Here is a 57,671-nt window from a genome sequence, read left to right on the forward strand (position 1 = left end):
GCTGCGCGGGCCGGCCCGGGGCGGCGGTGTGGACTTACCGGGTTTTCGGCCTGCTGTCGCGGGCGCGTCCCGCCCCCACGACCACGCAGGCGAGTGCGCCGTCGGTCTCCAGACAGTTGTCGAAGAGGCAGAGCGGCTCGCTGATCCAGCGGGAGGTCATGTACATCTCGCGGGTCAGGGGGCGTTCGTACATCATCGCGGCGGGGTTCTGGTTGGCACGGTTGCGGCAGGCGAGGGCGACGTTGAAGAAGTGGTCGCGGGTCGCGCCGTACTCGTGCATGTAGCGGCGGGCGAGCATGCCGATCTCGTCGGCGGGCCGCAGTAGTCCGAAGGGACGGGTCCACTGGGCGGGCGTGGGCAGTTGCGCGGCCGTACTGGTCCAGGGGCGCGGCCCCGAGCCGCGTTTGCGTGACCGCCAGGCGATGCCGACATGCGCCTGGCCCGTGGCGACGGCGGCGGCCAGGTGCGCGACGGTGGCGCAGGAGCCGCCGCCTCCGTAGCCGGCCTTGGAGAAGAAGGTGACGTCGCCGGCGCCGACGGCCTTGGCGATCTCGACCTCGTCGGTCTCCTCCATCGTGTACGAGGCGAAGCCGTCCACCTCCGAGGGGGCGATGCCCGCGTCGTCGAGCGCGGCGAGGATCGCGCGGCAGGCCAGGGTCTTCTCCGATTCCGGGAGCCGTTTGGCGAAGGCCGTCCGGCCGATTCCGACTATCGCTGCCTTGTCCTTGAGGGTCGCCATGGCCGGAGCGTACAGCTAATCTGACGTACCGTCAGCTACTGCGGGCGAGCCTGAGGGAGGCATCCGATGCGACGCGGCGACCTGGAGTGGGGCACCATCCCGGAACTGGTGCGAAGTGCCGCGCGGCGCCACGGCCGGCGCGAGGCCGTCGCCGACGGCCGGACCCGGATCTCGTACGCGGAACTCGGCGAGCGCGTCGAGCGCGCCGCCGCCGCGTGCATCGCCGCCGGTGTCCGCAAGGGCGACCGGGTCGTGATCTGGGCCCCCAACACTCTAGACTGGATCACCGCCGCGCTCGGCGCCGTCAGCGCGGGCGGCGTGCTCGTCCCCCTCAACACCCGCTTCAAAGGCGCCGAGGCCGCCGACGTCCTGCGCCGCTCGCGCGCCAGGCTCCTCTTCGTCACCGGCACCTTCCTCGGCACCTCCTACGTCGCCTCGCTGCGCCGCGCGGACGTCGAGCTGCCCGACCTGGAACAGGTCGTGGTCCTCGCCGACACCGCCCCCGAGGACCACCGCACCTGGAAGGAGTTCCTGGCCGGCGGCGACGGCGTCCCCGCCGCCCGGGTCCGCGAGCGGGCCGACACCGTCACCGCCGAGGACCCGTCCGACATCGTCTACACCTCCGGCACCACCGGCCGCCCCAAGGGCGCCGTCATCACCCACGCCCAGACACTGCTCTGCTACGACCTGTGGAGCGAGCTCGCCGGGCTGCGCGCGGACGACCGCTATCTCGTCGTGAACCCGTTCTTCCACACCTTCGGCTACAAGGCCGGCGTCATCGCCTGCCTCACCCGAGGCGCCACGATCGTCCCGCAGTCCGTCTTCAACGTGGACACCGTCCTCGCCAACATCGCCGCCGAGCGCATCTCCGTGCTCCCCGGCCCGCCCACCCTCCACCAGTCGCTGCTCGACCACCCGGCCCGCGACCGGCACGACCTGAGCGCACTGCGCCTCGTCGTCACCGGCGCCGCCGTCGTCCCCCTCCGGCTGGTCGAGCGGCTGCGCGGCGAGCTGCGCATCGCCACCGTCCTGACCGCGTACGGCCTCTCGGAGGCGAGCGGCATCGTCACCATGTGCCGCAGGGACGACGACCCGGGCACCGTCGCCGCCACCTCCGGGCGGGCGATACCAGGCACCGAGGTCCGCGTCCTCGCCGGGCCGGGGGAGCCCGGCGAGATCCTGGTGCGCGGGCACCACGTCATGCGGGGGTACTTCGAGGACCCGGAGGGCACCGCCGCCGCCTTCACCTCCGACGGCTGGCTGCGCACCGGCGACGTCGGTGTCCTCGACGCGGCGGGGAACCTGCGGATCACCGACCGGATCAAGGACATGTTCATCGTGGGCGGGTTCAACGCCTACCCCGCCGAGATCGAGCAGCTGCTCGGACTGCACCCGGACATCGCGGACGTCGCCGTCGTCGGCGTGCCCGACGCCCGGCTCGGCGAGGTGGGCAAGGCGTACGCGGTCCGCCGGCCCGGCTCGACGCTCACCTCCGACGACCTCATCGCCTGGTCGCGGCGGGAGATGGCGAACTACAAGGTGCCCAGGCAGGTCGAGTTCGTCACCGGCCTGCCGCGCAACGCGAGCGGAAAGGTCCTGAAGACCGAGCTCCGCTCGCGCCGCGGCGGATGACGGCGAACAGGTCGGCCGTGGAGGCGAACAGGCCGGCCTGGAGGCGGGCCGGTCGGCCGTGGAGGCGGACAGGCCGGCCCCGGGGGGCGGTCAGGTCAGCCGTGGAGGCGGACCGGGATCTCCTGCCAGCCGTACGCGATGAACGACGGCACCTGCTTCAGCTCACCGTCCTTGAACGCGGGCGCCAGGCCGGGGAAACGCCCGAAGAGCGCGGGCAGCGCGGTCATCGCCTCCATCCGCGCCAGCGGGGCGCCGATGCAGCGGTGCACGCCGACACCGAAGGACAGATGGTCGTCCGCCGCCCGCAGGGCGTCGAAGTCGGCCGCCGTGGCGCCGTAACGGGCCGGGTCGTTGCCCGCGGCGGCGTACGTCGTCAGGATCGCGTCGCCGGCCTGGATCACCACGCCGTCGACGGTGATGTCACTGACCGCGAAACGCAGCGGCAGGCTCGCGATCGACGGCCGGACCCGCAGCACCTCCTCGATCACCCGGTCCCAGCCGATCTCACCGGCCCGAACGGCGGCCAGCTGCTCCGGGTGCTCGAGAAGCGCGACGACGGCGTTGCCGATCAGGTTGACCGTCGTCTCGAAACCGGCGCCGATGACGAGCAGCAGGGTGTGGAGCAGCTCCTCTTCGCCGAGCCGGTCACCGCCCTCGTCACGGACCCTGATCAGCTCCGTGGTCATGTCGTCGCCCGGGTTCTCGACCTTGTGGGCGATGAGCGAACCGAGGACGGTGCCGATCTGCTGCTGGACCCCGGCGGCGTGCTCGGGAGTCGGGTCCGAGGTGTCCATGATGGCCGCGATCAGCCGGCCGGTCGCCTCGACCAGGTGGTCCGGCACGCCGAACAGCTCGCAGATCATGCGCATCGGCAGCGGGTGGGCGAAGGCGGCCTTCACGTCCACGACCGAGCCGTCCGCCCCGGCGGCCTCCATCCCGGCCAGCAGCTCCTCGGTGATGGCCTCGACCCGGTCACGCATCGCCTCGGTGCGGCGGGCCGTGAAGCTCGGGGCGACGAGCCTGCGCAGCCGGGTGTGGTCGCTGCCGTAGGTGGACAGCATGTTGGTCACGCCGACCCAGCCCAGGATCCAGGCCCAGTCCGGGTTCGCACCCGCTTCGGGAAAGAGCGACCAGTGTTTGCGCGGGTCCTTGCTGACCCTCGGGTCGAGGATCAGGGCCTTGAGGGTGTCGTGACCGGTGGGCGCCCAGGCCGGGATCCCGCCCGGCAGCTCTACGGGCACCACCGGCCCGAAGGAACGCAGTCTGGCGCTCTCGGCGACGATGTCGGCACCGAACGGATCGATGGCCACACGGGTGGACGCGGTCATGCGCGGTCTCCTGCCTGGTCGGGGCTGCGAGGGGTGAAAGCGACGGGCAGCGCCGTCAGCGATCGGTGGAACGGGCCGGGCCGCCAGCCGAGCTGCTCGCGGGGCACCAGAGGCCGCAGGTCCGGCAGCCACTGGGTGAGGCGCTCGATGGCCTCCGTGGCGATCAGGAGGGCGGGCTGCTTCACGGGGCAGGAGTGGGGGCCGGCACCCCACGACATGTGCGAGGCGTCGTGCGGATGGTGCGCCCCGGCGAAGTCCCGCTCCGCGAAGTGCCCCATCGCGCCGAAGGAGACGACGATGGGCACGGCGGCCTGGATCCACATCCCGTGGAAGCTCGTCGACTCGCGCGCGAAGTGCACGCCGTAGTTGGCCAGCGGGGTCTCGTAGCGCAGCACCTCCATGACGGCGTCCATCACGGGACGCGAGCCGGAGGTGAGCGTGGAGTAGTAGGCGGAGTTCCCGAGGATGCGGGAGAGGGCGTTGGAGATCAGGTTCGCCGAGGGCTCGTGGCCCGCGCCGAGCATGAGGAACACCTGCCAGGTGACCTCCTCCGGAGTGAGTCCGAGGGGGTGGTCGAGCAGCCGGCTGGTGAGGTCGTCGCCGCGTTCGGCCGTCTTGGCGCCGACCAGCTCCATCACGTACTTGCCGTACTCCGCCTCGCCCTGGGCCGCGCGGTCGCCGCCCTCCATCATCCGGCCGAGCGCCGCGTCCAGACGGCCCGACTCGCTGTCCGGCAGTCCGAAGAGGTTGTTGAAGATCAGCGCCATCATCGGACGGGCGAACTGCGTGACCAGGTCCGCCTCGCCGTCCGGACCGAAGCGCGACACCAGCAGGTCCACCGACCGGTGCACCCGCTCCCGCAGGTCGTGCGGCTCGACGAGGTCGAACGCGTCGAGCAGCGTGCGGCGGTAACGGATGTGCTCGCCGCCGTCCGCGAACAGGGCGTTGGGCCGCCAGCGCATCATGCCGAGGACCGGCGAGTCCTCGGCGACCGTCTTCTCCCAGGGCCGGGGGTCGACGGAGAACGACTCGGTGTCGTGCAGCAGATCGAGTGCGGCACGCCGGTCGGTGACGATGTACGCCGAGACACCGGGGGCCAGTTCGGCCCAGCCGACCGGACCCTGCGCGCGCAGGGTCGCGTAGTAGGCGAACGGGTCGGTGGCGAAGCCGTCCTCCCACAGGCGTACCGGGGCGGACAGCGTGAAGGTGTCGGCGCGGGCGGGGTAGGCGGTCACCGTTCCTCCGGGGTCATCCGGTCGACGAGGTGCTGGACGAGGGCGAGCAGCGCGTCGACGGACGCGTTGGTGTCGCGGGCGTCGCAGGTGACGAGCGGGGTGTCGGGCTCGAGGTCGAGCGAGCGGCGCAGCTGTTCCTCGGTGTACTGCCGGGAGTCGGGGAAGGTGTTGAGCGCGACGGCGTACGGCACGCCGGACTCCTCGACGAGACCGAGGACGTCGAAGGACTCGTCGATCCGCCGGGTGTCGACGAGGACGAGCGCGCCGAGTGCCCCGTAGGCGATGTCGTCCCACAGCGCGCGGAAGCGCTCCTGGCCGGGGGTGCCGAACAGGTAGAGGACGACGGAGTCGCCGAGCGAGACGCGGCCGAAGTCGATGGCGACGGTCGTCGTGGTCTTGTCACGGACACCGGCGAGGTCGTCGACCCCGGTGGACGCCTCGGTCAGATGCTCCTCGGTGTGCAGCGGGCGGATCTCCGACACCGAGTCGATCAGAGTGGTCTTGCCGACCCCGAACGGGCCGGTCACCAGAATCTTCACCAACTCCTTCGCGGTGTCCGGCAGATGCAGCCCGTGCCGGGCGGAGGGCGGGGCGGACGCGCTGGACATCCGGTCAGAGCTTGAGGGCGCGGAGGCCATCGGCCACTCTCTTCAAGAGGTCACGGTCGGGCAGGGCGGCGGGGGGTACGGGCGGGCGCGCGCTCACCAGTCCCTGGTCGATCAGGGCGGCGGCGAGCACCCGCAGCGCGGAGACCGGCAGCCGGAGCAACGCGGCGCTCTCCACCACGGTCAGCGACCCGCCGTCCAGCGCGCCGAGCAGGGCGTGCTGGGCCGCGGGCAGACCCGCGGGCGCGGGCCCGCCCGTGCCGGTCAGCACGGACAGGCGCTCCAGGCTGTTGCGGCTGGGCCTGGCCACGCCTCCGGTGGAGAGGTAGGCGGGGACCAGCGGCCGGCCGCTCCGGCGGCCGGTCATACGGGTGAGGCGCCGTCGGCGCCGCGGGGCGCGGCGGCCATCGCCTTCTCGCCGAGCCGCGCGACCTGCGAGTGGACCCGGTGGCCGAGGAGGTCGAGCCGTACCTCGGGCCCGCCGTACGCGGCGACGCAGGTGCCGTGGTCCGTGGGCGCCACCAGGATGTAGCCGTGGTCGGACTCGATGACGACCTGGCGCAGTTGGGCGACGGAGGCGTCGGCGAACGCGGCAGCGGCGGTGCGGCAGGCGCCCTGCACGGTGGACGTGATCGCGGCGACCCGCTCGGCGGAGTCCTGGGCGAGCGCCGCGGAGAACCCGGAGACCAGACCGTCCCTGGTGAGCAGCACGGCGGCCCGTACGTGGGGGATCTCGAGGATCGGGTCGAGCACCCAGGCCGTGTCGCCCGTCTCGCGGCTGTTCATCTGCGGTCGTTCCCTTCGGTGGCGGCGGCCTCGCGGGCCGCGTTGGTGGCGGACTGCAGCGCCCCGAGGGCCGCGGCGGACTCCTCGGGCGTGCGGGCGGGCCTCTTGGGCGCCGGGGCGTCGCTCTGCGACCGGGCGCGGACGCGGCGGCGCCGCTGGGGGAGCGCGTCGCCGTCGGGGTCCGGTTCGGGCGCCTGTTCGTGTTCGTGCTCGCGAGTCGGCGGCGGCTGCGTACGGACGGGCGCCGGCGGCATGCGGGCGGGCTCGTACGTGGCCGGGGTGTGGGGAGCCTGCCGTACGGACTCGTCCTCCACCTGCGCGCGGCCCTGGTGGACCTGGTCGGGCTGTGGCTCCTGGTCCTGGTCCTCGGGCCGCCGGGTGGAGGGGGCGGCGCTCGCGGCGGGCGGGTGGAGCACCGGATCGATGTGGGACAGGAGATGGTCCCTGACGAGCAGGACCGCCCGGACACCGCCGTAGGGCGAGGGTGTCGACAGGTCGACGGACAGGTCGAACTGCCGGGTGAGCTGGCCGATCGCCGCGAGTCCCATCCGCGGCGGATCGCCGAGCTCGGACAGCAGGATCGGGTCGGTGCCCGCCACCATCCGCTGGGCGTCGGCGCGTTCGTCCGGGGCCATACCGACGCCCGCGTCGTCGACGGTCACGGTGACACCGTGGTGGACGCGTTCGAGGTTCACGACGACGGCCGTGTCCGGCGACGAGTGGCGCAGCGCGTTGTCCAGCAGCTCGGCAACGATGATGGCGACCGGTTCCACGGCGTGCGACACGAGCGCGGTGCCCGGCTCGAGATGGTGATGCACCTGCACGCGGTGGTACCCGACGAGGCGGGCCTGGCCGCCGGTGACGGCGTCGACCAGATGCGACTCCTCGCGGGCGAGCCCGACCCAGGCGCCGCAGACCACGGCGGCGACCTGCGCGCGGCGCAGAGACTGCTCGTTCTCGTGGTCGAGGGCGTAGAGGGTCTGGGCGAGTTCGGGGTCGTCGTAACGCTGCTGCAGTCCGTGCAGTACGTCCTGGAGCCGGTAGAGACCGGCCTGGATCTCCCGTGTGGCGCCGCGCATACCGGCGCGGGCGGCGGCGTCGACCCGCTTGCGTTCCTGGGCGATCGCCGTGCGCAGCGTGTCGAGCACCGCGTGAGACCCGGCGCCGGCGGGGCCGAGCGGGCCGGGGACCTGAACGTGCGGATGGGCGCTGCGGGTGGCCTCCGCGGGCATGCGCTTGGCCGCGAGATGCTCCATCTCGGCCGCGAACGCGGCTGCGGCGCGGGCCAGTTCGTCCCGGGAGTCGTCGAGACGGCCGCGCAGCGTCTCGATCTCGGTGCGCTGCCGGTCCCGTTCCCGCCGGGCGCGCAGCAGCCCGCCGCCGAGGGCGAATGCGGTCAGCGTCCCGGCGGCCAGGCCGCCGGCGGCCAGCTCGGGTATCTCGATCATCGATGTGGACCTCAGGAAGGCGGGGGTGTGGTCCGCCGGGGGCGGACCCGCCAAGTACACACTGCAACTGAGCAGTTGTGCTGGGTTTCCGTACGAGATCCCTTAGGTTTTGTCCGAACAGTGACTTTGTTGACGCCGTGTCGTCATGTGTGTCAAGTCACACACGGGACGCTGGAGCTGTCACCGGGCATGCCGCGGCGGCTCCCCCTCCGCGCCGCCGCGGCCGTTCCCCGTCGTGAGTGGCTTCGTCAGCCCTGTGGCGGAGCGGGCGAGTGGTGGTCGCCCATCGTCGTGATGGCGGTGCCGTCGGCGGGCGGCACCGGAGAGTGGTGGTCGCCGAGCGTCGTGATCCCGTCGGCGGGCGGAGCGGGCGAGTGGTGGTCGCCCATGGTGGTGATCTGCTCGTCGTTCTTCTCGGTGCTGCTCATGTTCCGTCCCCCGATGGGATCGACCGACTGGCTGAAGATGGCCTTCCGCCCAGAGACTCCCCCGATGGCCTCCGGGCAGAAGGCCAGGTACCGGTCCAGTTGGCCCCCGACGCGTCGGACCGAACACCCCTGAGAATGTCCGACGAGCATAAACAATCGATGAACGCCCTGGCCCGCGCTTTTTCCGGCGGCTCGGACTCGGACTCAGCAGGCCAGGACTCGGACTCGGACTCAGCAGACTCAGGCTCAGACTCAGCAGGTCCAGGCTCAGCAGCTCCAGACTCAGCAGGTCCAAGGCTCAGGCGGCTCAGCCGCTCAGGCCGCCCTGAGCCGCGTGGTGAGCAACTGCCGTGCCTCCTCGGCCTCGGCCGCGCCGGACTGCTCGTGCAGCACCAGCGCCTCGCGCCAGCACGCCCGCGCCCGGTCCGCCTGCCCGAGGTTCTCCAGTGCCCTGCCGAGCGTGATCAGAGTGTTCCCTCGGGTCCGGTCGCCACCGATGCAGCCGATCGCCAGGGCCTGCTCGGCATGCTGGGCGGCCTGGGCGGGGCGGCGGGCGGCGAGATGGGCCTGCGCGATCCGGAAGTGCGTGGTGCCCTCCCACAGGCGCTGCCGGTTGGACTCGAACAGCTCCAGCGCGGTGTGCAGCTCCATCAGGGCGTCCGCCGGCCGGCCGGCTCCCGTCAGCGCGATGCCCAGGGCGTACCGGGCGTTGGCCAGCCGCAGCGCGTGGCCGATCCGGTCGTACAGCGCCACACCCTCCCGGGCCAGGGCGATGGCCTCGTCCGGGCGGTCGGTGACGACGTGGATACGGGACAGATTGCACAGTGCGCTGGCCTCGCCCGGCAGGTTGCCGTCCGCCCGCGACCCCTCCATCGCCCGCCGCAGATGCTCCTCCGCCTCGGCGTGCCGTCCCTGGTTGAACGCGATGATGCCCCGGTCGTTGTCCGACCAGTAGACCGGCGCCGGGTCGTTCGCCGCGCGGGCCAGCGCCGCTGCCCGCGCGGCCTGTTCGTCGGCCTCGTCGTAGCGGCCCGCCACCAGGTGGACGTTGGTCATCGACGTCCGCGCCCGCGCCTCGGTCCGCGGGTCGCCCGCGGAGCGCGCCGCCTCGACCGCCGCGCAGGCCACCGACTCGTAGACCTTGGAGTTCGCACCGGACTCGGCCAGGTTCTGCGCCGCCCAGAGCAGGTCGACCGCCCTGCGCAACTGCGGGCCCGGCGGCGCCTGCCTGGCGCAGGCGAGGAGGCAGTGCGCCTCCGCGTACAGCCAGTCCTGCGCGTCCTCCAGGCGCGCGAACGTCAGTCCCGCGTCGCCCGTCGGCTCGAGATGGTCCACGAGCCGGTCGCCGGGCCGCTCCATGGCGAAGACCCGCGCCGCCGTCGCCAGATAGAAGTCCAGCAGCCGCGACAGCGCCGCCTCCCTCTCCGCGGGAGGCTGCTCGTCCCGCTCGGCGCATGCACGCGCGTAGAGGCGCACCAGGTCGTGGTAGCGGTACCTGCCCGGGGCCGCCGACTCCAGCAGGGACGTGTCGACCAGGGCCTCCAGCAGGTCCTCCGTCGTGTGCGGGGGCAGGTCCAGCACGGCGGCGGCCGCGGCGAGCGAGATGTCCGGGCCGTCCGCGAGGCCCAGCAGCCGGAACGCGCGGGCCTGGGCCGGCTCGAGTTGCCCGTAGCCGAGTTCGAACGTGGCCTTCACCGCGAGGTCGCCCGCCTGGAGCTCGTCCAGCCTGCGCCGTTCGTCGGCGAGCTTGGCCGCGAGGACCGACACGGTCCAGGTGCGGCGGGCCGCCAGCCGCGAGGCGGCGATACGGATCGCCAGCGGCAGGAAGCCGCACGCCGCGACCACGTCCAGAGCCGCCTTCCGTTCCGCGCCGACCCGTTCCGCGCCGACGATCCGGGTGAAGAGCTGGAGCGCCTCCTCGGGCGACATCACGTCCAGGTCCACCAGGTGCGCGCCCGCCAGGTCGACCATCCGCACCCGGCTGGTGACCAGCGCGGCGCACCCCGCGGTGCCGGGCAGCAGGGGCCGGACCTGGGCGGCGTCGCGGGCGTTGTCGAGGAGGACGAGGATCCGCCGCCCGTCCAGCGCCGAGCGGTACAGCGCCGCCCGCTCGTCCAGTGTGTCCGGGATGGCGGAGTCGGCGGTGCCCAGCGCGCGCAGGAACGCGCCGAGGACGGTCTCCGGTTCCGCGCCCCGGCTGCTGGTGCCCTGGAGGTCCACGTACAGCTGCCCGTCGGGGAAGTGCTTGCGCGCCTGGTGGGCCACGTGGACGGCGAGCGTCGTCTTGCCGACGCCGCCGATGCCGGCGAGCGCGGACACCGCCATCACCGAGCCCTCCGCGGTGGCGAGCCGGCCGCCGAGTTCGTCCACGAAGGACAGCCGGCCGGTGAAGTCCGGGACGGTGGCGGGCAGCTGGGCGGGCCGGGTGGTCTGCGGTGCCGGTGCCGGCTCCTCGCTGGGGCGGGCCAGCTCGGCGTCGGCCCGCAGGATGCGCTGCTGGAGGCTGGACAGCTCGGGCCGCGGGTCGACGCCCAGTTCGTCGGCGAGCAGCCGGCGGGTGTCGGCGTACACGGCGAGTGCCTCCGCCTGCCGGCCGCTGCGGTACAGCGCGAGCATCAGCAGTTCGCGCAGCCTCTCCCGCAGCGGGTGGGTGGCGGTGAGGGCCGTCAGCTCGGAGACGGCCTCCGCGTGGCGGCCGACCTCGAGGTCGATGTCGAGCCGGGTCTCCAGCAGTTGCAGCCCCCACTCCACGAGCCGGGTGCGCTGGTTCTCCGCGTACGGCCCCGGGACGTTGGCGAGCGGTTCGCCGTCCCACAGGCCGAGCACCTTGTTGAGCAGGGCGCGCGCCTGGGTCCGGTCGCCCGCCGCCTGCGCCTTGTGCGCCTCCGTCGCCAGCTCCTCCGCGACCGCGAGATCGAGGGCGTCCCGCCCGATGCGCAGCGCGTAGCCGCCGGACTCGCTGACCAGCGTCTCCGAGGTGAGCGCCTTGCGGAGCCGGGAGGCGTACGTACGGACGGCGGCGAGGGCCTGCGACGGCGGCTGGTCGCCCCAGATCGCGTCGATGAGCTCGTGGGCGGTGGCGGTGCGCCCGTCGCGGAGCAGGAGCGCGACCAGCAGGGCACGCTGCTGCGGCGAGCCGGGCGGCAGGATCTCTCCGTTCCGCCGCACCCGTACCGGTCCGAGCACGCTGAAGTGGAGCTCGTCCTCTTCGCTCGCGAGCGGAGCGCGTTGGTTCGGTACGCGTGGCCCGCTGTCACGGTCCATTGCTGCCCCCTGCCGGTACTGCCGGAATCGCCCTCGACAGTCTGCCTTGTTGGGGGCGGCCGCGTCAGCAGCGGGGCGGCTCGCTCTGCCGCCCGCCCGTCCGATCGGCGGGCCCGCTTTGATCAGGGGCGATACACGGTTCCGGGTTCCGGGGCGGCCGGTGAGAGCAGCTCGGGGACCGTGACGAAGGTGTAACCGCGGTTCTTCAGTTCCGCGATGATCCCGGGCACGGCGGGGACGGTTCCGTCGTAGATGTCGTGGAGCAGGATGATGCCGTCCCGCCCGGCCTGGTCGAGGATGCGCTTCTTGATGAGGGCGCTGTCGGTGGTCGAGTAGTCCTTGGCGGTGGCGCTCCACAGGACCTGGGAGAGGCCGAGCTCCTCGCTGACCTCCTTGACCTCGTCGTCGGTACGGCCCTGGGGCGGGCGCATCAGCCGCGGCTTCTCGCCGGTTATCTCGGCTATGGCGTCCTGGGTGCGGCCGAGTTCCTCGCGTATGCCGTCCTTGTCGAGCTTGTCGAGCCGTTCGTGGGTCCAGGTGTGGTTGGCCACCTCGTGACCCTCCGCGGCGAGGCGGCGCACCACGTCGGGGTACTTGAGCACGTGGTTCCTGCCGAGCAGGAAGAACGTGGCGTGCACCTTCTCCTTCTTGAGGATGTCCAGCAGCTCCGGGGTGTCCTTGCCGGGCCCGGCGTCGAAGGTGAGCGCGATGCACTTGGCCTTCTCGCAGTCGACGGAGGGTGCGGAGCCCGCGCCGTCCTTCCCGCTCGCGAGCGGCTTGCCGTCGGCCCCGGAGGCGCCGGACTCCGCGGCGTCGGAGCGGGCCTCCGCGGGGGACGTGCTGTCGCCGGAGCAGCCGGCGAGCGCGAGTGTGAGCACCGCCGCAGTGGCGAGGGCCGGGACAACCCGGACCCGGGTTCGGTACGTCCTTGCAGGCATGGCGAGTCTCCCCGTTCGTCGTGATCTTCACGCGCTTCACGCGCTTCACGCGCTTCACGCGCCTCGTGGCGCGGTGGCGCGTGCGGTCGTGCGGTCGTGCGGTCGTGCGTGCGGTCGTGCGGTGGTGCGGTGGTGCGGTGGTGTGGCGCACGGAGTGCGGCGTGGTGCCGGTGGTCGTCCCGTACGCGAGCGCTGACTATACATGCCATGTATACACGCGGTGTATAGCGGGGTCCCGTGTCCGTCCCGGCGGACTTGGGGCGCGCAGCTGACGAACCGTCAGATCGGCGCTACCTTGAAACCATGGAGACCTTCCCCAAGATCATCTCGGTGGACGACCACACGGTGGAGCCGCCCGGCGTCTGGCGGGACCGGCTCCCGTCGAAGTACCGCGACACCGGCCCGCGCGTCGTCCGCGCACCGCTGAGGGAAATGACCTTCCTGGGCGGCAGGTTCGCCCCCGTCATGGGAGAGCCCGGCGACGAAGGGCCGATCGGCGACTGGTGGGTGTACGAGGACCTGCATCGGCCGCTCACCCGGCTCGACACCGCCGTCGGCTACGACCGCGACGAGATCAAGCTGGAGGTCATCACCTACGAGCAGATGCGCCCCGGCTCGTACAGCGTCCCCGACCGCCTCGCCGACATGGACGTCAACCACGTCACGTCCGCGCTCTGCTTCCCGACGTTCCCGCGCTTCTGCGGCCAGACCTTCACCGAGGCCGCCGACCGCGAACTCGGGCTGCTCGGAGTGCGCGCGTACAACGACTGGATGGTCGAGGAGTGGTGCGGCCCCGACGCGCGGGGCCGGCTCATCCCGCTGACCCTCGTCCCCCTGTGGGACGCGGAGCTGGCCGCCGCGGAGGTCCGCCGCAACGCGGGGCGCGGAGTGCGCGCCGTCGCCTTCTCCGAGATACCCCCGCACCTCGGGCTGCCCTCGATCCACACCGACGACTGGGACCCGTTCCTCGCCGCGTGCGCCGAGACCGGCACGGTCGTCGCCATGCACATCGGCTCGTCCAGCCGGATGCCGTCCACCTCGGCCGACGCCCCGCCCGCCGTCGGCTCGACCATCACCTTCGCCAACTGCTGCTTCTCGATGGTGGACTGGCTGATGAGCGGCAAGTTCGAGCGCTTCCCCGGCCTTCGGGTCATGTACGCGGAGGGCCAGATCGGCTGGATCCCGTACATCCTCGAGCGAGCCGACGTCGTCTGGGAGGAGAACCGCGCGTGGGGCGGCGTCGCCGGCAAAGTCACCCGGCCGCCGTCCGAACTCTTCGCGGAGCACGTCCACGGCTGCTTCTTCGACGACGCGTTCGGCCTGCGGAACCTCGACGCGATCGGCGTCGGCAACGTGCTCTACGAGACGGACTATCCGCACTCGGACTCCACCTGGCCGAAGTCCAAGGAGGTCGGCGAAGCCCAGATGGGTCATCTGCCGGCGGACGTCGTCGAACGGATCGTCCGCGGCAACGCGATCGACCTGCTGGGCCTGACGCCCGACGGGCTCTGGCCGGGGCCGTAGCCGATGGCGTTGAGCGTCCCCGCGCCCTGTGCTACCCCTGTCGTGATCGCGGACGAACCGCAGAGACGGCAGGGGGCGGACGGCATGGTGCTCGGAGAGCTGGTGAAACTGCGGGCGATGGGCCCGACGGACGCCGAGGCGCTGTGGCGGTGGAACCACGACCCGGACGTGATGCGGTGGATGGACGACAACCACCCCTCGTCTCCGGAACACGTGCGCAAGTGGCTGGAGGACCGGCCGCGCAACACCTATGGCGACCTGCTTCTGGGCGTGGAGGCCCTGAGCGACGGCCGGCTGATCGGCCTCGTCGCACTCCGCGACGCGGAGCCGGAGACCGGGAACGCGGAGCTGGACATCTATCTCGGCGAGAAGGACTACTGGGGCAAGGGTTACGCGACGGACGCGATGCGCACGGTGTGCCGCTACGGCTTCGACAAGATGCGCCTGCACAAGATCACGCTGACGGTCGTCACGGAGAACCACGCCGCCCAGCAGGTCTACCGGAAGGTCGGCTTCGTCGAGGAGGGCCGCCTGCGCCAGACATTCCGCCGCGACGGCGTCTGGTACGACCGGTTCACGATGGGCCTGCTGGAGGGCGAACTCCGCTGAGGCGGCGAGGCCGGCGCCGGGTCCGGGCGGGGTCGGGGGCGGGGTCCTTGGTTGGCGTCTTGCCGGCTCGGGGTGGGCCGGGCCGGGGTGCGTAACGAGGGGCCGCCCTCCTGGTCTTGATGATCGCGGCTTCGCGTCGGTCGGGCGACGGGGCCGGGCTCCCGGGCAACCCCCGCGCCGCGGTCTCGTACCCGGCCGGGCAACCGGCGGCCCGGGCGTCGACGGTGTACGCGCTGCCGGGCTGAGCTCCTGCCGCTCACCCCTTGCCTGATGCGGCGCGGGCGGTGACGATGACTCCATCATTTTTGACGGGGCGTCAGATCTGAGGAGTCGCGATGGTGGCGTACGGGATGCAGCTTCCGGTCCAGTCGCAGAGCACCCTCTACGCGGAACCCTGGGAGGCCGAGGCCGGCCCGGACGACCTCGTCGAGATCGCCCGCGCCGCCGACCGGACCGGCTTCTCGTACGTCGCCGTCTGCGATCACGTCGCCATCCCGCGGCGCCTCGCGGACGCGATGTCCACCGTCTGGTACGACCCGGTGGCCACGCTCGCGTTCCTCGCCGGCCTGACCGGGCGGGTGCGGCTGCTGAGCCACGTCGCGGTCGTCGGGCTGCGCCACCCTCTGCTGACCGCCAAGCAGTACGCGACCCTCGACCACCTCTCCGGCGGGCGGCTGCTCCTCGGTGTCGGGGCCGGGCACGTACGCGAGGAGTTCGACGCCCTGGGGGCCGACTTCGACGCGCGCGGCGCCGTGCTCGACGAGAGCATCGACGCGCTGCGGGCGGCGCTGGGTCCGGAGGAGTACCCGGAGTTCAGCGGGGAGCGGTACTCCTTCAAGGAGCTGGGCCAGCGGCCGCGACCGGCCCAGCCCCGTGTCCCGCTCTGGGTCGGCGGCTCGTCGCCCGCCGCCGTGCGCCGGGCCGCCCTCAAGGGCGACGGCTGGCTGCCGCAGGGCGACCCCCGTGACAGGCTCCCGGCACAGCTCGCGAAGGTGCGGGCGCTGCGGGAGGCGGCCGGGATCGACGGCCCCTTCACGGTCGGGGCCATCACCGAACCGTTGTACGTCGGCGAACCGGCCTGGCCCACCGGCCGCCGCACTCTCACCGGCGAGCCGCAGGCGCTCGCCGAGTCGCTGCGCGCCTATGCGGCGATGGGTGTGCACCAGATCCAGGTCCGCTTCCGCAGCCGGAGCGTCACCGAACTCATCGACCAGATGGCGGCGTTCACCACCGACGTGGCGCCACACCTCGATTGACGGCTGACGGCTGACGGCTGAGGGCCGAGGGCTGGTGGCTGACGGCTGACGGCTGAGGGTCGAGGGCTGGTGGCGGACGACTCACCACTCACCACTGACAGGGAGAGCGGCATGGGCAAGCTGGACGGACGCGTCGTCCTGGTCACGGGCGCGGCGCGCGGGCAGGGGGAGCAGGAGGCCAGGCTCTTCGCTGTGGAAGGCGCGAAGGTGGTCCTCGCGGACGTACTCGACGAGCTGGGCGAACCGCTCGCCAAGGAGGTCGGCGGGCTCTACGTCCACCTCGACGTGGGCTGTGAGGCCGACTGGACGGCCGCCGTCGCCGCCGCGAAGGACGCCTTCGGGAAGGTCGACGGTCTCGTCAACAACGCGGGCATCCTGCGCTTCAACGAGCTGGTGTCCACCCCGCTGGCGGAGTTCCAGCTGATCACGCAGGTCAACCAGGTGGGCACCTTCCTCGGCATTCGCAGCGTCGCGCCCGAGATCGAGGCCGCGGGCGGGGGCACGATAGTCAACACGGCCTCGTACACGGCACTCACCGGCATGGCGGGCGTGGGCGCCTACGCCGCCTCGAAACACGCGATCCTCGGGCTGACGAGGGTGGCGGCGCTGGAGCTCGCGGCGAAGCGGATCCGGGTGAACGCCGTGTGCCCGGGGGCCGTGGACACGCCGATGAGCAACCCGGAGGGCACCGACCCGGACGCGATCGAGGGCCTGTACCGCACGCTGGTGCCGCTCGGCAGGGTCGGGCAGGCGGCGGAGGTCGCGAGGCTCGCGCTCTTCCTGACCGGCGAGGACTCCTCGTACATCACCGGCCAGCCGTTCGTGATCGACGGCGGCTGGCTGGCCGGCGTCAGCCTTTTCTGACGGCTCGTCAGCTATTGACTGGGCGGGCACCCGGTGGAACAGTCGACCACATCCCAATCTGATGGTCCGTCAGGTCGAATCGGGTCGGGCCCGGTCCGACCCCGTCCGGCCCGGAGGCGGAGCAGACGGAACCGATAAGGCGGTGGAACCCCTTGGAATTCGGACTCTTTGTTCAGGGATACCTCGGCAAGCGCGCCGAGACCGACCCGCTCGCCGAGCACAAGGCGCTGATGGAGGAGACCGAGTACGTCATCCAGGCGGACAAGTCCGGGTTCAAGTACGCCTGGGCCTCCGAGCACCACTTCCTGGAGGAGTACTCCCATCTGTCGGCCAACGACGTTTTCCTCGGCTACCTCGCGCACGCCACGGACCGGATCCACCTGGGGTCGGGCATCTTCAACCCGCTGGCCCCGGTCAACCACCCGGTCAAGGTCGCGGAGAAGGTCGCGATGCTCGACCATCTCTCGGAGGGGCGCTTCGAGTTCGGCTCGGGGCGTGGCGCCGGGTCGCACGAGATCCTCGGGTTCATGCCGGGCATCACCGACATGAACCACACCAGGGAGATCTGGGAAGAGACGATCGCGGAGTTCCCGAAGATGTGGTTGCAGGACGAGTACGCGGGGTTCCGGGGCAAGCACTGGTCCCTGCCGCCGCGGAAGGTCCTCCCGAAGCCGTACGGGCCCGCCCACCCGCCGATGTGGTATGCCGCCGGGTCCCCGTCCTCGTACGCCATGGCAGGCAGGAAGGGCCTCGGGGTGCTGGGTTTCAGCGTCCAGAAGGTCTCCGACATGGAATGGGTCCTCGAGTCGTACAAGACGGCCGTCAAGGACGCGAAGGCGGTCGGCGCGTTCGTCAACGACAACGTGATGGTGACGTCGACGGCGATCTGCGCGGAGACGCACGACAAGGCGGTCGAGACCGCGGTCTCCGGCGGCCTCAACTACCTCCAGTCGCTGCTGTTCCGCTACCACGACACCTTCCCGCGCCCGGAGGGCGTCCCGGAGTGGCCCGAGCTGCTGCCGGAGTACACCGCGGAGGTCATCGAGCTGCTGATAGCGGAGGAACTGATGATCTGCGGCGACCCGGGGGAGGTGCTGCGGCAGTGCAAGCGGTGGGAGCAGGCGGGCGCGGACCAGCTGTCCTTCGGGCTGCCGATCGGAGTGTCGTACGAGGACACGATGACGACGATCCGGCTGATCGGGGAGCACGTGATCCCGCAGATCGACACGGATCCGGTCCACCGGACGACGAGGTTCCGGGGGGCTGCGCCGGGGTGAGGCGGGTGCGGGTGCCGCGTGCTGTGCCCCTGCCCGCCCTTCCCGAACCGGGGCAAGCTCCCGGACCCCGCCGGCACCTGGGGCTGCGCCCCCTGGCCCGTGCCCGCCGGCGGTCGTGCCGGGCTCCGTCCGGGGCCGGTACCTCGCTGCGGTGGCCGAGCTCTCTCCCACGGCTTGGCGGCCGTGGGCGGGAGGACCCCGAGCCGCACTGGATGTGCCGCCGCGCGGCAACCCGGCCCGCCGGGCGACTCCAGCCTCGCGGGAGGACCTGCGACGCCCGCCGGGCGTAGGGGGTTCGCGGCCCGGGGCTCGGGCGGAGGCCCGACGGGACGGCAAGTCCCGGCCTTGCCGGGACCACCTCCCACGGCCGCCGGGCCGTAAGGGAGATCGAAGCGCGGGTCCGGGCGGAGCCCGGTTGTGGGAAGGGGCGGGTAGGGGAACGGCCCGCCGCAGGAGCCACCCGCCCCGCCCGCCCCCGAACGCGGACGGCGTCTTCCCGGACCGCCGTCCGTACCGGCCCGGTCGGAGAGCGCACCGCGGTCGCGGCCGGCTGCCGCGTCCTCCGACCGGGCCGTACCACCGCCTGCCCGTCCGGCCGCCTGCCCGCCTCGTCCGCCCGTACAGCGCGGTCGCGGCCGGCCGCCGCGCCCTCCGGCCGGGCCGTACCACCGCCTGCCCGTCCGGCCGCCTCGTCCGCCTCGCCTGCCCGTACAGCGCGGTCGCGGCCCGCCGCCGCGCCCACCCGCACGCAGCCCCACTCCACCCACCCGCGGCAAGCCGCAGAAGGGGACGCCATGCTCGCCCACCTCATCCGCAACGCGACCGTCGTCGACGGCACCGGCGCCCCCGGCTACGCCGCCGACGTCGGCATCGGCGACGACGGCCGTGTCGCCGTCATCGACGAGCCCGGGCACGCCCCCCGGGCGGCGACCGCCGAGGACGCCACCGGACTCGTCCTCGCCCCCGGTTTCGTCGATCCGCACACCCACTACGACGCCCAGTTGTTCTGGGACCCGTACGCCACCCCGTCCCTGAACCACGGTGTCACCACTGTGGCGGGGGGCAACTGCGGCTTCACCCTCGCACCCCTCAACCCCGACCGGCCCGGCGACGCCGACTACACGCGCCGGATGATGTCGAAGGTGGAGGGCATGTCCCTCCTGGCGCTGGAGGAGGGCGCCCCGTGGAACTGGCGCACCTTCGGCGAGTACCTGGACGCCCTCGACGGCCGCACGGCCGTCAACGCCGGCTTCATGGTGGGCCACTGCGCGCTGCGCCGGTATGTGATGGGCGCGGACGCGATCGGCGGGCGGCCGACCCCGGGGCAGCTACGGCAGATGGTGGCGCTCCTCCACGACGCCATGGACGCCGGTGCCTGGGGGCTGTCGACGACCCGTTCCTCGACGCACTCCGACGGCGACGGCAGGCCCGTCGCCTCCCGGCACGCCCTCCCGGACGAACTGCTGGCCCTCTCGAGGGCGGTCGGCGAGCGCGAGGGGACGCAGCTGGAGGCGATCGTCGCCGGCTGCCTCGACCGGTTCGAGGACGACGAGATCGATCTGCTGGTCGAGATGAGCGCCGCCGCGGGCCGGCCGCTGAACTGGAACGTGCTCACCATCGACGCCGCCGTCCCCGAGCGCGTGCCCCGCCAGCTGGTGCCGTCCGAGCGGGCTCGTAAGGCCGGTGGCCGGGTGGTGGCGCTCACCATGCCGATCCTGACGCCGATGAACATGTCGCTGGGCACGTTCTGCGCCCTCAACCTGATCCCCGGCTGGGGCGAGATCCTGTCGCTCCCCGTCCCGCAGCGGATCGCGAAGCTGCGCGACCCGGCCGTGCGCGCCGAGATGCTGCGGCGGGCCGGCTCCAAGGAGGCCGGGGTCTTCCGCCGTCTGGCGCACTTCGGCCGCTACGTCATCGGTGACACGTACACCCCTCGGAACGAGGGTCTGACCGGCCGGGTCGTCCGTGACATCGCCGCCGAGCGGGGCCAGGACCCGTTCCAGTGCCTGGTCGAGATCTGCGCCGACGACGACCTGCGCACCGTCCTGTGGCCGATGCCCGCCGACAACGACCCGGACTCGTGGGCGCTGCGCGCCGAGACATGGCAGCACGAGGACGTACTGCTCGGCGGCTCGGACGCGGGCGCGCACCTGGACCGGATGTGCGGCGCCCCGTACACGACACGCTTCATCGGCGACTGTCTGCGCGGCCGGAAACTGGTCGGGCTGGAGGCGGCGGTGAAGATGCTGACCGACGACCCGGCGCGTCTCTTCGGTCTGCGCGACCGCGGCCGGATCGTCGAGGGCCACCACGCGGACCTCGTCCTCTTCGATCCCGGGCGGATCGACGCGGGCCCGGCGACGCTGGTGCACGACCTGCCGGGCGGCGGCCCGCGCCTCGACGCGAAGGCGATCGGCGTCGTGTCGGTGCGGGTCAACGGCGTGGAGGCGATACGGAACGACGAGGTGACCGGCGCCCTACCGGGCAGGGTGCTCCGCTCGGGCCGGGACACGAGGACGGTGTCGACCCGGTGAAGGAGCGGCTGTTCATCGGCGGTGAGTGGGTCGAGCCGGACGAGGGTCACTACGAGGTGATCGACCCGGCCACGGAGCAGGTCGTCGGTCTCGCCCCGGAGGCGAGCCGCGCCCAGGTCCTCGACGCGGCGGCCGCCGCCCGTGAGGCGTTCGCCGCCTGGTCGGGTACGAGGCCGGAGGAGCGTGCCGCGATCCTGGACCGGGCGGCGACCCTGGTGCAGCGCGACCTGGAGGCGCACACGGACCTGGCGCGGGCCGAGAGCGGAGCGACGACGGCGACCGCGCGCGGGATGCAGGTCGGGGTCGGCGCGGCGCGCTTCCGCCGCTACGCCAGGGGCGCGCTGGAGCCGGTGGAGCAGCCGATCGTCCCGCAGGTCAGCGGCGCGGGCCCGATGGGGAAGGGGGGCGTCCTCGGGGCCGTCGCCGTACGCCGCCCGGTGGGCGTGGTCACCTGCATCACCTCGTACAACAATCCGTGGGCGAACCCGGCGGGCAAGGTGGCACCCGCGCTGGCGATGGGCAACACGGTGGTCGTGAAGCCCGCCCCGCAGGACCCGCTGTCCGTGTACCGGATGGCCGAGGCCCTTCAGGAGGCCGGTGCCCCGCCCGGCACGGTCAACGTGGTGACGGGCTCCGCGGCGGCCGTCGGGGAGGCGGCCGTGGAGTCGGGGGACGTCGACATGGTCAGCTTCACCGGCTCGACGGCGGTGGGGCAGCGGATCGCCGAGGTCTGCGGCCGTGGGATGAAACGCCAGCTGATGGAGCTCGGCGGCAAGGGCGCGGCACTGGTCTTCGACGACGCGGACCTCGGCGCCGCGGTGCGCGGGATCGGTACGACGTTCTCCTTCTACAGCGGCCAGATCTGTACGGCCCCGACGCGGGTGATCGCCCAGCGCGGGGTGTACGACCGGCTGGTGGAGGGCCTCACCGCCTACGCGCGCGCCCTGCGGATCGGCGACCCGGCCGACCCCACGACGGTCGTCGGCCCACTCATCTCGGCGGCGCACCGCGACCGGGTGGAGTCGTACGTGGAGCTGGGGCGCAAGGAGGGGGCCCGCCTGATGACGGGTGGCGGGCGCCCCGCCTACGGCAAGGGCTTCTATGTGGCTCCGGCCCTCTTCGCCGACTGCACGAAGGACATGCGGATCGTGCGGGAGGAGATCTTCGGGCCGGTGGTGGTCGTCGTCCCGTTCGACGAGGAGGAGGAGGGTGTCGCGCTCGCCGGTGACAGCGACTACGGACTGATCGACTACGTCTTCTCCGGCGACACGGCCCGTGCGTTCCGCGTCGCCGGGCGGTTGCGGGCGGGCGGGGTCGGGGTGAACACGGTCGGCAGGAACATGGAGGCACCGTTCGGCGGCTTCCGGCGCAGTGGCGTGGGCCGGGACGTCGGCTCGTACGCACTGCACGCGTACAGCGAGCTCCAGTCGCTGGTCTGGGCGGGCTGAGGGGGCCGCGGCCCTTGTGGTTCCCGGGGCCGTAAAAAAGTACGGGAAAATTTGAAACCGGACAAAACGGGTGTTGCTGCGGTTCTCGCATATCGGAAGGGAGGGTGATTGGCCTCACGATGTACTGTCGGTAACGGCCGTCCATCTTTCAAATAGCCCCCAGGTGGCCGATTCGACCTTGGAATCGAACCCAGGTGCCTTTCCGGTATCCGGATCTCGATCTTCCGGATGTGGAAACCGCAGCGCTTAACGTCCCTTTCATGACTCAGCTCGATGCGCGGCCACAGGCCGGAGACACGGTACGGAGCGCCCCCGACGGGGGTGTCCGCACCAAGGGCCTCGGCGGGAACTCCGTCGGCCTGATGGGCGGAGCCGTCATCGGCGTCTCGACAGTCGCCCCCGTCTACTGCCTGACCTCCACACTCGGTCCGACCGTGTCGGAAGTCGGGCTCCAGATGCCCGCGATCTTCCTGGCGGGCTTCCTGCCCATGCTGCTCGTGGCCTTCGCGTACCGCGAGCTCAACAAGGCGGTGCCGGACTGCGGCACCTCCTTCACCTGGTCGGTGAAGGCATTCGGGCCCCGCATCGGCTGGATGTGCGGCTGGGGCCTGCTGGTGGCCACCGTCGTGGTCCTCTCCAACCTCGCCGGCGTCGCCACGTCGTTCTTCTGGCTCACCGCCGGGGAGATCACGGGCAGTGCGGGCGTCGCCGCCCTCGACGGCAACAAGGCCGTCCACATCCTCACCACGCTCGTGTTCATCGCGGTGGCCACGGCCATCAGCTACCGCGGCATCACCGCGACCAAGTGGGTCCAGTACGCCCTGGTCGGCCTCCAGATCGCCGTCATCGTCATCTTCGCCGCCATGGCGGTCATGAAGTCCGACGAGGTGGCCGGCTCCCTGGACTTCTCCCTGTCCTGGATGAACCCCTTCAGCGTCGAGTCCTTCTCCGCCTTCACCGCCGGACTCTCCCTGTCGATCTTCATCTACTGGGGCTGGGACGCCTGTCTGTCCATCAACGAGGAGAGTGTCGGCAGCGCCCGCACCCCCGGCCGCTCCGCCATGCTCGCCATGGTCGTCATCGTCGCCTCGTACCTGATGGTCGCCATCGCCGTGCAGATGTACGCCGGGATCGGCGAGGAGGGCACCGGCCTCGGCAACCCGGAAACCTCCGACAACGTGTTCGCCGTCCTGGCCGACCCGATCATGGGCTCCGGGCTCGGCGTCCTGCTCTTCGTCGCCGTCCTCGCGTCCGCCGCGGCGAGCCTGCAGACCACCTTCATCCCGGTCGCCCGCACCGCTCTCGCCATGAGCGCGTACGACGCCATGCCGAAGGCGTTCGCCAAGGTCCACCCGCGCTTCAAGACCCCCGGTCTCGCGACCGTGGCCGCGGGCGTCGCCACCGGCGTCTTCTACACCGTGATGAGCCTCGTCAGCGAGAACGTCCTCGTCGACACCATCTACGCCCTCGGCCTGATGATCTGCTTCTACTACTCGATCACGGCCTTCGCCTGTGTCTGGTTCTTCCGCAAGGAGCTGAACCGGTCGACCGCCAACCTGCTCTTCAAGGGCGTGCTGCCCGGCATCGGCGGCCTGATGCTGACCGCCGTCTTCGGCAAGACGCTCTACGACATGTGGGACCCGGCCTACGGCTCCGGCTCCTCCGTCCTCGGCATGGGCTCGGTCTTCGTCATCGGCGTCGGCCTGCTCCTGCTCGGTGTCGTCCTGATGATCGTGATGCAGCGCCGCAGCCCGGCGTTCTTCCGGGGCGAGGTCCTGACGAAGGAGACCCCGGCACTGGAGCTGGCGGACTGACGCCGGCCGACCGGCGGGCGGGCACGGGCCGGAGTGTCGGTGCCCGCCGCACCGGCCGGGGTGTCGGTGCCCGCCGCACGGGCCGGGGTGTCGGTGCCCGCGCGGGGCCGCTCTCCGTCCTACGGTGCGGTCATGCCAGCACCCGGGGGCGGCAGTGCGGCCCCGGCCGCGTTCGCCGCCTGCTGCGTCCTCGCCGGCGGCAACGCGGTCGCCATCCGCTTCAGCAACCGGGAACTCGACCCGCTGTGGGGAGCCGCCCTGCGCTTCGGCGCGGCCGCCGCGGTCCTGCTCGTCATCATGGCCGTCCGACGGCTTCAGTGGCCGCGGGGCCGGGCACTGGCAGGGGCGCTGTTGTTCGGGGCGCTCAACTTCGGGGTCACGTTCTCCCTGGCCTACTACGCCCTGGTGCGTATCCACGCCGGCCTCGCCCAGACGATCCTCGCCCTGGTGCCGCTCGCCGCCCTGCTGCTGTCGGTGGCCCAGCACCAGGAGAGGTTCCGCCTGCGGGCGGCTCTGGGAACGCTGCTCGCCGTCGCGGGCGTCGCCGCCGTGTCCCAGGCCCCGCTCCAGGGGGCGGTCCCGCTGCTGTCGTTCCTCGCCATGCTCGGCGCGGTGCTCTCCTTCGCGGAGGCGACGGTTCTGGTCCACCGGCTGCCGAAGGTCCACCCGGTCACGATGAACGCGATCGGCATGACGGGCGCCGCGGTCCTCCTCTTCGCCGGCTCCCGCGCCGCCGGTGACACATGGACCCTCCCCGAGCGGGCGGCCACCTGGTGGGCCCTGGCGTATGTGGTCCTGGCGGGCTCGGTGGCCGTGTTCGTGCTCTACCTGCTGCTGGTGCGGGCCTGGGGTCCGTCCCGGGCGCCGTACGTCTTCGTCGTCGCTCCGCTCGTCACGATCCTGCTCTCGGCGTGGCTCGACGACGAACCCCTGACGGCGAGCCTGCTCCTGGGCGCACCGCTGATCCTGCTCGGGGTGTACCTGGGGGCGCTGCGCAAGCGCTGACCGGCTCCCGCCGGCGGCCGCGGGCCCCGGGACCTTGCGACCACGGTCGCTCCCAGCGCCGGCAGGCGCTCCACCTCCTCGTCCCCGGGTGCGGTCCGCTCGTCCCGGCCGCGGTCCGTCGGCGCGATGTCCAGCGGGCCCGGTTCTTCGGCGTCCTCGGCTCGGGGACGGTCACGAACACCAGCGCCCGATCAGCGACATTGGCCGCACCGGCTCTCCCGGTGCTCCGCCGCGACGCGGTCATGACCGGCGACGAGGGCCGTATGTACGGCATACGTTGGCCGCATGCGGATCTCGACGACCATCTTCCTCACCGACGAGACGATCGATCCGGTACGGCTCGCCCGCGAACTGGAGCAGCGCGGCTTCGCCGGCCTCTTCGTCCCCGAGCACACGCACATCCCGGTGGAGCGCACCACCCCGTACGCGGCCGGCGGAGACCTCCCACCCGAGTACGGCCGTACCCTTGACCCCTTCGTGGCTCTCGCCCAGGCCGCGACCGTCACCGAACGGCTCGCCCTCGGCACGGGCATCACCCTGGTCGCGCAGCACGACCCGATCGCCCTCGCGAAGCAGATCGCGACCCTGGACCACGTCTCCGGCGGCCGCTTCACGCTGGGCGTCGGCTTCGGCTGGAACGTGGAGGAGGCGGCGGACCACGGGGTCGACTGGGCCTCGCGCCGGGAGCTCGTCCGCGACCGGATGCGCGTGATGCGCGCCCTGTGGGCGCCGGAACCCACCTCGTACACGGGCGACTTCGCCTCCGTCCGAGCCTCGTACGCCCACCCGAAGCCGGCCGGCGGCACCCCGCGCGTCCTGGTCGGCGGCGCGGCCGGCCCGAAGCTGTTCGCCCACATCACGGAGTACGCGTCCGGCTGGATGCCGATCGGCGGCCGCGGCCTCCAGGACTCCGTCCCCCTCCTCCGCGACGCCTGGGAACAGGCCGGCCGCGACCCCGAGTCCCTCCAGATCGTCCCGTACGCCGTCCGGCCCTCCGCGGGGAAGCTGGCGCACTACGCGGACCAGGGCATCGACGAGGTGGTGCTCCAACTCCCCCCGGGGACGGAGCTGGAGGTCCTACGGGCCCTGGACGACTACGCGCAGTATCTGTAGCGGGGCGGCGTCGCCGCGCTGCCGGCCGCGTATGACGCGGCGTGAGACGGCCGCTGTGCGCCTGGACGCGCACGACCCGGGGCGGCGAGCTCCACGGTCCGCCCTGGAGGGAGCCCTCGGCCGCTCGCCGTGCGGGTAGCCACGCGAAGGGCGGCGGGGGCCAATCGGCAGTACGGCCAGTTCGGCAAGTCGTGATAGGCGGGCGGTCGCGCTATGCCGTCCCCGTTGTCACTCACTCGGCGGATGCTGTCACGTGGCGTTTCTCCTCAGCGACGAGCCGATCGGGCCGACCGGTCGTCTGTGACGCAGGCATCGCAGGACTTGCCGGCCGACGCGGTCACTCTCGTCGGCGGGGAGCAGAAGCGGCGGCCGCCCGGCCCCGGCCGTCACGGCAGGGAGCGCAGTGGGGGGTGCTGGGTCGTGATGCCCGGTGGCTGGAGGAGTGGTGGGGGCTCGGGGCCGGGGTCGGGGGTCGGGGTGACGCCGGCGGACGCGGGGTCGAAGCCGGTGGGCCAGCGGGTGTGTTCGCTGACCGCCGCGCCGGTCAGGCGCGTCTCCGTGAGGTCGGCCGTGCTGAGGTCGGTGCCGCGCAGGTCGGCCAGCCGCAGGTCGGCGCGGCGGAAGCAGGCGCCGCCCGCGTCGGCCTTGCGCAGGTTCGCCTCGCGCAGATCGGCCTCGGTGAAGTCGGCGTCCCGCAGATCGGTCTCGACCAGTCCTGCGCCGCGCAGGTCTGCGAGGGCGAGGCGGGCGCGGCGGAAGATCGCCGTCCGGCACTCGGCGTGCCGCAGGACCGCGGAGACGAGGGACGCCTGGGTCAGGTTGGCGTGGTAGAGCCCGGCCGCCTCCATGCAGGCGCGGTCCAGGTTGACCTCGGGCAGCCACAGCCCGTCGCAGTCCGCTCGCCGCAGGTCGGTGACGCTGAGGTTGACCCAGGACTGCTCGCGGTCCCGGCACAGCACACCCAGGCTCGTCAGCGCCACCTGGGCATCCGGGGCGCGGACCTCCAGTGGTGCGACGTCGTTGACGGGCGCGTCCGCCGCCGGTGTGCCCGGAGCGGTGGGAGGCCAGGGCAGGTGCGTGCGCAGATACGCCGCCTGGATGGAGATGACCGCCTCGCGGTCGCGGGCGGAGTGCTCCGCGATCCGCCACAGCGCGTGGAGCCCGCCGATGCGTGTCTCCAGCCTGTCGGTGCCGAGCTGGTCGACGCCCCGGCTGAACCGGTCGGTGACATGGCCTTCCTGGGTGGCGCGCAAACCGTCCTGGTTCACGCGTAGTTGGCCCCAGGTGGCGTACGCGCCGAAGAGCAGGATCATGCCGCCGACGGCCTGCAGGAGTGTCGTACGGACGTCATTGACGGCTTTGAGCCGGTCCTGCGGGGCGAGGCTCCGCCCGGCGAGTTCGTGGTCGACGATCAGACCGGGCAGCAGGACGAGCACGGCGCCCAGAACGGCCACGCCGGCCGTCCCGGTGAGCAGGGCCGCGACCGTACGCCCTCCGAACGGCCCGTCGCGCCAGTGCCGTCGACCGTGTGCCGGTTCCCCCGTCCCCATGGGCAAGGGAGCCTAGGCGCCGTGCATGGAGGCGATCAAGACACGGTCGCGCCGGGGCGCCGGGACCCGGCCACCTTGCGAGGTCCGGGCAGGGATGTCGGGGGCCGCTCGTATGCTCGACGCATGACCGATCACGAGGGTGCACCCGGTTCAGTACGGCCCACCGAGAACGCGATGCGGCGTGCGCTGAAGCGGGCCAGGGACGGCGTCGCGCTCGACGTGGCGGAGGCCGCGGTGTTGTTGCAGGCACGGGGGGCGGACCTGGAGGACCTGACGGCGTCGGCCGCGCGCGTGCGGGACGCGGGTCTGGAGGCTGCCGGGCGCGCCGGGGTCATCACGTACTCGAAGAGCGTGTTCGTGCCGCTCACCCGCCTGTGCAGGGACAAGTGCCACTACTGCACCTTCGCCACCGTCCCCGGCAAGCTGCGCCGGGCCGGGCACGGGATGTTCATGTCGCCGGACGAGGTGCTGGAGATCGCCCGGCGGGGTGCGGAGGCGGGCTGCAAGGAAGCGCTGATCACCCTCGGCGACAAGCCAGAGGACCGCTGGCCCGAGGCCCGCGAGTGGCTGGACTCGCACGGGTACGACGACACGATCGCGTACGTACGGGCCATGTCGATCCGGATCCTGGAGGAGACCGGGCTGCTGCCCCATCTCAATCCGGGGGTGATGTCCTGGACGGACTTCCAGCGGCTGAAGCCGGTCGCGCCGTCGATGGGCATGATGCTGGAGACGACCGCCACCCGGCTGTGGTCACAGCCGGGCGGCCCGCACCACGGCTCGCCCGACAAGGAGCCGGCCGTGCGGCTGCGCGTGCTGGAGGACGCGGGGCGCAGCTCCGTGCCGTTCACGAGCGGGCTGCTGATCGGGATCGGCGAGACGTACGAGGAGCGGGCCGAGTCGCTGTTCGCGCTGCGCCGCGTGTCGCGCGCGTACCACGGCATCCAGGAGCTGATCCTGCAGAACTTCCGCGCCAAGCCGGACACGGCCATGCGCGGCATGCCGGACGCCGAGGTGGACGAGCTCGTCGCCACCGTCGCCGTCGCCCGGCACATCATGGGGCCTTCCGCCTGCCTTCAGGCCCCGCCGAACCTGGTCGACGCCGAGTACGCGCGGCTCATCCGCGCCGGGATCGACGACTGGGGCGGGGTCTCACCGCTCACCCCCGACCACGTCAACCCCGAGCGGCCCTGGCCGCAGATCGACGAGCTTGCCGCGCGGTCCGCCGCCGAAGGATTCGAGCTGCGCGAACGGCTCTGCGTCTACCCGGAGTTCGTACGGCGCGGCGAGCCGTGGCTCGACCCGCGGCTGCTGCCGCACGTGCGGGCGCTCGCCGACGAGGGGACCGGCCTGGCACGCCCCGGCGCCGTCCCGGCCGGCCTGCCGTGGCAGGAGCCCGACGAGGGCTTCACCGCCACCGGCCGCACGGACCTGCACCGGACCATCGACACCGACGGCCGCACCCACGACCGCCGCGACGACTTCGACCACGTCTACGGCGACTGGGACGCGCTCCGTGAGGCCGCCGCGCCCGGCATGGTGCCGCAGCGCATCGACACGGATGTGAAGGCCGCCCTGCGCACGGCCGCCGACGACCCGACGCGCCTCACGGACGACGAGGCGCTCGCCCTCCTCCACGCCGACGGCCCCGCCCTCGACGCGCTCACCCGCGTCGCCGACGAACTGCGGCGCGACGTCGTCGGCGACGATGTGACGTACATCGTCACGCGGAACATCAACTTCACCAACGTCTGCTACACCGGCTGCCGTTTCTGCGCCTTCGCCCAGCGTCGCAGCGACGCCGACGCCTACACGCTCTCGCTCGGCCAGGTCGCGGACCGGGCGGAGCAGGCGTGGGACGTCGGCGCGGTCGAGGTCTGCATGCAGGGCGGCATCCACCCCGACCTGCCCGGCACCGCGTACTTCGACATCGCGCGCGCCGTCAAGACGCGCGTACCGGGCATGCATGTGCACGCCTTCTCGCCGATGGAGGTCGTCAACGGGGCGTCCCGCACCGGGATGTCGATCCGCGAGTGGCTGACGGCGGCGAAGGAGGCCGGTCTGGACTCGATCCCCGGCACCGCCGCGGAGATCCTCGACGACGAGGTCCGCTGGGTCCTCACCAAGGGCAAACTGCCCACCGCCACGTGGATCGAGGTGGTGAAGACCGCGCACGAGCTGGGCATCCGCTCCTCGTCCACGATGATGTACGGGCATGTGGACCAGCCCCGGCACTGGCTCGGCCACTTCCGTACGCTCGCCGCGATCCAGCAGGAGACCGGTGGCTTCACCGAGTTCGTGACGCTCCCCTTCATCCACACGAACGCGCCCGTCTATCTGGCGGGCATCGCCCGGCCGGGCCCGACCGTCCGCGACAACAGGGCGGTCACCGCGATGGCCCGCCTCCTCCTCCACCCGCACATCACCAACATCCAGACCAGCTGGGTGAAGCTCGGCGCGGAGGGCGCGGCGGAGATGCTCCGCTCCGGGGCGAACGACCTCGGGGGCACGCTGATGGAGGAGACCATCTCCCGGATGGCCGGCTCCGGTTACGGCTCGTACCGCTCCGTCCGGGACCTCGCCGCCATCGCCGAGGCCGCCGGCCGTCCGGCGAAGCCGCGCACGACCCTGTACGGCGAGGTGCCGGCAGAGCGGCAGCGGACGGCGAGCGCGTCCGACGGGCATCTGCCGCAGCTGCTGCCGCTGCTGCCGGAGTGACCGGGGAACGCCCGGAGCCCGGGCGGCTCGCCCTCGCGCGCGCCGCCGAGTCCGGACGACGGTCCGCTCACTCCCGCGCTCCTCGCCGCCGCTCCGGACGAACCGCGCGATAGGCGGCGGCTGCTCACGGTTGGCGGCATACCCGTCCGTACTCCGCGAAGAGAGGCCGTACCCCCGCGAGGGGAGGCCGGGCCCGCCGAGCGTCCCCTGAACCCGCCAGGGCCGTTCGATTACAGTGCTGCGCCGGGCGGTGTTCGTTCGGCGACGGCGGGGGGAGGAGCGCGGTGAGCGCAGCAGCCACAGCGGTGTGGGGCCGTGCCGAGCAGCAGGACTTCCGTGCGAGGGTGCGCGGGGCGCTGCTCGGCGGTGCCGTCGGCGACGCACTCGGCGCCGGTGTCGGCGGGCTCACTCTTGAGGAGATCCGCGCGTCCCACGGGGCCGAAGGGCTGACCGACCTCACCCCGGTCAACGGCCGCCGGGGTGCGGTCACCGCCGCCACGCAGCTCACGCTCTTCACCGTCGACGGGCTGATACGGGCGCAGGTCCGGCGCGACACCGGCGCCTGGCATCCGCCGACCGATGTGCACCGCGCGTATCTGCGGTGGGCCGCGACCCAGCGCGACTGGGGGCCCGACGAGCGCCGCAAGGACAACGGCTGGCTCGCCCGCGAGGAGTGGCTCTACAGTCGGCGCAACCCCTCACGGGACACACTCACGGGTCTCGCGGACGAGAACATGGGCACCTTGCAGGCCCCCAAGAACCCGACCGCGCGGGACGCCGGAGCCCTGGTGCGGTCGGCGCCGTTCGGCCTGCTGGTGGGCTGGGAGCCGCAGCTGGTGTGCCAGCTCGCCGTCGAGTGCGCGGCGCAGACGCACGGGCATCCGACCGCGTACCTGTCGGCCGGCGCGTTCGCCGTCATCGTGCACGGGCTGGCCCGGGGGGAGACGCTGGACGGCTCGGTGCAGCGGGCGCTGGCGCAGCTGGCGACCCGGCCGGGGCACCAGCCCGTGACGGACGCGCTCAAGCAGGCGCTCGGAGCCGTACGGCAGGGCATCCCGAGTCCGGCGCGGGTCGCTTCCCTCGGTGAGGCCCACGTCGCGGAGGACGCCCTCGCCGTCGCCGTCTACTGCGCGCTCGTCGGCGAGGACATCCGGCACGGGCTCCGGCTCGCCGTCAACCACGACGGCCCGTCCGAGGTGACGGGCGCGGTCTGCGGTGCGCTGCTGGGGGCGCTGCACGGGGAGACGGCGCTGCCGCCGGCGTGGCTGTGCGAGCTGGAGGGGCGTCCGACGCTGCTGGAGATCGCGGACGACTTCGCGATGGAGATGACGCAGGGCCCGGCGCTGCACAGTCCCACGGCGACGGCCCCGGGATGGCTCCAGCGGTATCCGCGCGGCGCGGCGGAACTGACGTAGAGGGCCGGGGCGCCGGCTGCCGTCCCGCAGGAGGGGCGCGCGGCCCTCGCCCTCGGGCGGCCCTCCCGCAGGAGGGGGCGGCAGTCGCGGAAGGGCGCGTCAGCTGCCCGCGGTCTCCCGTGCGGGCGGGGCCCCGGTAGCGCCGCCCGCACCGGAGCCGCCGGTGTCGTCGCCGGTGATCTCCGCGAGCACCTCGTCATCGCTGCGGGGTGTCCGCCGGCTTGATCCAGCCCATCACGACGTAGAGGGCGAGTGACACCACGAGCGGCACGGACACCTGGGACTGCGGCGGCACACCGCCTTGGACGCGCCAGCTGATCGGGTAGTCGACCAGCCGGAAGGCGACCAGGCCGACGCCCCGGCCGAGCAGCGCCGCGCCCGTCACCTCATCAGTTCACCCGCGTTGACGAGAAGTGACTGGCCTGTGATCGCGCGGGCGCGGTCGGACGCCAGGAACACGGCGGCCTGGGCCACGTCCCGGTCCGTGGCCAGTGAGGGCAGCGCCATCCGCCCTGCGAGCCGCCCGAGCACATCGTCCTCCGCCACTCCCTCGGCGCGGGCGGCGGACCGGACGTACGCCTGCACCGGCGGACCCCACATCCAGCCCGGCAGCACCGTGTTCACCCGGATCCGGTCGGGGCCGAGTTCCCGGGCCAGGGAGTACATCGCGGAGGTGAGTGCGCCCTTGGACGCCGCGTAGGCCGCCTGCCTCACCTGTGAGGGCGCGGCCACCGCCGACTGTGTGCCGATGAACACGACCGAACCGCCGCGCTCCTTGAGCCCCGGCAGGCAGGCGCGCGTCATCCGCAGCGTGCCGAGCAGGTTGACGTCCAGAACGCCCTGCCAGGTTCCGAAGTCCGCGTCCTGGAGGCCGCCGAAGCAGCTGTCCCACGCGGCGACGTGCACCACCGCGTCGATGCGCCCGAAGCGCGCCAGCGCGACCGCCGCCAGGGCCTCGCACTGCGCCTCGTCGGTGATGTCGGTGACCCGGTACGCGGTACGTGTGCCGCCGGGGTCGATCTCGCGGGCCGATTCGGCCAGTCTCGCTTCCGTGCGCGCGCCGAGGACGGCGTTGCCCCCGTCCTCGACGACCGCTGCCGCGACCTGGTGCCCGAGCCCGGCGCCGACGCCGGACACGATCACGGTCCTGCCCTGGAGCAGCATCCGGGACCTCCTGTGTGGCTGGCACATTGTCTGACGGTGCGTCAGAGTAGGTCTGCCCGGCGCAGGAAGGAAGGTCCGGGAAGGGCCCGGGAAGGAAGCGCTCAGGAAGGCAGGACACGGGCGGAGGGGCGCCTGCGGAGCGTCGCGGGCGGAGGGCCGCGGGAGAAGCCGGGAAGGGAGAGGGGAGTACCGTGAGCGAGGACACGCGCAGCGAGGTGTACGCGGAGCTGGCCGCCGTCGGCCCGTACGGGGTGCGCCCCGGCCACGCCCTGATCACCATGGTGGAGCCGCATCCGGGCCACGAGTACGCGTACAACCGCTGGTACGAGGACGACCACTACTACGCGGGCGCCATGGCGATGCCCTGGATGTGCGCCGGACGCCGCTGGGTGGCCATCAGGGACCTTCAGTTGCTGCGCTATCCGCAGACGTCGGCGGTGGCTCAACCGGTGACCGCCGGTTGCTACATCTCGGTCTACTGGATCACCGAGGGCCGCTACGACGACCATATGAAGTGGACGGTCGCCATCAACAGGCGGCTGGGCCGTGACGGACGCGTCCACCAGCAGCGGACCCATGTCTTCACGGCGTTCCAGGACCACGAGGCAACCGTCTACCGCGACGGCGCGGCCGGCCCGCGCGACTACCACGCGCTGGATCATCCGTACGCCGGCCTGGTGGTGCAGGTCATCGACACCGACGGGCCCGCGCAACGGGCTCGGCTGCTGGAGTGGCTGCGCGGGAAGCACCTGCCGGGGAGGCTCGCGGGCTCGTGCGCGGCGATGGTGACCGTCTTCCGGCCCACACCGCTGCCGGGTGACCGGATGGCCCATGTGAAGCAGGTCGAGGGCGTGGACACCCGGCTGACGCTGCTGTGGTTCCTCGAACAGGACCCGAGGGAACGGTGGGAGGACACCTTCACGGGGCTGGACACGGCCGTCGCGGAGTCGGGGCTGGGACGGGTGGAACTGGTGGCACCCTTCGTGCCGACCGTGCCCGGGACCGACCGGTACGTCGACCGGTTGCGGTGAGCCGGGGCGGCTGCCCCCGATCCGGGGTGTGGCCGAGCCCCCTCGGCCGGGACGGCGAACCAGTCGAGAGGGCCCTCGGTACGTATGCCGTGGATCGTGCTGCGGGCGGTGACGTCCTCAGCCGAGCCGGAACGCGCCGTCTCCCACCTCGTTCACGAACGCGTTCCACGAGTCGGGGACGAAGGTGATCGTCGGTCCCGCGGGGACTTTGGAGTCCCGTACGGAAACCGCCTGGACGACGGGGGACCTGACCTCGATGCATGCGCCGTTTCCGGTGGAGTACGAGGACTTCGTCCAGGTCTCCGTCGCGCCCTGAAGGATTGCCATGTTCGCTCCGCTTCCGGCAAGTGGTGTGATCCGAGCCAACGTCTTGCTGGCGTGATCGACGCTACTCGCCAAGTGCGGTCCCCGAGACGGGCGTTCACTCGACCGGATGGCATATTCCATGCTGCTCTTCCGCTGCACGGTGACTATGGTGTACCTTCCCGCCCTTTCGGTCAGGCAGGGTCTCCCTGGGCGTACACCTTGGCGATCTCGGCGATGAACTGCCGGGTCTGGTCCACGTTCAGCGCCTGGGCGCGCAGATGCTCGTACATGACGCTGTACTTCTGCACGTCGTTCGCCTTCTCCAGATACAGGTCGCTGGTCACGCCCTCGATGTAGACGACGCTGGAGTCCGAGGCGTCGGGGAACTCGAGGATCGCGTACTGCCCGTTGATGCCCGGGTGCGCGCCCATCTCGAACGGCAGTACCTGCACGGTGACATGGGGCTCGTGCGACAGCTCCATCAGATGCTCGAGCTGCTCCCGCATCAGCTGCTTGCCGCCCACCTGCCTGCGCAGTGCCGCCTCGTCGATGACCACCCACAGGCGCAGCGGGTGGTCCGTGTCCCTGATCCGCTCCTGGCGGCGGAGCCGGACGCTGACGCGCTTCTCCACGTCGGTCGTCCCGCTCTCCGGCAGCGCACCGGCGATCAGCGCCTCCGCGTACGGCCGTGTCTGCAGCAGGCCGGGGACGACCTGCGGCTCGTACACCCGCAGGCTGGCCGCGTCGGTCTCCAGCCCGATGTAGACGCTGTACGGGATGTCGCCGAAGGCGTGCCACCAGCCCTGCTGGCGCGAGTCCTTCGCCATCTGCATCAGCGAATCGACGATCCGGTGGTCCTCGACCTCGTACACCCCGCACAGGTCGCGCACATCGCGCTGGCTGATGGAGCGTCGGCCGTTCTCGAGGCGGCTGATCTTGGACTGGGAGACCAGCAGGCGCTCCGCCACCTCCTCGGCCGTCATGCCTTTCATCTCCCGGAGCCGACGCAGCTCCTGCCCCAATCGGCGTCTCCTGACGGTGGGATTGACGTTGGACGCCACGGAAACTGCACCTCCGGCTGGGTAGCTGTGCGTATCTACTGCTGAGCACATTGCCACCAATGGTGGTCGCCGCGCTGCGAAATGGCCACACACGCGAAGGCGGCGGCTGCGGTGGGGTGCCGGTGCGACGGGCTGCGGCTGCAGGACCGCGTACGGCTGTGGGTGCCCTCTGCGGGTGCACGATTGCGTACGGCTGCGGCTGCACGACCGCGTACGGCTGCGGCTGTGCGGCCTCAGCCGCGAGGCCGGGGCGCGCACGGTCGGGTCGCGCGGTGTGGCCGCCCACGCGAAAGCGCGAGGCAGCGGTGTGGCTGCCTCGCGCTTTCGTGTCGCGGCTCCCGGACCGGTCCGCCGGGGACAGCGGTGCGGCGGTGCGGCGGTTCTGCGGTGGTGCGGTTCTGCGGTGGTGGTGCGGTGGTGCGGCGATGATGCCGGTACGGCAGCGGCGCGGTGGTCCGGCAGCGGTGCGGTGCTGCTTGCCGGTACCGCGCTCAGTGCGCGGCGACGCGTGCGGCCAGGCTGCTGCTGCCGCGTCGCGGCTGCATCGGTACCGGACCCGGCTGGCGGCCACCGGGGGCCGTCGGCTGGCTGCGTCGCGGCTGGGCTGCCGCACCGTTCTGGACGTCCATCACCGCGTGCGCGACGAGGCCGCCCATCGGGTCGTGCCTGATGAGGTCCCGCAGACGGGACCGCGAGGAACGCCCTTCGTTGCCCGGGTACAGGTGCTTGCCGAGTCCGACCGCGTGGGCCAGCGCGGCGAGCGCCGCGGTCCGCGGGTCCGGCGGTACACCGGTGCGGATCGCACTGTCCAGCCGGGCCCTGATGTCCCGGCTGATCGCCGTCTCCGTCGCCTGGTAGCGAGTCGTCGGCAGCACTCCGCACATCTGGCCCGCCACGGCATGCACCATGCCGCACCGCTCCAGATGCGAGAGGTAAATCTGGCGCAGCCCCAGCCGGGGCCCGCCGATCCAGTGGACGGCCCGGACCGGGCTGCCGCGTCTGCGCAGCAGCTCCAGTGCGGAGTCCAAGGTCGGATCTCCTGTCGGCCGTGGCATCACCACGGCGATACGATCCCCGTCTGGGGCTATCCGTCCTGCCAGAGCCAGCTCTACTAGCTGTGCCCCGGCCAGGCCGAGGTCGAGCGACTGCGGCTGCGCTGTGGTACCCGTTGCCGGGTCCAGAGCGAGCAGCAGAAGCTCCTCCGGAAGTGTTCTGCGGCTCCTGGCCATCCATGCCTCCCCGCGTGGATGAATGACAGGGTGACCCCTCTCACATTGGTCTGTCGAGGGCGCCTGGGCGCTTTGTTAGGGAACCGATAGGTATGTCGTTCTCGTCTAGCACCGGAGCCCAGTGCCCACACAGGACACTGGTAGATGGTTCGGACACGATGGACCGGCGGCCTGCCGCCGGTTCGCGGCGTTCGTGCGCAGACATACGCACGGGGCGTGGCACATGACTCATGGAGGAGGCACGGTGGCGGGCGAGTCCCCCGACAAGTCGGAGCAGCGGAAGTCGTCGGGGGAGACGACTCACGAGGAGCGCGACCCGCGTCTCACGGTGTTCCGTCAGGCCGCACACGAGTCCGGTTCTGACCGTGACACCTCCTCGTCATCGTCCACGGCGTCCACGGCGTCCACGGCGTCCTCGCCGGCGGCGGACGGCGACACCGCCCCTGAGGCCCCGCCCGCAGGGGAGCGGGAGGCCGCCGCCCCCACGGGCAATGACGCGCGTCTGCGCGCGGCGGTTGCCGCCTGGGTGGCGACGGACGGCGACGACGGGTCGGGCGGCGAGCCCGCCGACGGGCCCGCCCCGGACGCGGGGGACTCCACGGAATCCACGGAACCTCGCCCGGGGTCGGACGCCGATTCCACGGACGTGACGCCGACCTCCGACGCCGACGCTTCCGCGGACCCGGCTCCGGACCCGGCTCCGGGCGCGGACTCCGCCGACGGTGCCGACGCGGACGCCGACAGGGACGCGCCGGACACCGCGGAGGAGTCCACCCCCACGGCCACGGAGGGCGGCACGACGGCCACGGGCGGCGCGAGCCCGTCCCCCGGCGCCGGACGGGGGGCGGAGAGAACCACGCCCGCCTCCGCGCCTGCGGACGCATCGGCGGACGTGCCGGCGGACGTCCGCTCGAAGCCGGCGGCCGCCGGCAGCGCTGCGGGGAGCTCCACGGGCAAGGCCGCGAAGGGCCCGGCAGAGGACACCACGCGGGGCACCACGAGGACCACCGCGGGCGGTGCCGTGCAGAAAGCTTCCACCGACGGTGGTGGCGCCTCCGCCTCCGCCCTCACCCCCGCCCCCGTTTCTTCGAGCAGTGCGGATGCAAAGAGCGAAGGTCGCGTCGATCAGCCGACGACGGTGTTCAAGGCGCTACGGCGACCTCCCGTGGATCAGCCGACCACCGCGCTCAAGATGCCCTCGCCGCCCCCCAAGGCCGAACCGCAGCCGCAGCCGCAGCCGCAGCCGCAGTCGCAGTCGAAGCCGGAGTCGAAGCCGCGTCCCGAGCGGGAGGTCGACGCCGAGCGCCGCAGCACCTTCGTACCGCTGCGCCGGGACGATGTACGCCCCGCACCGGCCGTGCCCGCCGGCTCCGCCGTGCCCGCAACGTCCCTGCCGCCCGCGGCGGAGCCTGCCGCGTCCCTCGGTGAGGCCGAGCGGACCCGGCAGCAGCCGATGCCCCCGTTGCCGCCGCTCGACCTGCTCGCCGAGCTGACGAACACCCCGCCGCCGCCCGAGACGCCGGTCCGCACGGCCGTCCGGCGGGTGAAGATCTGGACGCCGCTGGTCCTGCTCCTGCTGATCGTCTTCGCGGTCGTACAGCTCGTGCGGCCGCTGCCGGACCCCACGTTGGCGCTCACCGCCGAGGAGTCGTACACCTTCGAAGGCGGGAAGCTCGAGCTGCCGTGGCCGTCGGAGGGCCAGGGCGCGGTGGAGGTCGTCGGCGTCGGCAGCCTCGGTAGCTACGGGGCCCAGAAGCCCGCGCCCATCGCGAGCGTCGCCAAGACGATGACGGCGTACGTGATCCTCAGAGACCACCCGCTCAAGGGCAAGCAGGTCGGCCCGAAGATCACCGTCGACAAGACGGCGGAGGAGGAGTCGAAGGCGAAGAGCGAGTCGACGGCTCCCATCAAGGAGGGGCAGCAGTTCACCGAGAAGCAGATGCTGCAGCTGCTGATGATCCCCTCCGGGAACAACGCGGCCCGTCTGTTGGCCCGCTGGGACGCCGGATCCGTGGAGGCGTTCGTCAAGAAGATGAACGACGCCGCCAAGGATCTCGGCATGACGAACAGCACCTACACCGACCCGAGCGGTCTCAAGTCGAGCACCGTCTCCACCCCGCTGGACCAGATCAAGCTGGGCAAGGCGGTCATGGAGAACGACGTGTTCCGGGAGATCGTCAACATGACGCAGGCCGAGATCCCGGGCATCGACGGGAAGATCCGCAACAACAACGACCGCGCTCTGCTGATGGACGGCGTCGGCGGTATCAAGACCGGTTCCTCCACCCCGGCGGGCGGCAATCTGCTCTGGTCCGCCAACGCCCTCGTGGACGGTGAGATCCGCCGCATCATCGGGATGGTGATGGGCGCGAAGGACGCTCCCCAGCTCTGGCAGAAGCTGGAGCTGGCGATCGACTACAGCATCGCCCTGATCCCGCCGGCACAGGAGGCCGTCACCTCCGCGACGGTCGTCAAGAAGGGCGATGTCGTCGGCCACGTCGACGACGGCCTCGGTGGCCGTACGCCGGTCGTCGCCACCAAGGACCTGAAGGCCGTGGGCTGGTCGGGACTCGACGTGAAGATCGAGATCGCCCAGAACGGCAAGGCGGTCCCGCACTCCGCCAGGGCGGGCACGGTCGTCGGACAGGTGTCCGTCGGTGAGGGCGTGGGCAAGGTCAGCGCACCTGTCACCCTGCAGCGGGACCTCGCTGAGCCGGGCGTCGGGGCGAAGATCACCCGCCTCGGCTGACCGGCGCGGGGGGGGGGGGGGGGGGGGGGGCGCCCCCCCCCGCGGGGGGGGGGGGCCCCGGGGGGGGGGGGCGGGGGGGGATTTAGAATAAACAGGGGGGGGGGGGCGGGGGGGGCGGGCGGGACGCCCGCGCGCCGGCGTCCCGGGGCAACTCGGGGGGCCGGTACGGCGTCTTGTACGTGAACAGGGGCATGGACGAGGGGCGGACGGGCGCGGCCGCGCCGGAGACATCGGCAGCCGGCAGGAACAGGACGGGGAGAGCCGCAGTGACCACCGCTGAGCCGAAACGGGCGGACGGCAGCAGCGCCGACGCCGGCGGCACTGTAGGCACAGGTCCGCGAATACTGCTCCCCGCGCAGGCGTCGCCACCGTCGTTGCCCTCGCCGGCTCCGGCATCGTCGCCGGCACCGACGTCGAGGCCAGCGCCCCCGCCCGACCCGGCTGACCCGCCCTCCCGGCTCGCGGTCGTCCGCCGTCGTCTCGCCCGCCACCCCGTCGCCCTGGCTGCGGCCGCCGCCGCGTTCGTCCACCTTCTCTGGTTCTTCTTCCTCGCGAACAGCGGCGGCGACATCGCGGCCCAGGACGCCTGGGCCGAGTTCGTCGGCCGGCATCCGGACTCGGCGTACAACCTGGCCTGGTACGGCGGGATGCACCCCGTCTCGTACAGCGTGGTCTCCCCGTACGTGATGTCGCTCATCGGCGTACGGACGACCATGATGCTCGCGGGCACGGTGTCGGCCGCCCTGACGGCGTTGATGCTGGTGAGGGTGCGGGCCGTGCGCAATCCCGTGGCCTGCTCGCTCGTCGGGGTCTTCGCGTTCCTGTGCAACGCGCTCTCCGGCCGGGTCACCTTCGGTCTCGGCATGATGTTCGCGCTCGGCGCGGTCGGAGCCGTCTTCTGCTGGCCGCACCGCTGGCGTCGCAACCGCTGGGCGAAGGCGGCCGTGGCCGCGCCGCTCGCCGGACTCGCCACCGCGGCCAGCCCGGTCGCCGGTCTGTTCCTCGGGGTCGTCGCCGCCGCGCTGTTCCTCAACGGGCGTCGCCCCGGCGCCTATGCGGTCGGCCTCACGCCGGTGCTGGTGGTGGCCCTGTCCGCCTGGCTGTTCCCGTTCTCCGGCACGCAGCCCATGTCGCTTCTGTCGACATCGCTTCCGTTCCTCTACGGGGTCCTCGTCTTCCTCCTCGTACCGAAGGACTGGCGCACGGTGCGCGCCGGCGCGGCGGTGTACGCGTTCGGCACGCTGCTGACCTGGGCGGTCGACTCGCAGATCGGGTCGAACGTGTCACGGCTGCCGATGCTCTTCGCCGGCGTGGTGCTGCTCGCCGCCCTGCCGTACACGGTGCCGCGCTCGCGCAAGTGGTACGCCGTCGTGCTCGCGGTCGTGGGCCTGAACGTCTGGATCGGCTACAAGGGCGTGGACGACATCGTCCGCACGGCCCCGACGGCTTCGTGGAACCGCGAGCTCGCGCCGCTGGTCGACCGGCTCCAGCAGGTGGGCGCCGAGCGTGGCCGGGTCGAGGTCGTCCCGGCGAGCAGCCACCGTGAGGCATCGGCGCTCGCGCCGTACGTCAACCTCGCCCGCGGTTGGAACAGGCAGGCCGACATGAAGCGCAACCCGATCTTCTACGACAAGGAGAACCCCCTCACCTCGGCGCGTTACCACGCATGGCTGCACCGCTGGGCCGTCCACTACGTGGTGCTGCCGACGGGGGCGCCCGACTCCAGCGGGGCCGAGCAGGAGGCGGAGCTCGTACGGGCCGGCCAGCCCTATCTGACCCGTGTCTGGGGCGACGCCAACTGGCAGTTGTTCGCGGTGGAGGACCCGACGCAGATGGCCGACCCGCCGGCGACCGTTGACCACGCGGGCGCCGGGGAGATGACCATCCGGGTGCAGAACGCGGGCCGGGTGCTGATCCGCGTCCCCTACTCGCCGTGGCTCAGCCTCGTCGACACGGACGGCAAGGGCGTCGAAGGGCCGTACGAGACGCCGGAGTCGCAGGCGCGGGATGACGGGCAGAAGGAGTACGTCAACCCCAACGGCTGCCTGCTGAAGGCGGAGGAGGACGCGGAGGGCGACGAGTGGACCGAGCTCCTCGCCCCGCGGCCGGGCACCTACCGGCTTGCCGCTCCGTACCAAGTCCCGCGCGGAACCCCCTGCCCTGACGAGCTGCGCTAGATTGTCGGTCCCTTACCGGGGTTAACACCTATCTCGACCCGTGCTGCTCGTGCATAGTGGACGCGCTCGGCGTACTGATCGGTCGGTCCACTGTGCAGGTGCGAATCCATGGCGTGCGAACAATGCGATGACAAGACGCGGCGCGGTGTCAACCGCCGTCCCGGCAGCGCGATCCGACGCGGTTCCGGCTGCCTGCGGGACTTCACCGACCGGCGCGGCGGCGCCGTCGCCGACCACGAACCCGACAACGCCCCCGACAACGCCCCCGACCTCTTCGCCGTCGCCGGAGCGCGGCCCGGTACGGCCTGCCCGGTATGCGGCTCGGCGGGCGGCCCGGCGGGCGGCAAGGCAGGCGGCCCGGTGACGCGGCGTCCGCGTGGCGGAGCACTCCTGCTGGCGGGGACGGTGGCGGTCGCCGTGCTGGTGTCGACCCTGTCGGCCTGCGGGCCGTACGGCGGCGCCTCGGAAGCGTCCGACGCGTCCGACGGCCGTTCCGGCGAGCGAGGCGCGGCCGACGACATCGGAGACCTGGGCGGCGCGCCCCGGCGTATCGACCCGGCGGACCCGCCCGGCGCACCCGCCGCCTCCCCGGACCGCGCCACGCCCAAGCCGCCGGCGAAGGCCGAGCCGCCCGGTGACGCCCGGAGCCCCTCGTACTCGGCGTGGGCGGGCCCCGGTTGCACGGGTGGCGGTCTGTACCGCGAGAACGGCCGCTTCGCCGACGGCGACGCCGGCTGGTACACCGTCGGCTCCGGCGGCCACCTCGGCGACGGCTGCGACGGCAGTTTCACGGCGGTCCCGATGTCCGGGAGCCGTACCGAGGACGGCGGCTCCACGGTCGTCTGGTCCTGGTACGTCGGCAGCGGCTACCCCACCTGCTCGGTCGCCGTCGTCGTCCCGGACAGCGGACGCGACCGGGACGTGGCGGGTGAGCCGACGTCGTACAACGTCCTGTCGGACCCCGACGACCCGGACAGCGTGGTGAAGGTCTTCGAGGTCGACCAGACGCGGCTGCGGGGCAGCGGCGTGGTCGTCGAGAAGGTGCCCGTCCACGACCAGCGGCTGACGGTCCAACTCGTCGACAGGGGACGGGGCCAGGGGGACGCACACCACGCGGCGGCCCAGATGCGGGCGGAGTGCCGCACCTGACCGCCCGGTGGACCGGTGCCCGATGTCCACCTGCCCGCACCGGCGGCAGCGGACCTGCTGCATAGTGTCCGTCATGGTTTGCGAGGGATGCATTCGCACGTCACGTACGTGCGAGAAGTGCGCGGTGCCCACCACCCGGACACCGGGTCGTCATCGGGCGCCGGCGCGCCCGAGGGTGCTGTTGATCGCGGGCGCCGCCCTCGCGGCGGGTGCGCTGTTCACGGGTGCGGCCCTGCTGATCGGTGGCGACAGCGGCGACGCCGTGGGCGAGCCCGCCGTCCCGGGGGCCGGACTCGAGGTCGGCGGCCGCCCCGACCTGATCACCTCTACGGATGTGGGGGCGGACCCGGGCAGCGCCGCCCCGGCGAGCGCCGTGTCCGACCGGTCCGGCCCCGCCACCCGGTCGGCATCGGCCCCGTCGCCGACCGCTACGACGGCTGCCTCGCCGAGCAGTTCGCCGACCGCGCCGCGCCCCCTGCAGCCCTCCGCGTCGTCGTCCCCGACGGAGGCGCCGGCCGCGACCGAGGACTCCTCCTCCGACGGGTGGCGGGACCGGGGCAACTGCCCCGAGGGCTCGGGCGACGGCGACCGCCGCGGCGGCCCCGCCTGCTGGTGACCGCCACGCCCGGCCCCCGCGCCGCCTGACGCCCCGCCTGCTGGTGACCGCCACGCCCTGCCGTCGCGCCGCCTGATGCCCCGCCCGCGCCGCAGCCGCTCGTGTGACCTGCGTCTCCGCGTGTCCGGTCGGGGTCCAGGGGTTCCGTACGCCTCGCCGCCGCGCGCTGCTACTTGCGGTTACGCCCGGCTCCGCGCCGGACGGCGGGCGGCGCGCGCCGGTGCACGTGAACCGGCGGGCGTCCGCCTTCCCGGAGATCCGGTCCGTGTGACGGATAGCACTACAGCTGCCGCAACGCGACGGGCACCGACGCGTCAGGCATGTGCCTGACGCAGCTCTCCGCGACCTCCTGACGCCCGGGGCGGGCGCGCCGAGTGGGCCGAACCAACGCGCCTTCTCCTCCTCGGGAGGGCGGAAGGTCCTAGAAGGGGGATGTGACCAACCCGAACAGCACGGCGCCGAAGAACGCCTCGCCCCAACCCGTCCGGTCGGCCAGTATGTCCCCCACGCCTGCCAGCCGGACGCTGCACACGACGGTGACACCCGTGGCCAGAAGGAAGATGCCGACGCTCCAGCCCAACGGCCGGAGCTCGTCCAGGAATGCGGGCACGGCGACCTTTTATGCGGTACGGAGAGGCGGCTGTGTCGAGCGGCTGCCCCGGCCCGGGGCCGAGCATGTCCTCCCGCTTCGCCGTGGGGTTCCTCCCGCCGGTCAGCGTAGTGACGCGATGGGTCCGGACGCGGGTGCGGCACGGTCCGGCGGGCGAGCCGTGGACCACCGCCCCCGAGAGTGACGGTGCCGGCTTCGTCGGCCCGGTCGGCGAGTTCCGCATGCCGTTGTGCGCGAGGGCCTCCTGATGACCGACAGGGAGAGGGCATGCCGACACGGTCGGCAGCCGGCCTCGCCGCCACCGGAGGGAGGACGCAGGCCGCTCCGTGGCCGAAGAGTGCCCCGAGTGCTCCTGTGCGTTGCGGGGCGGTTCGGGCAGTCCGGGCGGCTCGGGTAGTCCGGGTAGTCCGGGCAGTCCGGGCAGTCCGGGCGGCTCGGGTAGTCCGGGCAGTTCGGGCAGTTCAGGTAGTGCAGGTAGTGCAGGCAGTGCGTGCAGGTCGGCGCTCCGGCCGGCGGCGGCAGGGACGAAGGCAGGGCCATCGACGACGCCGGTTCCGATACGGGCATCGAGGTCATGGGCCCGCCCGTTCCGAAGGGCACGGACGGCGTTCCGCTCAGTACGATGAACTGTTCCAGCGTCAGGTGCGCCGGGCCGCAGACGACGGAGGGAGACGGCATGACGGGCCAGAACCGGGGCGGCGGCCCTCGGCCATCCCGCCGGCGAGGCCAAGGCGAACTGGAGGGGCAGGTACTGGCTGCCCTGCGGGAGGCGCCCGGGCCGGTGAACACCGCGTGGGTGCAGGAGCGGCTCGGCGGCGATCTCGCGTACACCACGGTCATCACCATCCTGACGCGGCTGCATGTCAAAGGAGCCGTCTCCCGCGAGCGCGCGGGCCGGTCCTTCGCGTGGACGCCGACCGCGGACGAGGCCGGGCTCGCCGCCCTGCGGATGCGGAAGGTGCTGGACGCGGAGACGAACCGGGAAGCGGTCCTCGCCAGTTTCGTGACCGCGCTGCCCCCCGGCGACGAGCAGTTGCTGCGTGACCTGCTGGCTCAAGCGGCCGAGGAAGGGGAAGGCTGACCGCATGGGGGTCTTCGTCTTCCTTCCGCTCGTCCTGCCCTTGAGCGCATGGCCCGTCGCGCGGCTGGCCGAACAGCATCTGCACCCGCGGGCCGCCACCTGGCTGCTCTCCGCGGTCGCCGGGGTGCTCGCCGTGTGCAGCACCCTGTGCCTCGCGCTGCTCGTCGTGGTGGGCACCGCGCAGTTGCCCGGAAATCCACTGCCCGACGGCTGGTCCGACCCGGAAGTGCGGGAGGCGGTGCCGTACGACGAGGTCGCGGGCAAGGCCGCCATTCCGGCGTTGCTGGTCGTGCTCGCGTCGTGCTGCAGAGCTGCCTGGCGGCACCACCGGGTACGGCAGCGGGCGGCACGGGCGCTCTCCACCCTGCCGTCGCGGTCCGTGGCGGTGCTGCCTGACCGCACGCCGTACGCGTACGCCCTGCCCGGCAGGCGCCGGGACCGGGGCAGGGTCGTCGTCACCACCGGGATGCTGGCCGGTCTGAGTGGGCCGGAGCGCCGGGCGTTGTTCGCGCACGAGCGGGCCCATCTCGCCGGTCGCCATGACCGGTTCCTGCTGACGGTGCAGCTGGCCGCGCGGGCCAATCCGTTTCTGCGGCCCTTGCGTACCGCGGTGGCGTACACGGCGGAGCGGTGGGCGGACGAGGAGGCTGCCGCAACGGTGGGAAGCCGGCGCGTCGTGGCCCGCGCGATCGGCAAGGCCGGTCTGATCACGCGCGGGGCGCCCGTCGCGACGCTCGCGGGATTCGCCGACGCGGGACCCGTCCCGCGCAGGGTGGCGGCCCTGCTGGAGCCGGCACCGGCGGCACACGTCTGGCCGCCTCTGTCGACCACGGTCGGCCTTGCCGCGTGGGGCGCCGCGGCCGGTACGACGGTCTCCGCCCTGTCGTCGGCGAACTCGGCGGTCACCTTGTTCTTCATCCTGAAAGCGGCCACCCCGCTGTAGTCCGCCGTGCGCCTGCGCTGCAACCGCGGCGTCTCGTGCCGGCGCCAGGGACCGCGCAGGCACCCGAGAGCCTGAAGCCCCGTCACCGGCCCGGCCCTTGCCTCGGCGCCGGGCCGTGGCCCGGCCCCGTCACCCGGCCCGGTGGCCGGGCGACGGTGTCATGGGGCGGGGTGTGCCGATTCCTGCGGGCCGGGCCCGTGGGCCGCAGGGCGGGGGTCAGGCCGGCAGCCGCCTCAGAGGTCGAACTCGTGCGGAGGGAGGTCGAGGGTGTAGCAGGCTTCGCGGACGACGGCCTGCTCGGTCTTGTCGAAGTCGCCGTCGGCGCCGCCGATGACGATGCCGATCTGGATGACGGCGCGCGCCTCGGCAGGCTTCTTCTTCGCCTTGGCGATCTCCTGCATGACGCTGACCTTGCCGAAGTCGAAGTCGGCGGTGAGCTTGTCGAGGTTGTCGTCGAAGCGGCGCTGGAGGTCGTCTGCGGGGAAGTTCTGCAGCACCTCGTTGCCGGCGATCAGCTCCGCCACGCGGCGCCGCTCGGAGGGGTCGATAGTGCCGTCGGCGGCGGCGACCAGGGCGCACATCGCCATGGAGGCGTCGCGGAACGCACCGCTCTTCAGGTCGTTCTTCTTTGCCACGAGCTGGGTCTGCATCGTCGATGCGGATTCCTTGATGCGGTCCCACAGGGCCATGAGAACTCCGTATGCGTCAGGGCGGGTCCGGTCCGGACCGGGGGCCGGTCCGGACCCGCATTTTCTTTTACAGTCCTGTAGAAGCTATCAGGGTCGGTAACGGCGTCTCAGCCTTCGTCGCCCTCGTCCTCGTCGCCTTCCATGAAGTCGCCGATCTCGTCGACGGCTTCGGCCGCGACCATTCCGCCGACGACGCCGACCGCGAGACCGGCGGCGCCGGCCGCGACGACGGTCCCCACGCCGGGGCCGGACCGGTGCCCGTGCCCCTCGCCGTGATGCGTGTCGCCGTGCCCGTACAAGGAGTGGCTCCCGTAGCCGGAGCGGTGTTCGACGAGGTGGCGCACCCAGCCGTCCACCTCGGCGTTCCAGTCGGTGTACTCGACGTCGTGCCGGCTGACGGTGAAGCGGGTCAGTGCGTCGTGGCCGCCCGTGAGCAGCCCGCCGCGCTTGTCGGCCTCCAGGACGACCTCCATGCCGCCGGGAGTGGCGAGGAAGGTCACCTCGATCTCGTTGACGGCCTGGGCGTACTGCGGAGCGGGGGTGAGCTCGATCTCCTGGTAGAAGGGCAGCTGCTGCCCGGTGCCACCGATGCGGCCGTACTCGAGGTCCGCGGACCTGAAGCCGAAGCCGGTCTGCCCGAACGCCTCCAGGATCGCCTCCTGGACGGGCAGGGGCCGCACGGAGAAGGGGTCGAGGTCGCCCTTGTCCTTGGCGCCGGCGACCCCGAGCTCGGTGCGGACGCCGAGGACGATGCCGAGCGGCTGACCGTGCAGCACGCTGATCGGGGTCTCCCACGGCAGGGTCACCGTGAACGGCACGCCGCGCTCTTCGCCTTCGGCGAGACGGAAGCCGCCCCCGACGGTGAACCGTTCGAAGACGACGGTGCCGTCGTGCTCCCCGTCGTCCGTCTCCGCCTCCACGCGGGCCACCAGTTCCAGCGTGATGTGCTCGATGCCGAAGTCGGTGTTGCCGCCTTTGAGGTGGACTTCTCCGGTGAGGCTGCCTCCGGGCGGCACGGCCCCGGATGTCAGGACCGTGTCCACGGCCGGGCCGCCGACGCCGATCGAGCCGAGCAGGCGTTTGAACACCATCGTGGCGTTCACTCCTTCGTGATGCTTGCGGTGCCTACGTGTTGCCGCCGCCGTCCTTCACGGGGTGGCGGCCGGGTGACTACTTCGCCGCCTCCAGGGTGGCCAGCGCCTGGGCCCAGCGGACGTACTTGAGGTCGGCGAGGTCGGCTACGGTCTCGACGCCGAACGCCTCCTTCAGGAGCTCGCCGTCCCGGTCCGACACCCCCTTCAGGGCGGCGACCGGCGCGGCGAGCACCTCGGCGAGCGGCTTGTCCGACCATGCCTTGTCCAGCACCCTGTTCAGATCGATCGACGTCACGGCGAACCTCCTGTGAAAGACGCATCTTCTACGTGCCTGTAGAACGTGCCTGTAGAAGCATAGGGGTGTGTGTGCCTCACAAGGAGTGAAACCCGGCCCTTTGTGGGCGCGTTCCGTCTTGAAACAGCCCCTGGGCATGCGGGTGGCGTCCCGGGCGGCTCCGCAGAAGTGTGGGCGGCGTCATGTCACCCTGTTTGCCATTCCTTTACAGTGGGCGTAGAAGCCGGTGCCGCGGTGCTTCGGCGACCCCCTGTTTGCGAAGGAGTAACGGACCCCCGATGGGTGAACCTCCCAGTACCGGCCGTGCCGCCGCCTGCCGACGCCGTGTGAGCGAGGGAGCGGGGTTGGCACGGTGACCGAGATCCTGCTGCTCCTGCTCGCCCTGGCACTGACGCTGGCCTGCGCACTGTTCGTCGCGGCGGAGTTCTCACTCACCACCGTCGAGCGCGGTGAGCTGGAGCGTGCCGTCGAGGCCGGGGAGCGCGGCGCCGACAGCGCCCTCCAGGCCGTGCGGCAGCTCACCTTCCAGCTCTCCGGTGCCCAGCTCGGCATCACCGTCACCTCCCTGGTGATCGGCATGCTGGCCGAGCCGTCGATCGCCGCGCTGCTGCGCGGCCCGCTCGCAGCCGCCGGCCTCGGGGCGGCGGCCTCGTCCGTCGCCACCGTGCTCGGCGTGGTCGTCTCCACCGTGGTTCTGATGGTGATCGGTGAGCTGGTGCCCAAGAACTGGGCCATCTCGCATCCCCTTGCCGTGGCCAAGGTGGTCGCCGCTCCACAGCGGGGGTTCACCACCGCCTTCGGGCCGTTCATCCGGCATCTCAACAGCACGGCGAACCGGTTCGTCCGTCGCGTCGGACTGGAGCCGGCCGAGGAACTGGCCTTTGCCCGCACCCCGGAAGAGCTCGTGGCGCTGGCCCAGCACTCCGCGCGTGAGGGCGCGATCGAGGAGGACTCCGCCGAGCTCTTCGTACGGACGCTCCACCTCGGCGAGTTGACCGCCGAGAACGTGATGACCCCGCGCGTGGACGTCATCGCGCTCGAAGCACACGCCACGGCCGCCGACGCGGCCAACCTCACCTTCGCGACCGGCCTGTCCCGCTTCCCCGTCTACCGCGACAGCCTCGACGAGGTCGTCGGTACGGTCCACATCCGGGACGTCCTCGTTCTCGCTCCCGAGCAGCGCGCGACGACACCGGTGCTGTCGCTGGCGACCGCGCCCCTGGTGGTGCCGGACAGCCTGCCGGCCGACCGCCTGCTGGAGCGGATGCGGGCCGAGCGGACGATGGCCGTGGTCATCGACGAGTACGGCGGCACGGCCGGAGTCGCCACGGTCGAGGACATCGTCGAGGAGGTCGTCGGCGAGGTACGCGACGAGCACGACCCGCTGGAGATCCCCGACCTGCTGCTCACTCCGCCGACGGTCGACGGCCGCTCCTCCTGGGAAGCCGACGGCAGCGTGCGCATGGACCAGCTCGCCGGCATAGGACTCGTCGCGCCGGACGGTCCGTACGAGACCGTGGCGGGTCTGATCGCCACGCGCCTTGCCCGTATCCCCGTCGAGGGAGACACGCTCGAAGTGGCCGGCTGGCGCCTCGACGTTCTGGACGTCGAGCACCACCGGGCCGACCGGGTGCGGATCACCGAACCCGCCCGCATCACGCAGCAGGACCTGCAGGAGGCCCGGTGACCACGCTGCAGCTGTTCATCGGCGCTCTGACCCTGCTGACCAACGCCTTCTTCGTCGCGGCGGAGTTCTCCCTGATCTCCGTACGGCGAAGCCAGATCGAACCGGCAGCCCGCCAGGGCAACAAGCGTGCCCGGATCACCCTGTGGGGGCTTGAACACCTCTCCCAGCTGATGGCCACCGCCCAGCTCGGTATCACCGCCTCGTCGCTGGTGCTCGGCGCGGTCGCCGAACCGGCCATCGCGCACCTGCTGGAGCCGGCATTCGAAGCCGTCCACGTCCCGCACGTCCTGGTCCACCCGATCGCCTTCGTCATCGCGCTCGGCGCTGCCACGTACGCGCACATGCTCGTCGGCGAGATGGTCCCCAAGAACATCGCCCTGGCCGCCCCGGCGAAGACCGCCCTGCTCCTCGGGCCTCCGCTCGTCGCCCTGACCCGGGCCCTGCGCCCGTTCGTGTTCTCCATCAACGCCTTCGCCAACGTCCTGCTGCGGCTGATGAGTGTGCAGCCGAAGGACGAGGTCGCCTCCGTCTTCACCAACGGCGAGCTGGCCCGCATGGTCGACGACTCCAGCGAGGCAGGGCTGCTTTCGCCGGCCGACGGTGAACGCCTGCGAGACGCCCTGGAACTGGGCACCCGACCGGTCGGCGAGATCCTCGTACCGGCCCGGCGGATGCACACCGTCGACCACGGCGTCACACCCGCCGGCCTGGAAAGGGCCGCGGCCGCGGCGAAGTTCTCCCGCTTCCCGGTCAAGGGTCCGACCGGAGTCGTCCTCGGCTACCTGCACATCAAGGACACCCTCGGCGTCGCCGACCGCGACAAGCCCTTCCCACGCACCGCCCTGCACCCGGTCACCCGGGTCCGCATCGACACCCCCCTCGACGACACCCTCACCGCCCTGCGCACGGACGGCAGCCACCTGGCCGCCGTCACCGGCGAGACCGGCGCGATCCTGGGGTACGTCACCATGGAGGACGTCCTCGGGGAGCTCGTCGGCCGGACGACCACCGTGTGACCCGCCGTCGCCCGCCGCGTCACTGTGCGACCCCGCCACCGTGCGTGCCGCCGTCGCCCGCCGCGTCACTGTGCGACCCCGCCACCGTGCGTGCCGCCGTCGCCGCGCGGCGACCGTGTGACCCGCCGTTGCCGCGCGGCGACCGTGTGACCCGCCGTCCGCCGTCGCCTCGCAGGGGACTCTGCCGCCCCGCCCACTCGCTTTCGCTGATCCACCCCCTTGAAGGAGCGCTCCTTGTCCGCCAGACCGACGGACCCCCCGGGCCGCAGCCCCCGGCCACTCGGCCCTGATCCCACCACCCGCCCGGGTGGTGCCCGGTGAACGCCGTGCTCGGCCTGCTGGCCGTTCTCGTCCTGACCGCCGGCACCGGCTACTTCGTCGCCCAGGAGTTCGCCTACGTGGCCGCCGACCGCCTCGCACTCGCCCGCGAGGCGGCGGCGGGCGACAAGCGGGCCGCCCGGGCCCTGAGAGTGCTGGAACGGCTCTCGTTCATGCTCTCGGGCGCGCAGCTCGGTATCACCGTCACCGGCCTGATCGTCGGGTTCCTCGCAGAACCGTCCGTCTCCGCGCTACTGCGACCGGTCCTGAACGGCATCGGACTGCCCGGCGGGGCGGTCACCGCCGTCTCCGTCACGCTCGCCTTCGTCCTTGCCACCGTGGTGCAGATGGTGCTGGACGAGCTGGCACCGAAGAACCTTGCTCTCGCGGTACCCGAGCGCCTCGCCAGATCCCTGGCGCCCTCGACCCTCGTCTACCTGAAGATCGTCGGCCCCGTCGTGCACGTCTTCGACGGAGCCGCGAACAGGCTGCTGCGCAGGGTCGGCATCGAGCCGGTCGAGGAGCTCCACCACGGCGCCACCCTCGAGGAGCTCAGCCACCTGATCGGCGAGTCCCACGAGCAGGGCCACCTGCCGGCCGACACCGCGGAACTCCTCGATCACGCCGTGGAGTTCTCCGAGCGGACCCTGGGCGAGGTCATGGTGCCGCGCGCGGACGCCGTGTTCGTCCACAAGGACGCCACCACCACGGCGGCGGTCGAGCTGATCGCGAAGCACGGCCACTCCAACTACCCGGTTTTCGGAGACCACCCCGACGACGTCGCGGGCGTTCTCGGCGTACGGGATCTGATGCGGCTGCCCGCGAACCGTTTCGACGACACGTCGGCGGGCGCCGCAGCCCGGCGCCCCCTGCTGCTCCCCGACACGCTGCCGCTGCCCGACGCGGTGGCGCAGATGCGCGCGCGTGACGACGAGTTCGCGGTCGTCCTCGACGAGCACGGCGGAGTCGCCGGCGTCGTCACCTACGAGGACATCGCCGAAGAACTCGTGGGCGACATCGCCGACGAGAGCGACACCGTGGTCGAGCTTGCCGTCACCGACGGGGACGGCTGGCTGGTCGACGCCGGCCGGCGCCTGGACGAGATCGAGGACGCCACCGGTATCGAGCTGCCGGAAGAAGAGGACTACGACACCGTGGCCGGCCTGATCATCGACCGCCTCGGCCGCTTTCCGGCCATCGGCGACAGGCTCACCGTGGACGGGGTGCACATCCAGGTGCTCAGCCTGGACCGGCACGTGCCCGAACGCGTACGCGTCGAGCGCCCCCAGCATGCTGAGAACGCCGCCGAGGAGGCGCAGTCATGAGCTTCCCGATGGCCCTCTTCGTCACCGTCCTGCTGCTGGTCGGCAGCGGCTTCTTCGTCGCCGCCGAATTCGCCCTGGTCGCCGCCAAACGCCACCGCATGGAGAAGGCCGCCGCGGAAGGGCAACGAGGTGCCAAAGCCGCCCTTGCCGGTATGCGCGAGCTGTCCCTCATGCTCGCCGGAGCCCAACTCGGCATCACCATCTGCACCCTGGGCCTGGGCTCCGTATCCAAGCCCGCCATCTCCCACCGGGTCGACCCACTGCTGCACGACCTCGGCCTGCCCACCGGGCTCAGCTACGGCATCGCCTTCACCTTCGCCATGGTCGTGGTCGTCTTCCTGCACATGGTCCTCGGCGAGATGGCCCCCAAGTCGTGGGCCATCGCCCATCCCGAGCGCTCGGCGATGCTGCTGACGCCGACGTTCCGCGCCCTGGTCAAGGTGGTACGGCCGCTGATCCGGCTGCTCGACAAGGTCAGCAACGCCCTGGTGCGCCTGTGCCGCGTCCAGCCGCGCGACGAACTGGCAGCCGTCCACAACCGCGAGCAGCTCACCCACCTCGTGGCGGAATCCGAACGCCTCGGCCTGATCAACGAGGTCGACTCCGAGCTGATCACCCGCTCGCTGACCGAACCGCAGACGCCGGTCTCGGAACTGCTGACACCGGCGGACGCCATCGTGACCGTCCCCGCGGACGCCGGCCTGGACGCGATTCTCGTCCGGGCCACCGCGGTCGACCGCTCCCGCCTCCTGGTCACGGCCGATGACGCCGTCCTGGGCTCCATCCACGTCCGTGACGTGCTGGTCGCCCGCACCCGAGGCCGTGCGGTGACCGCCCGCGAACTGGTCCGACCCGTTCCCGAGCTGAGGACGGACGCCAGCGTCTCCCACGCGCTCGAGCAACTCCGAAGGAACCGGGCGTCGCTGGCCCTCCTCCGTGCGGAAGACGGCCGGCTCGCCGGACTGATCAGCCTGGACGACCTGATCGCCCGGCTGATGGGACTGCAGTCGGCGCAGTAGGGAGACGTCCACCACCCGCGACCGCCCGACGCTGCCGGGACGAGACCGTGCGCGCGTCCGGCACGTGCGTGTCCCGGCCGACCCGGAAGGCAGCGCATCCTGCCTCCTGCACGCCCGGCTCCGGCCCCTGACCCGTGCGTCCCGGGCCGAGCCGCTCGGCCGTCCGGGCGGGAGCGGGGGCCGCTCTCGTCGGCGTCACTGCCCGAGCGTGCGCTTGGGTTCCGCCCTGCCCGTCGACGCGGCGCCCTGCTCGTCGACGCGCCGCCGCGCACGCTGCGCGGCGGCGCGCCTTCGCGCGGAGTGGTCGTAGGGGGCGTGGTCGTAGGGGGCGCCGCCGTCGGCACCGGAGCGGGACCGCCGCCCGCCCTGTTCACGACGGCCTCTACCCCGCCGTCGCGGTCCGTCTATAGTTCACCGACGGCTCAGGCCGCCCATGCGGAGCGCCCTCCCCCCACGTATCTCAGGCACCGTGTTCGGATGATCAGGCGTCGGCACTTCGGGTCGGGTCGGTCGGGAAGGGGAACGGAGCGATGGCAGAGGCGATCCCATCGGGCGGCGAGGACGGGCAGGGCGGCGAGGCCGGGGAGACGGATCCGGCCCCTCCCGGCGGTACCTCTGCCCGCCGGAGGACCACCCGCCGCCGCACGCTGCGCATGCTCGGCATCGGGACCGCCGTCCTCCTCCTCGCCGCGGCGGGAACCGGGTGGTGGATGTACCGCAGCCTCGACGGCAACATCAAGGCGGTGGACCTCGACCGGGCCCTCGGCGACGACCGTCCTTTGAAGGTCGCCTCCGCGCTCGGCGCGACCGACATCCTGGTACTGGGCTCGGACTCCCGTGCCGGCGACAACGCGGAACTGGACGGCGGCGCGGTGAGCGGGGCCCGTTCGGACACGGCGCTGGTGATGCACGTCTCGGAGAACCGCACCGAGGCGGTCGCGGTCAGCATCCCCCGCGACACCCTGGTCTCCCGTCCCTCCTGCACCACGGCGGACGGTACGGAGCTGGGCCCCGCCACCCGTGTGATGTTCAACTCGGTCTACTCCCAGGCCGGTGCCGCGTGTGTGGTGAAGACGGTGGAGAAGATGTCCGGGGTACGGATCGACCACCTCCTGGAGATCGACTTCGCCGGCTTCAAGGAACTCGTCGACGAGATAGGCGGTGTGACCGTCGACATCAGCGACCCCATACACGACACCAAGGGCGGCTTCACGCTGGAAGCGGGCAGCCACCACCTGAACGGCACCGACTCCCTGAAGTTCGTCCGCACCCGCTACGGCTACGGTGACGGCAGTGACCTGGGGCGGATCGGCCTGCAGCAGCAGTTCCTGACGGCCCTGCTCAGTGAGGTGCGGCAACAGGACCTGCTGGGCGACCCCGTCACGTCGTACCGGATCGCCCGGACCATGACCAAGTCGCTGACCACGGACTCCGAGCTGGCTTCGCTGACCGCGCTGGCCGAGTTCGGGCGCAGCATGCAGGGGATCGACCCCGGCTCCCTGGACACCGTCATGCTGCCGGTCGAGTACGACAGGGCCGACCCCAACCGCGTCGTGGCGGCCGAGCCGCAGGCCACCGACCTGTGGGAGGCCGTACGGCAGGACGAGGAGATCCCGGCCTCGGCGAGGAAGTCCCCGGCGACCGGGGGCTGAGTCGTCCACGCGCGGGTGCTGTCACCATGGGACACCCATGGGACACGTTCATGGGACACGTTCATGGGACACGTTCATGGGACACGTTCATGGGACACCCATGGGTGTCCCATGAACGCGAAGAGCACAGGAGGTGCTGATGACGGAGGTCGGCGACAGAGCCGTCGGGACGAAGATGCCGTGGAGTGAGGCGCTGGGGCGTCTGAGGGGGGCACAGAAACGGGCCGCCGGTGTGTCGCTGTACTCGAGGTTCGTCAACCGCCCCATGGGCCGGTTCCTCGCGGCGACCTCGTACGTCGTCGGACTGACTCCCAACCAGGTGACCCTGGTCAGCGCCGCGTTCAGCTTCGGCGGCGTGGCGGTGCTCGCCCTGGCCGGTCCGTCGTGGTGGGCGGGCGCGGTGGTGTGGTCGGCGCTGGCGGTCGGGTTCGCCTTCGACTCGGCGGACGGGCAGCTGGCGCGGCTGCGGGGCGGCGGAAGCCCGGCGGGCGAGTGGCTGGACCACGTGGTGGACTGCGCGAAGATCACGGCGTTGCACACCGCCGTGCTGATCACCTTCTATCGCCACCCGGGGCACTTCGACACCGGGTCCGACGCCTGGCTGCTGCTCCCCCTGGGGTTCCTCCTCGCCGCGATTGTCACGTTCTTCGGTGGTCTGCTCACCGAGCAGCTGAAGCCGAAGCCCGCTCCGGGCAGTGCCGCCGCGCCGCCGTCGACCGTGCGCGCTGTGGCGCTGCTCCCGGTCGACCACGGGGTCTTCTGCCTGGTGTTCCTGCTGCTGGGCGGAGGCCGGGTGTTCCTGTGGGGGTACGCGCTGCTGGGCGCGGCGGCCGTGCTCTACCTGCCGCTGTTCCTGGGCAAGTGGTTCCGGGAACTCAGCCGCCCGGCTGGAGCCGGTGCTGGGGGGTAGCGGCCTCCGGGGCGCCGGCGTACTCCGCCAGGTGCCCCGCCTGCTGGGCCAGCGTGTCGAGCGCCCGCCGCAGCTGCGTGCTGGAGGTGTGCACGGTGTACGGGAAGTAGACGACGTCGACGCCGACCGTGGCGAAGTCGCGCTCCAGCCTGTCCCCCTTGGGGGTCCCGCGCCAGTCGTCGCCCTTGAACAGCACGTCGAAGCGGACCTGCTGCCAGGTGTCCAGTTTGTCGGGCACGGTCTCGACGAAGGCCGCGTCCACGTACTTGACGCTGCGGACGATCTCCAGGCGTTCGATGAGCGGGATCACCGGGCGGCGCCCCTTGGCACGCTCGGCCATCTCGTCCGAGACCACACCCGCCACCAGGTAGTCGCAGTGCTGCCGGGCGTGACGCAGGATGTTCAGGTGCCCGATGTGGAAAAGGTCGTAGGCGCCGGGGGCATACCCCACCCGGTACGACTTGCGTTCTGACACGAAGACTGCCCCCCTCAAGCGGTTCCTCCCCCTATGCCCGGACCCTACCCTGCACTCCGGGCGTGGGACAGGTGAACGATTATGGTGCACGTGAACAATCAGGGTGCACGGGCAATCGTCTCGTCACGAGGGGGGCACACGATGCGCGATTCCGGGTCGGCCGAGCCGGCCGGCACCGGGCGGCACAGACGGCTGCTGCTGGTGTCGACCAACTACGCGCCGGAACACACGGGCATAGGCCCGTATGCCGCCCAGATCGCCGAGCACTGGGCGGCGCAGGGGTACGAGACCCATGTGCTGGCCGGCATGCCGCACTACCCCTCGTGGTCGGTGGACCCGGCGTACCGGGGGGAGTGGCGGCACACCGAGGTCCGCCAGGGAGTGACGGTGCACCGCAGGCGGCACACCGTCCCGCGTCGGCAGACGGCGGTGCGGCGCGCGCTGTTCGAGGGCTCGCTGCTGGCGCACAAGCTCGCCGCGCCCCCACGGATGCCGCGGCCGGACGCAGTCGTCGCCCAACTCCCCAGCCTGGCCGGGGGAGTGGCCGGGGCACGGCTCGCGGCCCGCTGGCGGGTGCCGTACATACCCGTCGTCCAGGACCTGATGGGAGCGGCGGCCGCGCAGAGCGGCATCGAAGGCGGGGACAGGGCGTCGGCGATGGCGGCGCGCGTCGAGGCGTACGTGCTGCGACGGGCCAGCCTCGTCGGTGTGATACACGACACGTTCACCGCCCGGGTCACGGCTCTCGGTGTGGCCCCCGAGCGCATACGCACCCTCCCCAACTGGTCCCATGTGGCGGCCCCCGCACGGCCGCGTGAGGAGACAAGGCGGCGGCTCGGCTGGGCTCCGACGGACACGGTCGTCCTGCACTCCGGGAACATGGGCCTCAAGCAGGGCCTGGAGGTGCTCGTGGAGGCCGCACGCCTCGGCCCCGGGGTCCGTGTGGTGCTCATGGGGGACGGAAACCAGCGGGAGGACCTGCGGCGGCTCGGTGACGGCATACCCAACCTGGAGTTCCTGCCACCGGCCCCGGAGGAGGACTTCTCCGACGTGCTGGCGGCGGCCGACGTGCTGGCCGTGACCCAGCGGGCCTCGGTGCTCGACATGAGCGTGCCGTCCAAGCTGACGTCGTACTTCGCCGCCGGGCGGCCGGTCGTCGCCTCCGTGGCGGAAGGCGGAGGCACCGCCCTGGAGGTGCGGCGCTCGGGAGCCGGCGTCCTGGTGCCGCCGGAGGACCCGGCCGCGCTGCTGACGGCGGTACGGGAACTGGCCGCCGACCCGGAGGAGGCCGGGCGGCTGGGAGGCGCAGGCCCCCGGCACGTGGCCGCGCATCTGAGCCGGGCGGCGGGCCTCGCCCGCTACGACGCCCTCCTCGACGAAGTACTTGCAGGGGACCGCGAAGCGGTGAGGGAGTCGGGCGTATGACGGATGGACAGAGCGGTACGGCGGACACGGCACGCGTGACCGTGGGGGAGGACGAACCGGACCTGCTGAGGGACCAGTTCCGGCAACTGCTGCGGTATCCCCGGCTGATAGCCGGCGGCG

Annotated in this window: 46 protein-coding genes and 3 pseudogenes (1 of these 49 cut by a window edge); 28 read left to right on the forward strand and 21 right to left on the reverse strand. The window is 72.2% G+C overall.

The features are described 5' to 3' along the window. Positions 1-37: 37 nt before the first annotated feature. A pseudogene (locus AB0903_RS14395) lies at positions 38-739 on the reverse strand (lipid-transfer protein); the annotation flags it as partial. Positions 740-805: 66 nt separating this feature from the next. On the opposite strand from AB0903_RS14395, the gene AB0903_RS14400 reads away from it, so the two are divergent. Beyond that, positions 806-2,371 carry a FadD3 family acyl-CoA ligase gene (locus tag AB0903_RS14400; protein ID WP_366702512.1) on the forward strand — a complete coding sequence of 522 codons (1,566 nt, stop codon included), beginning with the start codon at positions 806-808 and terminating at the stop codon, positions 2,369-2,371. 95 nt (positions 2,372-2,466) lie between these two features. Here AB0903_RS14400 and AB0903_RS14405 read toward each other — a convergent pair whose 3' ends face one another. The 9 genes from AB0903_RS14405 to AB0903_RS14445 form a co-directional block, all read right to left on the reverse strand. Continuing rightward, positions 2,467-3,699 (reverse strand): cytochrome P450, encoded by a 1,233-nt coding sequence (locus tag AB0903_RS14405; protein ID WP_366702514.1) that lies wholly within the window; start codon positions 3,697-3,699, stop codon positions 2,467-2,469. Beyond that, on the reverse strand, positions 3,696-4,934 hold the full coding sequence (locus AB0903_RS14410; RefSeq protein WP_366702516.1) for a cytochrome P450: 1,239 nt from the start codon (positions 4,932-4,934) through the stop codon (positions 3,696-3,698). The genes AB0903_RS14405 and AB0903_RS14410 overlap by 4 nt, the downstream gene beginning before the upstream one ends. Next, on the reverse strand, positions 4,931-5,542 hold the full coding sequence (locus AB0903_RS14415) for an ATP/GTP-binding protein (protein WP_366702518.1): 612 nt from the start codon (positions 5,540-5,542) through the stop codon (positions 4,931-4,933). The genes AB0903_RS14410 and AB0903_RS14415 overlap by 4 nt, the downstream gene beginning before the upstream one ends. A 4-nt stretch (positions 5,543-5,546) precedes the next feature. Further along, positions 5,547-5,906, reverse strand: a complete 360-nt coding sequence (locus AB0903_RS14420; protein WP_366702520.1) for a DUF742 domain-containing protein — start codon at positions 5,904-5,906, stop codon at positions 5,547-5,549. Next, positions 5,903-6,325, reverse strand: a complete 423-nt coding sequence (locus AB0903_RS14425; RefSeq protein ID WP_366702522.1) for a roadblock/LC7 domain-containing protein — start codon at positions 6,323-6,325, stop codon at positions 5,903-5,905. Before AB0903_RS14425 ends, AB0903_RS14420 begins: the two co-directional genes overlap by 4 nt. Beyond that, positions 6,322-7,773, reverse strand: coding sequence for an ATP-binding protein (locus AB0903_RS14430; protein WP_366702524.1), 1,452 nt, complete (start codon positions 7,771-7,773; stop codon positions 6,322-6,324). Before AB0903_RS14430 ends, AB0903_RS14425 begins: the two co-directional genes overlap by 4 nt. A 248-nt stretch (positions 7,774-8,021) precedes the next feature. Continuing rightward, positions 8,022-8,201, reverse strand: a complete 180-nt coding sequence (locus AB0903_RS14435; RefSeq protein WP_366702526.1) for a sigma-like protein — start codon at positions 8,199-8,201, stop codon at positions 8,022-8,024. 315 nt (positions 8,202-8,516) lie between these two features. Next, a complete protein-coding gene (locus AB0903_RS14440; RefSeq protein ID WP_366702528.1) occupies positions 8,517-11,465 on the reverse strand; it encodes a BTAD domain-containing putative transcriptional regulator in 2,949 nt (982 codons plus the stop codon). 122 nt (positions 11,466-11,587) lie between these two features. After that, positions 11,588-12,403 carry a polysaccharide deacetylase family protein gene (locus AB0903_RS14445; protein WP_366702530.1) on the reverse strand — a complete coding sequence of 272 codons (816 nt, stop codon included), beginning with the start codon at positions 12,401-12,403 and terminating at the stop codon, positions 11,588-11,590. A gap of 303 nt (positions 12,404-12,706) precedes the next feature. Here AB0903_RS14445 and AB0903_RS14450 point away from each other — a divergent pair, with 303 nt between their 5' ends. From AB0903_RS14450 to AB0903_RS14495, 10 genes are all read left to right on the forward strand, one after another. Further along, entirely contained in the window at positions 12,707-13,927 is a 1,221-nt protein-coding gene (locus AB0903_RS14450; protein WP_366702532.1) for an amidohydrolase family protein, read from the forward strand. Between the two features lie 42 nt (positions 13,928-13,969). Further along, positions 13,970-14,536 carry a GNAT family N-acetyltransferase gene (locus tag AB0903_RS14455; RefSeq protein WP_366702534.1) on the forward strand — a complete coding sequence of 189 codons (567 nt, stop codon included), beginning with the start codon at positions 13,970-13,972 and terminating at the stop codon, positions 14,534-14,536. 335 nt (positions 14,537-14,871) lie between these two features. Beyond that, complete coding sequence (locus tag AB0903_RS14460; RefSeq protein WP_366702536.1) at positions 14,872-15,792, forward strand: LLM class F420-dependent oxidoreductase; 921 nt, start codon at positions 14,872-14,874, stop codon at positions 15,790-15,792. Positions 15,793-15,903: 111 nt separating this feature from the next. Then, positions 15,904-16,656 (forward strand): SDR family oxidoreductase, encoded by a 753-nt coding sequence (locus AB0903_RS14465; protein ID WP_366702538.1) that lies wholly within the window; start codon positions 15,904-15,906, stop codon positions 16,654-16,656. 152 nt (positions 16,657-16,808) lie between these two features. After that, positions 16,809-17,933, forward strand: coding sequence for an LLM class flavin-dependent oxidoreductase (locus AB0903_RS14470; protein WP_366702540.1), 1,125 nt, complete (start codon positions 16,809-16,811; stop codon positions 17,931-17,933). Between the two features lie 794 nt (positions 17,934-18,727). After that, on the forward strand, positions 18,728-20,467 hold the full coding sequence (locus AB0903_RS14475) for a D-aminoacylase (RefSeq protein WP_366702542.1): 1,740 nt from the start codon (positions 18,728-18,730) through the stop codon (positions 20,465-20,467). Then, on the forward strand, positions 20,464-21,915 hold the full coding sequence (locus AB0903_RS14480) for an aldehyde dehydrogenase family protein (protein WP_366702544.1): 1,452 nt from the start codon (positions 20,464-20,466) through the stop codon (positions 21,913-21,915). The genes AB0903_RS14475 and AB0903_RS14480 overlap by 4 nt, the downstream gene beginning before the upstream one ends. A gap of 260 nt (positions 21,916-22,175) precedes the next feature. Next, positions 22,176-23,729: an APC family permease gene (locus AB0903_RS14485; protein ID WP_366702546.1), complete on the forward strand. Its 1,554-nt coding sequence runs from the start codon at positions 22,176-22,178 to the stop codon at positions 23,727-23,729. Between the two features lie 132 nt (positions 23,730-23,861). Continuing rightward, complete coding sequence (locus tag AB0903_RS14490) at positions 23,862-24,734, forward strand: DMT family transporter (protein WP_366702548.1); 873 nt, start codon at positions 23,862-23,864, stop codon at positions 24,732-24,734. A gap of 285 nt (positions 24,735-25,019) precedes the next feature. Continuing rightward, complete coding sequence (locus AB0903_RS14495) at positions 25,020-25,847, forward strand: LLM class F420-dependent oxidoreductase (protein ID WP_366702550.1); 828 nt, start codon at positions 25,020-25,022, stop codon at positions 25,845-25,847. A 386-nt stretch (positions 25,848-26,233) separates the two neighbouring features. On the opposite strand, the gene AB0903_RS14500 is transcribed toward AB0903_RS14495, so the two are convergent. Next, a complete protein-coding gene (locus tag AB0903_RS14500; RefSeq protein WP_366702552.1) occupies positions 26,234-27,397 on the reverse strand; it encodes a pentapeptide repeat-containing protein in 1,164 nt (387 codons plus the stop codon). A 123-nt stretch (positions 27,398-27,520) separates the two neighbouring features. Between AB0903_RS14500 and AB0903_RS14505 the strand changes: the two genes are divergently transcribed. Continuing rightward, positions 27,521-30,115 (forward strand): bifunctional FO biosynthesis protein CofGH, encoded by a 2,595-nt coding sequence (locus AB0903_RS14505; protein WP_366702554.1) that lies wholly within the window; start codon positions 27,521-27,523, stop codon positions 30,113-30,115. Positions 30,116-30,399: 284 nt separating this feature from the next. Next, the gene (locus AB0903_RS14510) at positions 30,400-31,530 is read left to right on the forward strand and encodes an ADP-ribosylglycohydrolase family protein (protein WP_366702556.1); all 1,131 of its coding nucleotides are present in this window, start codon (positions 30,400-30,402) and stop codon (positions 31,528-31,530) included. A gap of 99 nt (positions 31,531-31,629) precedes the next feature. Here the strand turns inward: AB0903_RS14510 and AB0903_RS14515 are convergent. Together AB0903_RS14515 and AB0903_RS14520 are read right to left on the reverse strand one after the other, a co-directional pair. Further along, positions 31,630-31,906 (reverse strand): annotated as a pseudogene (locus AB0903_RS14515) (Na+:solute symporter); the annotation flags it as partial. Positions 31,907-31,911: 5 nt separating this feature from the next. Continuing rightward, entirely contained in the window at positions 31,912-32,694 is a 783-nt protein-coding gene (locus tag AB0903_RS14520; protein WP_366702558.1) for an SDR family oxidoreductase, read from the reverse strand. A 191-nt stretch (positions 32,695-32,885) separates the two neighbouring features. Between AB0903_RS14520 and AB0903_RS14525 the strand changes: the two genes are divergently transcribed. Further along, positions 32,886-33,725, forward strand: coding sequence for a hypothetical protein (locus AB0903_RS14525; RefSeq protein WP_366702560.1), 840 nt, complete (start codon positions 32,886-32,888; stop codon positions 33,723-33,725). A 117-nt stretch (positions 33,726-33,842) separates the two neighbouring features. On the opposite strand, the gene AB0903_RS14530 is transcribed toward AB0903_RS14525, so the two are convergent. The 3 genes from AB0903_RS14530 to AB0903_RS14540 all read right to left on the reverse strand — a co-directional run bounded on the left by AB0903_RS14530 (position 33,843) and on the right by AB0903_RS14540 (position 36,321). After that, positions 33,843-34,052 (reverse strand): DUF397 domain-containing protein, encoded by a 210-nt coding sequence (locus tag AB0903_RS14530; protein ID WP_366702562.1) that lies wholly within the window; start codon positions 34,050-34,052, stop codon positions 33,843-33,845. 170 nt (positions 34,053-34,222) lie between these two features. Beyond that, positions 34,223-35,092 carry a helix-turn-helix transcriptional regulator gene (locus tag AB0903_RS14535; RefSeq protein WP_366702564.1) on the reverse strand — a complete coding sequence of 290 codons (870 nt, stop codon included), beginning with the start codon at positions 35,090-35,092 and terminating at the stop codon, positions 34,223-34,225. Positions 35,093-35,583: 491 nt separating this feature from the next. Then, positions 35,584-36,321, reverse strand: a complete 738-nt coding sequence (locus AB0903_RS14540; RefSeq protein ID WP_366702566.1) for a GPP34 family phosphoprotein — start codon at positions 36,319-36,321, stop codon at positions 35,584-35,586. A 223-nt stretch (positions 36,322-36,544) separates the two neighbouring features. Here AB0903_RS14540 and AB0903_RS14545 point away from each other — a divergent pair, with 223 nt between their 5' ends. The 4 genes from AB0903_RS14545 (at position 36,545) to AB0903_RS14560 (ending at position 43,012) form a co-directional block, all read left to right on the forward strand. Continuing rightward, positions 36,545-39,070: a serine hydrolase gene (locus AB0903_RS14545; protein WP_366702568.1), complete on the forward strand. Its 2,526-nt coding sequence runs from the start codon at positions 36,545-36,547 to the stop codon at positions 39,068-39,070. 500 nt (positions 39,071-39,570) lie between these two features. After that, positions 39,571-41,247 carry an MFS transporter gene (locus tag AB0903_RS14550; protein ID WP_366702640.1) on the forward strand — a complete coding sequence of 559 codons (1,677 nt, stop codon included), beginning with the start codon at positions 39,571-39,573 and terminating at the stop codon, positions 41,245-41,247. Positions 41,248-41,355: 108 nt separating this feature from the next. Beyond that, positions 41,356-42,396 carry an adhesin gene (locus AB0903_RS14555; RefSeq protein WP_366702570.1) on the forward strand — a complete coding sequence of 347 codons (1,041 nt, stop codon included), beginning with the start codon at positions 41,356-41,358 and terminating at the stop codon, positions 42,394-42,396. Between the two features lie 124 nt (positions 42,397-42,520). Next, the gene (locus AB0903_RS14560; protein ID WP_366702572.1) at positions 42,521-43,012 is read left to right on the forward strand and encodes a hypothetical protein; all 492 of its coding nucleotides are present in this window, start codon (positions 42,521-42,523) and stop codon (positions 43,010-43,012) included. Positions 43,013-43,442: 430 nt separating this feature from the next. Here the strand turns inward: AB0903_RS14560 and AB0903_RS14565 are convergent. Next, positions 43,443-43,610 (reverse strand): annotated as a pseudogene (locus tag AB0903_RS14565) (cation transporter); the annotation flags it as partial. Positions 43,611-44,298: 688 nt separating this feature from the next. Between AB0903_RS14565 and AB0903_RS14570 the strand changes: the two are divergent. Together AB0903_RS14570 and AB0903_RS14575 are read left to right on the forward strand one after the other, a co-directional pair. Further along, positions 44,299-44,703: a BlaI/MecI/CopY family transcriptional regulator gene (locus AB0903_RS14570; protein ID WP_366702574.1), complete on the forward strand. Its 405-nt coding sequence runs from the start codon at positions 44,299-44,301 to the stop codon at positions 44,701-44,703. 4 nt (positions 44,704-44,707) lie between these two features. Continuing rightward, positions 44,708-45,646, forward strand: a complete 939-nt coding sequence (locus tag AB0903_RS14575; protein ID WP_366702576.1) for a M56 family metallopeptidase — start codon at positions 44,708-44,710, stop codon at positions 45,644-45,646. A 233-nt stretch (positions 45,647-45,879) separates the two neighbouring features. On the opposite strand, the gene AB0903_RS14580 is transcribed toward AB0903_RS14575, so the two are convergent. From AB0903_RS14580 to AB0903_RS14590, 3 genes are all read right to left on the reverse strand, one after another. After that, positions 45,880-46,335, reverse strand: a complete 456-nt coding sequence (locus AB0903_RS14580; protein WP_366702578.1) for a TerB family tellurite resistance protein — start codon at positions 46,333-46,335, stop codon at positions 45,880-45,882. Positions 46,336-46,442: 107 nt separating this feature from the next. Continuing rightward, entirely contained in the window at positions 46,443-47,426 is a 984-nt protein-coding gene (locus AB0903_RS14585; RefSeq protein WP_366702580.1) for a sporulation protein, read from the reverse strand. Between the two features lie 79 nt (positions 47,427-47,505). Then, positions 47,506-47,724 (reverse strand): hypothetical protein, encoded by a 219-nt coding sequence (locus AB0903_RS14590; protein WP_366702582.1) that lies wholly within the window; start codon positions 47,722-47,724, stop codon positions 47,506-47,508. A 352-nt stretch (positions 47,725-48,076) separates the two neighbouring features. Between AB0903_RS14590 and AB0903_RS14595 the strand changes: the two genes are divergently transcribed. The 6 genes from AB0903_RS14595 to AB0903_RS14620 all read left to right on the forward strand — a co-directional run bounded on the left by AB0903_RS14595 (position 48,077) and on the right by AB0903_RS14620 (position 55,651). Continuing rightward, positions 48,077-49,411: a hemolysin family protein gene (locus tag AB0903_RS14595; protein WP_366702584.1), complete on the forward strand. Its 1,335-nt coding sequence runs from the start codon at positions 48,077-48,079 to the stop codon at positions 49,409-49,411. Further along, positions 49,408-50,427, forward strand: a complete 1,020-nt coding sequence (locus tag AB0903_RS14600; RefSeq protein WP_366702586.1) for a hemolysin family protein — start codon at positions 49,408-49,410, stop codon at positions 50,425-50,427. The genes AB0903_RS14595 and AB0903_RS14600 overlap by 4 nt, the downstream gene beginning before the upstream one ends. Positions 50,428-50,744: 317 nt before the next feature. Next, positions 50,745-52,070, forward strand: coding sequence for a hemolysin family protein (locus AB0903_RS14605; RefSeq protein ID WP_366702588.1), 1,326 nt, complete (start codon positions 50,745-50,747; stop codon positions 52,068-52,070). Next, complete coding sequence (locus AB0903_RS14610) at positions 52,067-53,089, forward strand: hemolysin family protein (RefSeq protein WP_366702590.1); 1,023 nt, start codon at positions 52,067-52,069, stop codon at positions 53,087-53,089. The genes AB0903_RS14605 and AB0903_RS14610 overlap by 4 nt, the downstream gene beginning before the upstream one ends. 530 nt (positions 53,090-53,619) lie before the next feature. Then, positions 53,620-54,741 carry an LCP family protein gene (locus AB0903_RS14615; RefSeq protein ID WP_366702592.1) on the forward strand — a complete coding sequence of 374 codons (1,122 nt, stop codon included), beginning with the start codon at positions 53,620-53,622 and terminating at the stop codon, positions 54,739-54,741. A gap of 175 nt (positions 54,742-54,916) precedes the next feature. After that, positions 54,917-55,651, forward strand: a complete 735-nt coding sequence (locus tag AB0903_RS14620) for a CDP-alcohol phosphatidyltransferase family protein (protein ID WP_366702642.1) — start codon at positions 54,917-54,919, stop codon at positions 55,649-55,651. On the opposite strand, the gene AB0903_RS14625 is transcribed toward AB0903_RS14620, so the two are convergent. Beyond that, positions 55,617-56,126 (reverse strand): adenylyltransferase/cytidyltransferase family protein, encoded by a 510-nt coding sequence (locus AB0903_RS14625; RefSeq protein WP_366702593.1) that lies wholly within the window; start codon positions 56,124-56,126, stop codon positions 55,617-55,619. The genes AB0903_RS14620 and AB0903_RS14625 overlap by 35 nt on opposite strands. 141 nt (positions 56,127-56,267) lie before the next feature. On the opposite strand from AB0903_RS14625, the gene AB0903_RS14630 reads away from it, so the two are divergent. Together AB0903_RS14630 and AB0903_RS14635 are read left to right on the forward strand one after the other, a co-directional pair. Then, positions 56,268-57,551 (forward strand): glycosyltransferase, encoded by a 1,284-nt coding sequence (locus AB0903_RS14630; RefSeq protein ID WP_366702594.1) that lies wholly within the window; start codon positions 56,268-56,270, stop codon positions 57,549-57,551. Further along, positions 57,548-57,671, forward strand: the 5' end (the start) of a protein-coding gene (locus AB0903_RS14635) for a lipopolysaccharide biosynthesis protein (RefSeq protein WP_366702596.1). Its footprint extends 1,670 nt past the window's final position; only the first 124 of its 1,794 coding nucleotides appear in the window; its start codon is at positions 57,548-57,550; its stop codon lies beyond the right edge, outside the window. The genes AB0903_RS14630 and AB0903_RS14635 overlap by 4 nt, the downstream gene beginning before the upstream one ends.

It is taken from the genome of Streptomyces sp. NPDC048389 (assembly GCF_040706335.1).
Taxonomy (GTDB): Bacteria; Actinomycetota; Actinomycetes; order Streptomycetales; family Streptomycetaceae; genus Streptomyces.

Coding starts and splice junctions, on each gene's coding strand:
- AB0903_RS14500 (WP_366702552.1), bottom strand. CDS start 27,397: ATGGGGACGGGGGAACCGGCACACGGTCGACGGCACTGGCGCGACGGG.
- AB0903_RS14545 (WP_366702568.1), top strand. CDS start 36,545: ATGACTCATGGAGGAGGCACGGTGGCGGGCGAGTCCCCCGACAAGTCG.
- AB0903_RS14630 (WP_366702594.1), top strand. CDS start 56,268: ATGCGCGATTCCGGGTCGGCCGAGCCGGCCGGCACCGGGCGGCACAGA.
- AB0903_RS14615 (WP_366702592.1), top strand. CDS start 53,620: ATGGCAGAGGCGATCCCATCGGGCGGCGAGGACGGGCAGGGCGGCGAG.
- AB0903_RS14585 (WP_366702580.1), bottom strand. CDS start 47,426: ATGGTGTTCAAACGCCTGCTCGGCTCGATCGGCGTCGGCGGCCCGGCC.
- AB0903_RS14540 (WP_366702566.1), bottom strand. CDS start 36,321: ATGGCCAGGAGCCGCAGAACACTTCCGGAGGAGCTTCTGCTGCTCGCT.
- AB0903_RS14420 (WP_366702520.1), bottom strand. CDS start 5,906: ATGACCGGCCGCCGGAGCGGCCGGCCGCTGGTCCCCGCCTACCTCTCC.
- AB0903_RS14465 (WP_366702538.1), top strand. CDS start 15,904: ATGGGCAAGCTGGACGGACGCGTCGTCCTGGTCACGGGCGCGGCGCGC.
- AB0903_RS14445 (WP_366702530.1), bottom strand. CDS start 12,403: ATGCCTGCAAGGACGTACCGAACCCGGGTCCGGGTTGTCCCGGCCCTC.
- AB0903_RS14620 (WP_366702642.1), top strand. CDS start 54,917: ATGCCGTGGAGTGAGGCGCTGGGGCGTCTGAGGGGGGCACAGAAACGG.
- AB0903_RS14450 (WP_366702532.1), top strand. CDS start 12,707: ATGGAGACCTTCCCCAAGATCATCTCGGTGGACGACCACACGGTGGAG.
- AB0903_RS14505 (WP_366702554.1), top strand. CDS start 27,521: ATGACCGATCACGAGGGTGCACCCGGTTCAGTACGGCCCACCGAGAAC.
- AB0903_RS14495 (WP_366702550.1), top strand. CDS start 25,020: ATGCGGATCTCGACGACCATCTTCCTCACCGACGAGACGATCGATCCG.
- AB0903_RS14555 (WP_366702570.1), top strand. CDS start 41,356: ATGGCGTGCGAACAATGCGATGACAAGACGCGGCGCGGTGTCAACCGC.
- AB0903_RS14400 (WP_366702512.1), top strand. CDS start 806: ATGCGACGCGGCGACCTGGAGTGGGGCACCATCCCGGAACTGGTGCGA.
- AB0903_RS14415 (WP_366702518.1), bottom strand. CDS start 5,542: ATGTCCAGCGCGTCCGCCCCGCCCTCCGCCCGGCACGGGCTGCATCTG.
- AB0903_RS14580 (WP_366702578.1), bottom strand. CDS start 46,335: ATGGCCCTGTGGGACCGCATCAAGGAATCCGCATCGACGATGCAGACC.
- AB0903_RS14405 (WP_366702514.1), bottom strand. CDS start 3,699: ATGACCGCGTCCACCCGTGTGGCCATCGATCCGTTCGGTGCCGACATC.
- AB0903_RS14485 (WP_366702546.1), top strand. CDS start 22,176: ATGACTCAGCTCGATGCGCGGCCACAGGCCGGAGACACGGTACGGAGC.
- AB0903_RS14610 (WP_366702590.1), top strand. CDS start 52,067: ATGAGCTTCCCGATGGCCCTCTTCGTCACCGTCCTGCTGCTGGTCGGC.
- AB0903_RS14475 (WP_366702542.1), top strand. CDS start 18,728: ATGCTCGCCCACCTCATCCGCAACGCGACCGTCGTCGACGGCACCGGC.
- AB0903_RS14425 (WP_366702522.1), bottom strand. CDS start 6,325: ATGAACAGCCGCGAGACGGGCGACACGGCCTGGGTGCTCGACCCGATC.
- AB0903_RS14490 (WP_366702548.1), top strand. CDS start 23,862: ATGCCAGCACCCGGGGGCGGCAGTGCGGCCCCGGCCGCGTTCGCCGCC.
- AB0903_RS14440 (WP_366702528.1), bottom strand. CDS start 11,465: ATGGACCGTGACAGCGGGCCACGCGTACCGAACCAACGCGCTCCGCTC.
- AB0903_RS14520 (WP_366702558.1), bottom strand. CDS start 32,694: ATGCTGCTCCAGGGCAGGACCGTGATCGTGTCCGGCGTCGGCGCCGGG.
- AB0903_RS14570 (WP_366702574.1), top strand. CDS start 44,299: ATGACGGGCCAGAACCGGGGCGGCGGCCCTCGGCCATCCCGCCGGCGA.
- AB0903_RS14575 (WP_366702576.1), top strand. CDS start 44,708: ATGGGGGTCTTCGTCTTCCTTCCGCTCGTCCTGCCCTTGAGCGCATGG.
- AB0903_RS14435 (WP_366702526.1), bottom strand. CDS start 8,201: ATGAGCAGCACCGAGAAGAACGACGAGCAGATCACCACCATGGGCGAC.
- AB0903_RS14430 (WP_366702524.1), bottom strand. CDS start 7,773: ATGATCGAGATACCCGAGCTGGCCGCCGGCGGCCTGGCCGCCGGGACG.
- AB0903_RS14530 (WP_366702562.1), bottom strand. CDS start 34,052: ATGGCAATCCTTCAGGGCGCGACGGAGACCTGGACGAAGTCCTCGTAC.
- AB0903_RS14460 (WP_366702536.1), top strand. CDS start 14,872: ATGGTGGCGTACGGGATGCAGCTTCCGGTCCAGTCGCAGAGCACCCTC.